General features: G+C 59.0%; 53 protein-coding genes, 1 tRNA gene and 2 pseudogenes (2 of these 56 only partly in view). 25 read left to right on the top strand and 31 right to left on the bottom strand.

The window, feature by feature from the left end; translation table 11 throughout:
- The 4 genes and pseudogenes from JFT91_RS12075 to JFT91_RS12085 all read left to right on the top strand — a co-directional run.
- Window positions 1–144, top strand: the 3' end of a protein-coding gene (locus JFT91_RS12075) for a YbaN family protein (RefSeq protein WP_201232493.1). Its footprint begins 246 nt before the window's first position; the window shows 144 of its 390 coding nt (coding positions 247–390); its start codon lies beyond the left edge, outside the window; it ends in the stop codon at window positions 142–144.
- 661 nt (window positions 145–805) lie between these two features.
- A pseudogene (locus JFT91_RS30190) lies at window positions 806–1,813 on the top strand (methyl-accepting chemotaxis protein); the annotation flags it as partial.
- Window positions 1,814–1,915: 102 nt separating this feature from the next.
- A complete protein-coding gene (locus tag JFT91_RS30195) occupies window positions 1,916–2,671 on the top strand; it encodes a methyl-accepting chemotaxis protein (protein ID WP_440094767.1) in 756 nt (251 codons plus the stop codon).
- Between the two features lie 173 nt (window positions 2,672–2,844).
- Window positions 2,845–4,191, top strand: coding sequence for a CoA transferase (locus JFT91_RS12085; protein WP_201232494.1), 1,347 nt, complete (start codon window positions 2,845–2,847; stop codon window positions 4,189–4,191).
- A gap of 125 nt (window positions 4,192–4,316) precedes the next feature.
- Here the strand turns inward: JFT91_RS12085 and JFT91_RS12090 are convergent, their stop codons facing one another.
- Both JFT91_RS12090 and arcD (JFT91_RS12095) read right to left on the bottom strand, forming a co-directional pair.
- Window positions 4,317–5,180, bottom strand: coding sequence for an AlkA N-terminal domain-containing protein (locus JFT91_RS12090; RefSeq protein ID WP_201232495.1), 864 nt, complete (start codon window positions 5,178–5,180; stop codon window positions 4,317–4,319).
- On the bottom strand, window positions 5,177–6,604 hold the full coding sequence (gene arcD, locus JFT91_RS12095) for an arginine-ornithine antiporter (protein ID WP_201232496.1): 1,428 nt from the start codon (window positions 6,602–6,604) through the stop codon (window positions 5,177–5,179). Before arcD (JFT91_RS12095) ends, JFT91_RS12090 begins: the two co-directional genes overlap by 4 nt.
- A gap of 510 nt (window positions 6,605–7,114) precedes the next feature.
- Between arcD (JFT91_RS12095) and arcD (JFT91_RS12100) the strand changes: the two genes are divergently transcribed.
- The 3 genes from arcD (JFT91_RS12100) to JFT91_RS12110 all read left to right on the top strand — a co-directional run bounded on the left by arcD (JFT91_RS12100) (window position 7,115) and on the right by JFT91_RS12110 (window position 10,913).
- The gene (gene arcD / locus JFT91_RS12100; protein WP_201232497.1) at window positions 7,115–8,542 is read left to right on the top strand and encodes an arginine-ornithine antiporter; all 1,428 of its coding nucleotides are present in this window, start codon (window positions 7,115–7,117) and stop codon (window positions 8,540–8,542) included.
- Window positions 8,543–8,576: 34 nt separating this feature from the next.
- Window positions 8,577–9,833: an arginine deiminase gene (arcA, locus tag JFT91_RS12105; RefSeq protein ID WP_201228244.1), complete on the top strand. Its 1,257-nt coding sequence runs from the start codon at window positions 8,577–8,579 to the stop codon at window positions 9,831–9,833.
- 69 nt (window positions 9,834–9,902) lie between these two features.
- On the top strand, window positions 9,903–10,913 hold the full coding sequence (locus tag JFT91_RS12110; protein ID WP_201232498.1) for an ornithine carbamoyltransferase: 1,011 nt from the start codon (window positions 9,903–9,905) through the stop codon (window positions 10,911–10,913).
- Window positions 10,914–10,982: 69 nt separating this feature from the next.
- Here JFT91_RS12110 and JFT91_RS12115 read toward each other — a convergent pair whose 3' ends face one another.
- Window positions 10,983–11,174 carry a hypothetical protein gene (locus JFT91_RS12115; protein ID WP_201232499.1) on the bottom strand — a complete coding sequence of 64 codons (192 nt, stop codon included), beginning with the start codon at window positions 11,172–11,174 and terminating at the stop codon, window positions 10,983–10,985.
- Between JFT91_RS12115 and arcC the strand changes: the two genes are divergently transcribed.
- The 9 genes from arcC (at window position 11,173) to JFT91_RS12160 (ending at window position 21,880) form a co-directional block, all read left to right on the top strand.
- Window positions 11,173–12,102 carry a carbamate kinase gene (gene arcC, locus JFT91_RS12120; protein WP_201232500.1) on the top strand — a complete coding sequence of 310 codons (930 nt, stop codon included), beginning with the start codon at window positions 11,173–11,175 and terminating at the stop codon, window positions 12,100–12,102. The genes JFT91_RS12115 and arcC overlap by 2 nt on opposite strands.
- Before the next feature lie 61 nt (window positions 12,103–12,163).
- Window positions 12,164–12,526, top strand: coding sequence for a DUF5064 family protein (locus tag JFT91_RS12125; protein WP_047599537.1), 363 nt, complete (start codon window positions 12,164–12,166; stop codon window positions 12,524–12,526).
- A 209-nt stretch (window positions 12,527–12,735) separates the two neighbouring features.
- Window positions 12,736–14,244, top strand: a complete 1,509-nt coding sequence (gene gcsR / locus JFT91_RS12130; protein ID WP_201232501.1) for a transcriptional regulator GcsR — start codon at window positions 12,736–12,738, stop codon at window positions 14,242–14,244.
- 434 nt (window positions 14,245–14,678) lie between these two features.
- Window positions 14,679–15,062, top strand: a complete 384-nt coding sequence (gcvH, locus tag JFT91_RS12135; protein ID WP_034153410.1) for a glycine cleavage system protein GcvH — start codon at window positions 14,679–14,681, stop codon at window positions 15,060–15,062.
- 11 nt (window positions 15,063–15,073) lie between these two features.
- Window positions 15,074–17,926: an aminomethyl-transferring glycine dehydrogenase gene (gene gcvP, locus JFT91_RS12140; RefSeq protein ID WP_201232502.1), complete on the top strand. Its 2,853-nt coding sequence runs from the start codon at window positions 15,074–15,076 to the stop codon at window positions 17,924–17,926.
- A 200-nt stretch (window positions 17,927–18,126) separates the two neighbouring features.
- Window positions 18,127–19,503 carry an L-serine ammonia-lyase gene (locus tag JFT91_RS12145; RefSeq protein ID WP_201232503.1) on the top strand — a complete coding sequence of 459 codons (1,377 nt, stop codon included), beginning with the start codon at window positions 18,127–18,129 and terminating at the stop codon, window positions 19,501–19,503.
- 51 nt (window positions 19,504–19,554) lie between these two features.
- Window positions 19,555–20,676: a glycine cleavage system aminomethyltransferase GcvT gene (gene gcvT, locus JFT91_RS12150; protein WP_201232504.1), complete on the top strand. Its 1,122-nt coding sequence runs from the start codon at window positions 19,555–19,557 to the stop codon at window positions 20,674–20,676.
- Between the two features lie 405 nt (window positions 20,677–21,081).
- Window positions 21,082–21,294: a cold-shock protein gene (locus JFT91_RS12155; protein ID WP_003237709.1), complete on the top strand. Its 213-nt coding sequence runs from the start codon at window positions 21,082–21,084 to the stop codon at window positions 21,292–21,294.
- 97 nt (window positions 21,295–21,391) lie between these two features.
- A complete protein-coding gene (locus tag JFT91_RS12160; protein WP_201228251.1) occupies window positions 21,392–21,880 on the top strand; it encodes an RDD family protein in 489 nt (162 codons plus the stop codon).
- Between the two features lie 134 nt (window positions 21,881–22,014).
- Here the strand turns inward: JFT91_RS12160 and nadA are convergent, their stop codons facing one another.
- From nadA to JFT91_RS12255, 19 genes are all read right to left on the bottom strand, one after another.
- A complete protein-coding gene (nadA, locus tag JFT91_RS12165) occupies window positions 22,015–23,073 on the bottom strand; it encodes a quinolinate synthase NadA (RefSeq protein ID WP_201228252.1) in 1,059 nt (352 codons plus the stop codon).
- Window positions 23,074–23,344: 271 nt separating this feature from the next.
- Window positions 23,345–23,420: transfer RNA gene (locus tag JFT91_RS12170), tRNA-Lys, on the bottom strand.
- A 62-nt stretch (window positions 23,421–23,482) separates the two neighbouring features.
- Complete coding sequence (queC, locus tag JFT91_RS12175) at window positions 23,483–24,175, bottom strand: 7-cyano-7-deazaguanine synthase QueC (protein WP_201228253.1); 693 nt, start codon at window positions 24,173–24,175, stop codon at window positions 23,483–23,485.
- A gap of 1 nt (window position 24,176) precedes the next feature.
- Entirely contained in the window at window positions 24,177–24,824 is a 648-nt protein-coding gene (gene queE / locus JFT91_RS12180) for a 7-carboxy-7-deazaguanine synthase QueE (RefSeq protein ID WP_201228254.1), read from the bottom strand.
- Window positions 24,825–24,990: 166 nt separating this feature from the next.
- Window positions 24,991–25,830, bottom strand: a complete 840-nt coding sequence (gene ybgF / locus JFT91_RS12185; RefSeq protein ID WP_201232505.1) for a tol-pal system protein YbgF — start codon at window positions 25,828–25,830, stop codon at window positions 24,991–24,993.
- Window positions 25,831–25,836: 6 nt separating this feature from the next.
- The gene (gene pal / locus JFT91_RS12190; protein WP_003178634.1) at window positions 25,837–26,334 is read right to left on the bottom strand and encodes a peptidoglycan-associated lipoprotein Pal; all 498 of its coding nucleotides are present in this window, start codon (window positions 26,332–26,334) and stop codon (window positions 25,837–25,839) included.
- Between the two features lie 52 nt (window positions 26,335–26,386).
- A complete protein-coding gene (gene tolB / locus JFT91_RS12195) occupies window positions 26,387–27,667 on the bottom strand; it encodes a Tol-Pal system beta propeller repeat protein TolB (protein WP_201232640.1) in 1,281 nt (426 codons plus the stop codon).
- A 17-nt stretch (window positions 27,668–27,684) separates the two neighbouring features.
- On the bottom strand, window positions 27,685–28,752 hold the full coding sequence (gene tolA, locus JFT91_RS12200; RefSeq protein WP_201232506.1) for a cell envelope integrity protein TolA: 1,068 nt from the start codon (window positions 28,750–28,752) through the stop codon (window positions 27,685–27,687).
- Window positions 28,752–29,204: a protein TolR gene (tolR, locus tag JFT91_RS12205; RefSeq protein WP_161806672.1), complete on the bottom strand. Its 453-nt coding sequence runs from the start codon at window positions 29,202–29,204 to the stop codon at window positions 28,752–28,754. The genes tolA and tolR overlap by 1 nt, the downstream gene beginning before the upstream one ends.
- A gap of 23 nt (window positions 29,205–29,227) precedes the next feature.
- Complete coding sequence (gene tolQ / locus JFT91_RS12210) at window positions 29,228–29,923, bottom strand: protein TolQ (RefSeq protein ID WP_008080223.1); 696 nt, start codon at window positions 29,921–29,923, stop codon at window positions 29,228–29,230.
- Complete coding sequence (ybgC, locus tag JFT91_RS12215) at window positions 29,913–30,380, bottom strand: tol-pal system-associated acyl-CoA thioesterase (protein ID WP_007912735.1); 468 nt, start codon at window positions 30,378–30,380, stop codon at window positions 29,913–29,915. The genes tolQ and ybgC overlap by 11 nt, the downstream gene beginning before the upstream one ends.
- Before the next feature lie 127 nt (window positions 30,381–30,507).
- Window positions 30,508–31,569 (bottom strand): Holliday junction branch migration DNA helicase RuvB, encoded by a 1,062-nt coding sequence (ruvB, locus tag JFT91_RS12220; RefSeq protein WP_201232507.1) that lies wholly within the window; start codon window positions 31,567–31,569, stop codon window positions 30,508–30,510.
- The gene (ruvA, locus tag JFT91_RS12225; RefSeq protein ID WP_003227522.1) at window positions 31,570–32,178 is read right to left on the bottom strand and encodes a Holliday junction branch migration protein RuvA; all 609 of its coding nucleotides are present in this window, start codon (window positions 32,176–32,178) and stop codon (window positions 31,570–31,572) included.
- Window positions 32,179–32,292: 114 nt separating this feature from the next.
- On the bottom strand, window positions 32,293–32,820 hold the full coding sequence (ruvC, locus tag JFT91_RS12230) for a crossover junction endodeoxyribonuclease RuvC (RefSeq protein ID WP_007951206.1): 528 nt from the start codon (window positions 32,818–32,820) through the stop codon (window positions 32,293–32,295).
- 158 nt (window positions 32,821–32,978) lie between these two features.
- Window positions 32,979–33,725, bottom strand: coding sequence for a YebC/PmpR family DNA-binding transcriptional regulator (locus JFT91_RS12235; RefSeq protein WP_034153419.1), 747 nt, complete (start codon window positions 33,723–33,725; stop codon window positions 32,979–32,981).
- Window positions 33,726–33,851: 126 nt separating this feature from the next.
- Window positions 33,852–35,627: an aspartate--tRNA ligase gene (gene aspS, locus JFT91_RS12240; RefSeq protein ID WP_201228257.1), complete on the bottom strand. Its 1,776-nt coding sequence runs from the start codon at window positions 35,625–35,627 to the stop codon at window positions 33,852–33,854.
- A 99-nt stretch (window positions 35,628–35,726) separates the two neighbouring features.
- On the bottom strand, window positions 35,727–35,948 hold the full coding sequence (locus tag JFT91_RS12245) for an FmdB family zinc ribbon protein (RefSeq protein WP_201149061.1): 222 nt from the start codon (window positions 35,946–35,948) through the stop codon (window positions 35,727–35,729).
- Between the two features lie 133 nt (window positions 35,949–36,081).
- Window positions 36,082–36,420, bottom strand: a complete 339-nt coding sequence (locus JFT91_RS12250) for a ribbon-helix-helix domain-containing protein (protein WP_201228258.1) — start codon at window positions 36,418–36,420, stop codon at window positions 36,082–36,084.
- Between the two features lie 183 nt (window positions 36,421–36,603).
- Window positions 36,604–37,074: a Dps family protein gene (locus JFT91_RS12255; protein WP_201228259.1), complete on the bottom strand. Its 471-nt coding sequence runs from the start codon at window positions 37,072–37,074 to the stop codon at window positions 36,604–36,606.
- A gap of 313 nt (window positions 37,075–37,387) precedes the next feature.
- On the opposite strand from JFT91_RS12255, the gene JFT91_RS29865 reads away from it, so the two are divergent.
- Window positions 37,388–37,990 carry a cold-shock protein gene (locus JFT91_RS29865; RefSeq protein WP_122589597.1) on the top strand — a complete coding sequence of 201 codons (603 nt, stop codon included), beginning with the start codon at window positions 37,388–37,390 and terminating at the stop codon, window positions 37,988–37,990.
- Window positions 37,991–38,072: 82 nt separating this feature from the next.
- Here the strand turns inward: JFT91_RS29865 and JFT91_RS12265 are convergent, their stop codons facing one another.
- Window positions 38,073–38,279, bottom strand: a complete 207-nt coding sequence (locus tag JFT91_RS12265; protein ID WP_201228260.1) for a SlyX family protein — start codon at window positions 38,277–38,279, stop codon at window positions 38,073–38,075.
- 3 nt (window positions 38,280–38,282) lie between these two features.
- Window positions 38,283–38,708 (bottom strand): HIT domain-containing protein, encoded by a 426-nt coding sequence (locus JFT91_RS12270; RefSeq protein WP_201228261.1) that lies wholly within the window; start codon window positions 38,706–38,708, stop codon window positions 38,283–38,285.
- A gap of 896 nt (window positions 38,709–39,604) precedes the next feature.
- Between JFT91_RS12270 and JFT91_RS12275 the strand changes: the two genes are divergently transcribed.
- Window positions 39,605–40,969, top strand: coding sequence for an OprD family porin (locus JFT91_RS12275; protein ID WP_201232508.1), 1,365 nt, complete (start codon window positions 39,605–39,607; stop codon window positions 40,967–40,969).
- Window positions 40,970–41,086: 117 nt separating this feature from the next.
- On the opposite strand, the gene JFT91_RS12280 is transcribed toward JFT91_RS12275, so the two are convergent.
- Both JFT91_RS12280 and JFT91_RS12285 read right to left on the bottom strand, forming a co-directional pair.
- Window positions 41,087–41,929, bottom strand: coding sequence for a mechanosensitive ion channel family protein (locus JFT91_RS12280; protein WP_201232509.1), 843 nt, complete (start codon window positions 41,927–41,929; stop codon window positions 41,087–41,089).
- Between the two features lie 181 nt (window positions 41,930–42,110).
- Complete coding sequence (locus JFT91_RS12285) at window positions 42,111–42,596, bottom strand: YajQ family cyclic di-GMP-binding protein (protein ID WP_007912755.1); 486 nt, start codon at window positions 42,594–42,596, stop codon at window positions 42,111–42,113.
- Between the two features lie 140 nt (window positions 42,597–42,736).
- Between JFT91_RS12285 and JFT91_RS12290 the strand changes: the two genes are divergently transcribed.
- The 3 genes from JFT91_RS12290 to JFT91_RS12300 are packed head-to-tail and all read left to right on the top strand — an operon-like array spanning window position 42,737 to window position 46,324.
- Entirely contained in the window at window positions 42,737–43,654 is a 918-nt protein-coding gene (locus JFT91_RS12290; protein WP_201228262.1) for a putative 2-dehydropantoate 2-reductase, read from the top strand.
- Between the two features lie 45 nt (window positions 43,655–43,699).
- Window positions 43,700–45,736 (top strand): sensor histidine kinase, encoded by a 2,037-nt coding sequence (locus tag JFT91_RS12295; RefSeq protein WP_201232510.1) that lies wholly within the window; start codon window positions 43,700–43,702, stop codon window positions 45,734–45,736.
- 3 nt (window positions 45,737–45,739) lie between these two features.
- Entirely contained in the window at window positions 45,740–46,324 is a 585-nt protein-coding gene (locus tag JFT91_RS12300) for a cob(I)yrinic acid a,c-diamide adenosyltransferase (protein WP_201232511.1), read from the top strand.
- Between the two features lie 121 nt (window positions 46,325–46,445).
- Here the strand turns inward: JFT91_RS12300 and JFT91_RS12305 are convergent, their stop codons facing one another.
- The 4 genes from JFT91_RS12305 to secA all read right to left on the bottom strand — a co-directional run bounded on the left by JFT91_RS12305 (window position 46,446) and on the right by secA (window position 52,250).
- Window positions 46,446–47,393, bottom strand: a complete 948-nt coding sequence (locus JFT91_RS12305; protein ID WP_201228264.1) for a Nudix family hydrolase — start codon at window positions 47,391–47,393, stop codon at window positions 46,446–46,448.
- The gene (locus tag JFT91_RS12310) at window positions 47,390–48,022 is read right to left on the bottom strand and encodes a glutathione S-transferase family protein (protein WP_201232512.1); all 633 of its coding nucleotides are present in this window, start codon (window positions 48,020–48,022) and stop codon (window positions 47,390–47,392) included. Before JFT91_RS12310 ends, JFT91_RS12305 begins: the two co-directional genes overlap by 4 nt.
- Before the next feature lie 152 nt (window positions 48,023–48,174).
- Window positions 48,175–49,392: a bifunctional glutamate N-acetyltransferase/amino-acid acetyltransferase ArgJ gene (argJ, locus tag JFT91_RS12315; RefSeq protein WP_201232513.1), complete on the bottom strand. Its 1,218-nt coding sequence runs from the start codon at window positions 49,390–49,392 to the stop codon at window positions 48,175–48,177.
- A gap of 122 nt (window positions 49,393–49,514) precedes the next feature.
- Window positions 49,515–52,250, bottom strand: a complete 2,736-nt coding sequence (gene secA, locus JFT91_RS12320) for a preprotein translocase subunit SecA (protein WP_201232514.1) — start codon at window positions 52,248–52,250, stop codon at window positions 49,515–49,517.
- Between the two features lie 306 nt (window positions 52,251–52,556).
- On the opposite strand from secA, the gene JFT91_RS12325 reads away from it, so the two are divergent.
- Window positions 52,557–53,012 carry a DUF721 domain-containing protein gene (locus JFT91_RS12325; RefSeq protein WP_201228267.1) on the top strand — a complete coding sequence of 152 codons (456 nt, stop codon included), beginning with the start codon at window positions 52,557–52,559 and terminating at the stop codon, window positions 53,010–53,012.
- A gap of 107 nt (window positions 53,013–53,119) precedes the next feature.
- On the opposite strand, the gene JFT91_RS12330 is transcribed toward JFT91_RS12325, so the two are convergent.
- The gene (locus JFT91_RS12330) at window positions 53,120–54,607 is read right to left on the bottom strand and encodes a helicase HerA-like domain-containing protein (RefSeq protein WP_201232515.1); all 1,488 of its coding nucleotides are present in this window, start codon (window positions 54,605–54,607) and stop codon (window positions 53,120–53,122) included.
- A gap of 186 nt (window positions 54,608–54,793) precedes the next feature.
- Here JFT91_RS12330 and JFT91_RS30200 point away from each other — a divergent pair.
- From JFT91_RS30200 to gpgF, 3 genes and pseudogenes are all read left to right on the top strand, one after another.
- Window positions 54,794–55,825, top strand: a pseudogene (locus JFT91_RS30200) (HAMP domain-containing protein); the annotation flags it as partial.
- Between the two features lie 93 nt (window positions 55,826–55,918).
- Window positions 55,919–56,683: a methyl-accepting chemotaxis protein gene (locus JFT91_RS30205; protein WP_518524868.1), complete on the top strand. Its 765-nt coding sequence runs from the start codon at window positions 55,919–55,921 to the stop codon at window positions 56,681–56,683.
- A gap of 306 nt (window positions 56,684–56,989) precedes the next feature.
- Window positions 56,990–57,514 carry the 5' portion of a glucosaminyl phosphatidylglycerol flippase gene (gpgF, locus tag JFT91_RS12340; RefSeq protein ID WP_201228271.1) on the top strand. 471 nt of this gene lie beyond the right edge of the window, so the window shows 525 of its 996 coding nt (coding positions 1–525); its start codon is at window positions 56,990–56,992; its stop codon lies beyond the right edge, outside the window.

The raw sequence follows: 57,514 nt of genomic DNA on the forward strand, positions 1-57,514 counted from the left end.
GTCAGTGCCACCGTGAGCATGCTGCTGTGCGCGACCTTGATGCTGGTGATGCTCGATCACGGCTGGCCGGTTTATCTGGCGATTGCCGGGATGAGTCTGGGCAACCTGTGGATCTGGTCGCGCCCGGAAACCCTATCCCTTTGATCCCCTCGGCTTGAGGGGCTTTTGTGGTGAGGGGATTTATCCCCGATGGGCTGCGCAGCAGCCCCAAAACCTGAAAATCAGTTTTATCTGGCACTGTGCAATTGTCTGATTTGTGGCTGCTTTGCAGCCAATCGGGGATAAATCCCCTCACCACAGAAGCCTTCCCCATATTCAGCTATGCCGTGTTCATCCCAATGAAACTTCCCTGTAATTAATCGCCTTTTCAGCACAATCTCCTGCGCAAACGTTTAGCGCTGACCGTCCGTCGGCAGCCTGCTCATGCCCTCTCGCTTCGCGCCGATGAGCATTGAATGGCGCTGAATGGATTTGGCGAACCGGACAGTTCATGTCCGCATGCCACCCGTTTATTCATTCGCGAGATCGCCCCATGTTCGACGCCCTGTCCATTCGCCTGAAAATCGTTCTGCTCTCCGGTCTGTGCCTGCTCGGTGTGGTCGCGCTGATCGTCGGCATGAATATTTACCAGACTAACCAGAACGACGAATTGGTCAGCGACTCCAGCAGCAAAATGCTCACCGCCAGCGTGGAGAACCTGCTGCAAGCCAAAGCCGCCGAACAAGCCGTGCGAGTCCAGAAAACCTTCGGCGAAAGCCTGACGGTGATCACAGCGCTGGCCGACCAGATCAAGGACATGCGCGCGATGGCCACCAAGCGCTCGCTGGAGGCTGGCGCATTACGTGAAGAGTTGAACCTGAGCCTGAAAACCGCGTTCGAGCGCAACGACAAAGTCCTCGGCATCTGGCTCGCCTTTGAACCGAACGGCCTCGACGGCAAGGACAGCGAGTTCGTCAACGACGCCGCCCGCCAATCCAACGAAGCCGGACGCTTCGCGACCTATTGGAGCCGCGCGGCCGGTTCCTCGCTGAACACGATCATGGTCGAAGAAGACCTGACCAAGACCACCCTCAGCGTCAGTGGCACGCCCTACAACAGCTGGTACACCTGCCCTCGCGACAATAAACGGACCTGCTTGCTCGACCCGTACGCCGATACCGTCGGCACCAAGGAAATGCTCATGACGACCATTTCCGTACCGTTGATTGTTGATGGCAAAGCCATCGGTGTGGTCGGTGTCGACATCGCCCTTGATGCCCTGCAAGCAGCGGCCGTGGACTCGCAGCGCAACCTGTTCAACAATGCCGGGCACATGCTCATCGTCTCTGGCAGTGGCGTACTGGCTGCCGACAGCTCCGACGCTGCCAAGGTTGGCAAGAAGATCAGCGACACCCTTGGCGCCGATGGCAAGGACGTATTGCAATTGCTCGCCAGCAGCACGCCGAAAATCCTCGAACAGGGCGACCTGATTCGCGCCGTTTACCCGGTCGATCCGATTGGCAATTCGCGCGCCTGGGGCGTGGTCATCGACCTGCCGAAACAAGTGCTGCTGGCCGACTCGGTCAAGCTGCAAGCGGTACTCGACGACGCTCAGGAAACCGGCGTGATCACCGCCGTGTTGGTGGCTGTAGCCGCTGGTCTAATCGGCCTGCTGCTGATCTGGCTCACCGCTTCGGGCGTGACCCGGCCGATCAACAGCGTCGCCGAGATGCTCAAGAACATTGCCAGTGGTGAGGGCGACCTGACCCAACGCCTGAACTACAAAAAGCAGGATGAATTGGGCGAACTGGTGAACTGGTTCAACCGTTTTCTCGACAAGCTGCAACCGACCATCGCGCAGATCAAACAAAGCATCACCGAAGCGCGCGGCACTGCCGACCAGTCTTCGGAGATCGCTCGGCAGACCAGTGAAGGCATGCAGGTGCAGTTCCGCGAGATCGATCAGGTGGCCACCGCGTCGAACGAGATGAGCGCCACCGCCCACGATGTCGCCAACAGCGCGTCGAATGCTGCCAATGCCGCCAAAGGTGCCGACCAATCGGCCCGGGACGGCATGTCGATCATCGAGCGCAGCACCCGCGACATCAATCAACTGGCCGACGAAGTCAGCAAAGCGGTGACCGAAGTCGAAGCGCTGGCGGTCAACAGCGAACAGATCGGCTCAGTGCTGGAAGTGATCCGCAGCATCGCCGAACAGACCAACCTGTTGGCGCTCAACGCGGCGATCGAAGCGGCCCGCGCCGGCGAGAGCGGACGTGGATTCGCCGTGGTCGCTGACGAAGTGCGCAATCTGGCCAAGCGTACGCAGGATTCGGTTGAAGAGATTCGCGTGGTGATCGAACGCATCCAGACCGGCACCCGTGGCGTGGTCGCGACCATGCATTCGAGCCAGACCCAAGCGCACAACAACGCCGGGCAGATCCGCCAGGCCGTCGATGCGCTGGGCAAGATCAGCGATGCGGTGACGGTGATCAGCGACATGAACCTGCAAATCGCCAGCGCCGCCGAGCAACAGAGTGCGGTGGCTGAGGAGGTCAACCGCAACGTCTCGGCGATTCGTACCGTGACCGAAACCCTGACCGGCCAGGCAACTGAATCGGCAGCGATCAGCAGCCAGCTCAATGCATTGGCCAGTCAGCAGATGAAGCTGATGGACCAGTTCCGCGTGTAATCACCACACATTTCCCCTGTAGGAGTGAGCCTGCTCGCGATAGCGGTGAGTCAGTAAACAGATGCATCAACTGATACGACGCAATCGCGAGCAGGCTCACTCCTACAATTGAATTTCATCTGGCCCAGGATTTTTTTGCACTATCATCGCCCTCTCGTTCCGGAGGGCCTTTGATGACTGATCTGCTCACGTCCATTCAAGCCGCACTCGGCTTGCCGCACACGCCGATTGCGTTCACCGACCGTGGCGCCCTGCCCTCGGCGTTCGCCGTCACCGATCTGGCCTGCGCCAGCATCGCCGCTGCCGGGCAAGCCATCAGCGAACTCTTGAATCAGCAAACCGGTCACCTGCCCGCCGTTGAAGTCGACCGACGCCTGGCCTCGTTCTGGTTCGCCACCTCGATCCGCCCGGTTGGCTGGCAAGTGCCGCCACTGTGGGATCCGGTGGCCGGCGACTATGCGACAAAGGACGGCTGGATCCGCCTGCACACCAACGCCCCGCACCACCGCGCCGCTGCTGAACACGTGCTCGGCGCCTGTGCGGATCGTGCAGCCATGGCGACCAAAGTCGCGCAGTGGGCAAGCACGGATCTGGAGCAAGCCGCGGTCGATGCCAAAGGTTGCGCCGCCGAGATGCGCAGTTGGGCGCAGTGGCAACAACATCCGCAGGGGTTGGCGGTGAATGCCGAGCCGCTTGTGCACTTCAGCTCCACTCAGGATGAACAAGCCAAATCGTGGCAAGGCTCAGTGGAGCGTCCGTTGGCCGCAATCAAGGTGTTGGACCTGACACGCGTGCTCGCCGGCCCGACCGCCAGCCGCTTTCTTGCCGGCCTCGGCGCCAATGTGTTGCGCATCGATCCGCCGACCTGGAACGAGCCGGGTGTGGTCCCGGAAGTCACCCTCGGCAAACGTTGTGCGCGACTGGATCTGCACGATCCGGCCGATCGCAGCGTGTTCGAACATCTACTGAAAGACGCTGACATTCTGCTCCACGGCTACCGCGCCGATGCCTTGGAGCAGCTCGGTTTCGGCGCCGAGCGCCGTCGGCAACTGGCGCCGGGTCTGATTGATGTCTGCCTCAACGCCTACGGCTGGAGCGGCCCGTGGCAAAACCGGCGCGGGTTCGACAGCCTGGTGCAGATGAGCAGCGGCATCGCCGAGGCGGGGCAACGCTGGAAGCACGCCGACAAACCGACGCCACTGCCGGTACAGGCGCTGGATCATGCGACCGGGTATCTGATGGCCGCGAGTGCGATCACGTTGCTGACCGAGCGTTTGCGCAGCGGCCGCGGTGGTTCGGCACGGCTGTCGCTGGCGCGTACGGCAAAGTTGCTGATCGAGCATGGGCCGGGAACGAGTGAGGCGTTGCGGGCCGAGGATGAGCAGGATCAGGGTTTGCAGGTTGAACAGACACCGTGGGGGCCGGCACATCGCTTGCAGCCGCCACTGAAAATCAGCGGGACGCCGGTGATCTGGGCCTTGCCGGCCACAGAATTGGGCTCACACCGGCCACAGTGGTGAAGCTGAAATTGCTATCGCGAGCAGGCTCACTCCTACAGTTGAACGCATTTCTTCTGATGGAACGCGGTGAATGTGGGAGCGAGCCTGCTCGCGAAGAGGCCAGTTCGGCCAACACAGAACCCGGATCAGTCAGCCCGGCTCAAGGACGTCCACAAAAGCTGAGCGGCATACCCTCGATACGGCCGCCACGCCTCTGCACGAACGGCCAATTCCCGCGCAGTCGGCCGCTGCCCTTCCAGCACCTCCAGCGCCCGCAACAACCCGACATCCCCGGTCGGAAACCCATCCATATCACGCAGCTGCCGCAACGCGATGTACTGCGCCGTCCAATCACCAATGCCGTGCAGCGCCAACAATCGCACCACCCCGCCCTCGCGATTCGGCTCAAATAACGACGGATCCTCCAGCAACGCCTGTGCCACGCCCGACAGCGTGCGCCCACGACTTTTTGGCATGCCCAAAGCGGCCAGATCCGCCGCTGCCAAAACATCCGCCTGAGGAAAAACGTGGGTCAAACCGGGAATTGTTGAACGCAGCGGCGCGCCATATTGCCCGACCAGTTTCCCCGCCAGACGAATCGCCGCGACCACGGTAATCTGCTGCCCAAGCACCGCGCGAAACGCCAACTCCAATCCATCCCAGGCACCGGGAATCCGCAACCCCGGACGCTCGGCGATCAACCGCGCCAGCAGGGGATCTTTCGCCAGATGCAATTGCAGCGGCACCAAATCAGCATCCAGATCAAACATCCGCCGCAGCCGCACAACAATCTCGGGCAGCGCTGCCGGATCAGCAAAATCCAGTTCGACCTCCAGCGCATCATCCGCTCCCGGCCAGATCGAAACGCTGCCGAGGACACCGTGCAAACTGAAGCTGCGCGAGTAAACGCCCTCAGCCACGGTTTCCATCCCGACCACCGCCCGCGCTGCGAGAAACCCCAGCATCGCCGCCCAGTCATAAGGCGGCTGATACTCAAGCCGCAACCTCACAACGACAGCAATCCGCTGTACAAACCGTAAGCCGCCAGCCCGGCGCCAATGATCACGCAGGTAAAAATGCCTTTCTCGACATGGGTGAACAACGGCTCGCCCTGCTCATGCTTGGCTTTGGCAAACAGGATCACCCCCGGCGCATACAGCAACGCCGACAGCAGCAAATACTTCACTCCGCCGGCATACAACAGCCACACCGCATAACCGAGCGCGATGCCGCCGATCAGCAAGTCCTTGGTGCGCTCGGCCGAGGCGTGTTCGTAGGTTTCGCCGCGCCCGCTGAGCAATACCGCATACGCCGCCGACCATAGGTACGGCACCAGAATCATCGACGAAGCGAGATAAATCAGGCTGGTGTAGGTGCCCGCCGAAAACAGCGTGATCAACAGGAAAATCTGGATCATCACGTTGGTCAGCCACAACGCATTGACCGGCACATGGTTCTTGTTTTCCTTTTTCAGGAACGCCGGCATGGTCTTGTCCTTGGCGGTCGTGAAGAGGATTTCCGCACACAGCAACGCCCAGGACAACAATGCGCCGAGCAGGGAAATCGCCAGACCAATACTGATCAGCAACGCCCCCCACGGCCCGACGATGTGCTCCAGCACCGCCGCCAGCGACGGGTTCTGCAGCTTGGCCAGTTCCGGCTGGCTCATGATCCCCAACGACAACACATTGACCAGCACCAGCAGCGCCAGCACGCCGATAAAACCGATCACCGTGGCGCGGCCGACGTCGCTGCGTTTCGCCGCCCGCGCCGAATACACGCTGGCGCCTTCGATACCAATGAACACGAACACGGTGACCAGCATCATGTTGCGCACTTGATCCATCACCCCGCCGAAACTCGGGTTGCTGCGTCCCCAGATGTCACGGGTAAAGATGTCGGCCTTGAACGCCACGGCGGCGATGACGATGAACATGATCAACGGCACGATCTTCGCCACTGTGGTCACCTGATTGATGAACGCGGCCTCCTTGATCCCGCGCATCACCAGAAAATGCACAGCCCACAGGAGCACCGATGCACAGCCGATGGCGATCGGCGTATTGCCCTGACCAAACACCGGAAAGAAATAACCGAGGGTGCTGAACAGCAGGACGAAATAACCGACGTTGCCCAGCCACGCGCTGATCCAGTAACCCCACGCAGACGAAAAACCCATGTAGTCGCCAAAACCGGCCTTGGCGTAGGCATACACACCGGAATCCAGCTCCGGCTTGCGGTTGGCCAGGGTCTGGAACACAAACGCCAGGGTCAACATGCCGATCGCCGTGATACCCCAACCGATCAGGATCGCCCCGGCATCGGCGCGCGCGGCCATGTTCTGCGGCAACGAGAAAATCCCCCCGCCGATCATCGAACCCACCACCAGGGCGATCAACGCACCCAGGCGCAGCTTTTGCGTCGTTTGCGACATTCCAGTCTCCCTTTTCCATACAACGGGTTATCAGAACCTGTTTACACCTGTGGTGAGAGTGACTCTCTGTGGCGAGGGATTTTATCCCCTCGCCACAGAATAGGCGTGTTAATCAAACATTAACTAAATGGATAAACACTAAAAACGTTTATTGAATACCACCGAAAAACGTCCATTTATATATAGCCGAAGACGCTAACGCCTAGCACGTTAAGACAGTTTTGTGCGCTGAACCTAATAAATCAATTCTGTACTGAAAACAGAAGCGGAAAATTTGCCAAAACCTGAAAAAGAACTAGCGTGATAGTTCGAAAGTAATAATAGCCATTCCCAAAAACCCACAACAAACCCCTCTAGGACGGGCTTTACAGACAATAGCTTTATGCCTGCAGTGGCTTCCTAAGTCATTCATTAACAATGGAATGTGTCCATGAACTGATCTACGTCAGTTGTTCGAACAGTCAACAGTCCTACGCTGTGAACTCTTCTCTCCTGCAATGGAGTCATGCAATGTCTGAAGCTCCCGGAAAACTACGACTTGGTGCACTGGTTGCCTTGGTAGTCGGTTCAATGATCGGTGGCGGGATATTCTCTTTGCCACAAAACATGGCCGCCAGCGCCGACGTCGGCGCGGTGCTGATCGGTTGGGCCATTACCGCTGTCGGCATGCTCACCCTCGCTTTTGTCTTTCAAACCCTGGCCAATCGCAAGCCTGACCTGGACGGCGGCGTCTACGCCTACGCCAAGGCCGGTTTCGGCGATTACATGGGTTTCTCGTCCGCCTGGGGTTACTGGATCAGTGCCTGGCTGGGTAACGTCGGTTACTTCGTTCTGCTCTTCAGCACCCTCGGCTACTTCTTTCCGGTGTTCGGTGAGGGCAACACCGTTGCTGCCGTCATTGGCGCTTCCGCGCTGTTGTGGGCCGTGCACTTTCTGGTGCTGCGCGGGATCAAGGAAGCAGCGTTCATCAACCTCGTGACCACGGTCGCCAAGGTCGTGCCGTTAGTGCTGTTTGTGCTGATCGCGATCTTCGCCTTCAAACTGGACATCTTCACCGCTGACATCTGGGGCGTGAAAAACCCGGATCTGGGCAGCGTGATGAACCAGGTGCGCAACATGATGCTGGTCACCGTGTGGGTGTTCATCGGCATCGAAGGCGCGAGCATCTTCTCGGCCCGAGCAGAAAAACGCTCGGACGTCGGCAAGGCCACCGTGATCGGCTTCATCACCGTGCTGCTGTTTCTGGTGCTGGTGAACGTGCTGTCGCTGGGCATCATGACTCAGCCGGAACTGGCCAAACTGCAGAACCCGTCGATGGCCGCCGTGCTTGAGCACGTAGTCGGTCACTGGGGCGCGGTGCTGATCAGCGTCGGTCTGATCATCTCGCTGCTGGGCGCGTTGCTGTCGTGGGTGCTGTTGTGTGCGGAGATCATGTTCGCCGCCGCCAAAGACCACACCATGCCGGAGTTCCTGCGCAAGGAAAACGCCAACCACGTACCGGTCAATGCCCTGTGGCTGACCAACGCGATGGTGCAGATTTTCCTCATCATCACCCTGTTCTCGGCCAGCACTTACCTGTCGCTGATCTACCTCGCCACTTCGATGATTCTGGTGCCGTACCTGTGGTCGGCGGCCTACGCCCTGCTGCTGGCGGTGCGCGGCGAAACCTACGAAGGCTTCGCGGCCGAGCGGCGCAAGGATCTGATCATCGGCGGCATCGCCCTGATCTATGCGGTGTGGCTGCTGTACGCCGGCGGGGTCAAGTACCTGCTGCTTTCCGCCCTGCTGTATGCGCCCGGCGCGATCCTGTTCGCCAAGGCCAAGCTGGAACTCAAACAAGCTGTTTTCACCAACGTCGAGAAGCTGATTTTTGCCGCGGTGGTCGTCGGTGCCCTGGTGGCTGCCTACGGTCTCTACGACGGTTTCCTGACTCTGTAATTGCCAAACGTTTTATCTCTGGAGGATCACTGCAATGACCACGGAAAAAGTTAAGTACGGCGTCCATTCCGAAGCCGGCAAACTGCGCAAAGTCATGGTTTGCTCCCCAGGTCTGGCCCACCAGCGGCTGACCCCGAACAACTGCGATGAACTGCTGTTCGATGACGTGCTCTGGGTTGCCCAAGCCAAGCGCGACCACTTCGACTTCGTCACCAAGATGCGCGAGCGCGGCATCGATGTGCTGGAAATGCACAACCTGCTGACCGACATCGTCGCCATCCCGGAAGCGCTGGACTGGATTCTCGAGCGCAAGGTCACCGCCGACTCGGTGGGCCTGGGCCTGATCAACGAAGTGAAATCCTGGCTGAAAAGTCTGGAGCCGCGACACATCGCCGAATACCTGATTGGTGGCGTGTCCGCCGATGACCTGCCGGACAGCTTCGGTGGCAAGACCATCCAGATGTTCCGCGACTTCCTCGGCCACTCCAGCTTCATTCTGCCGCCGCTGCCGAACACCCAGTTCACCCGCGACACCACGTGCTGGATCTACGGCGGCGTGACGCTGAACCCGATGTACTGGCCGGCGCGTCGTCAGGAAACCCTGCTGACCACCGCTATCTACAAATTCCACCCGCAGTTCACCAACGCCGAATTCGAAATCTGGTACGGCGACCCGGACAAGGACCACGGCAGCTCCACCCTCGAAGGCGGCGACGTGATGCCGATCGGCAACGGCGTGGTGCTGATCGGTATGGGCGAGCGCTCATCCCGTCAGGCCATCGGCCAACTGGCGCTGAACCTGTTCAAGAACAAAGCCGTGGAAAAAGTCATCGTTGCCGGCCTGCCGAAATCCCGCGCGGCGATGCACCTGGACACCGTATTCAGCTTCTGCGACCGCGACCTCGTGACGATTTTCCCTGAGGTGGTCAATCAGATCGTCGCGTTCACCCTGCGCCCTGACGAAAGCAAACAGGGCGGCATCGATATCCGCCGCGAAGAATCGAGCTTTCTCGACACCGTCGCCAAAGCCCTCAACCTGCCGAAGCTGCGCGTGGTGGAAACCGGTGGCAACAGCTTCGCCGCCGAACGCGAGCAATGGGACGATGGCAACAACGTGGTGGCCGTGGAACCGGGCGTGGTCATCGGCTACGACCGCAACACCTACACCAACACCCTGCTGCGCAAGGCGGGCGTGGAGGTCATCACCATCAGCGCCGGCGAACTCGGCCGTGGCCGTGGCGGCGGCCACTGCATGACCTGCCCGATCATCCGCGACCCGATCGATTACTAAACCTCTGAGCCCTGGCCGACACTTACAACGTGCGGCCAGGGGGATAACCGACACCGAAGGAGATCCATCATGGCTTTTAACATTCACAACCGTAACCTGCTCAGCCTGGAACACCACACCCCACGTGAGCTGCGTTACCTGCTCGACCTGTCCCGCGATCTGAAACGCGCGAAGTACACCGGTACCGAGCAACAGCATCTGAAGGGCAACAATATCGCCCTGATCTTCGAAAAAACCTCGACCCGCACCCGTTGCGCGTTCGAAGTCGCCGCTTATGACCAGGGCGCCAACGTTACTTACATCGACCCGAATTCCTCGCAGATCGGCCACAAGGAAAGCATGAAGGACACAGCCCGCGTGCTGGGTCGCATGTACGACGCCATCGAGTACCGTGGCTTCAAACAGGAAATTGTCGAAGAGCTGGCCAAGTTTGCTGGCGTGCCGGTGTTCAACGGTCTGACCGATGAATATCACCCAACGCAAATGATCGCCGACGTGCTGACCATGCGTGAGCACGCCGACAAGCCGATCCACGAAATCAGCTACGCCTACCTCGGCGACGCCCGTAACAACATGGGTAATTCGCTGCTGCTGGTCGGCGCCAAACTCGGCATGGATGTGCGCATCTGCGCGCCGAAAGCCCTGTGGCCGCACGACGATCTGGTCGATCGCTGCAAAAAGTACGCGGAAGAAAGCGGTGCACGCATCACGTTGACCGAAGACCCGAAAGCCGCAGTCAAAGGCGTCGATTTCATCCACACCGACGTCTGGGTGTCGATGGGCGAGCCGGTTGAAGCGTGGGCCGAGCGTATCCAGCAATTGCTGCCGTATCAGGTCAACGCCGAGCTGATGAAAGCCACCGGCAACCCGCGCACCAAGTTCATGCACTGCCTGCCGGCGTTCCACAACAGCGATACCAAGGTCGGCAAACAGATCGCCGAACAGTATCCGCACCTGGCCAACGGCATCGAAGTGACCGACGACGTGTTCGAGTCGCCTGCCTGCATCGCCTTCGAGCAAGCGGAAAACCGCATGCACACGATCAAGGCGATTCTGGTCTCGGCGTTGGCGGATATCTAAAAAGCTCACCCGCTCCCCCTGACGAGACACGGTCAATGTGGGAGCTGGCTTGCCAGCGATAGCGGTGTGTCAGCCGACGAGAATGCTGACTGACCCGGCGCCATCGCGGGCAAGCCCGGCTCCCACAGGAATCGCACCGAGCCGTAAACCATCACCTGTAGGAGCTGCCGAAGGCTGCGATCTTTTGATCTTGTTTTTGAGGATCAGGATCAAAAGATCGCAGCCTTCGGCAGCTCCTACATGAAGAAGGACATGCACCATGCGTATCGTCGTAGCGCTGGGCGGTAACGCCCTGCTCCGCCGTGGTGAACCGATGACCGCTGACAATCAGCGCGCCAACATCCGCATCGCCACCGAGCAAATCGCCAAGATCCATCCCGGCAACCAACTGGTCATCGCCCACGGCAATGGCCCGCAAGTCGGCCTGCTGTCGCTGCAAGCGGCGGCTTACACCTCCGTCACCCCTTACCCGCTGGACGTGCTCGGTGCCGAAACCGAAGGCATGATCGGCTACATCATCGAACAGGAACTGGGCAACCTGCTCGACTTCGAAGTGCCGTTCGCCACCCTGCTGACTCAGGTCGAAGTCGACGCCAATGACCCGGCCTTCAAGAACCCGACCAAACCGATCGGTCCGGTCTACGACAAGGCCGAAGCAGAAAAACTCGCCGCCGAAAAAGGCTGGGCCATCGCTCCCGACGGCGACAAGTTCCGCCGTGTGGTGGCCAGCCCTCGGCCGAAACGCATCTTCGAAATCCGCCCGATCAAGTGGTTGCTGGACAAGGGCAGCATCGTGATTTGCGCCGGTGGCGGCGGGATTCCGACCATGTATGACGAGAACCATAATCTCAAAGGCATTGAGGCGGTCATCGACAAGGATCTGTGTTCCTCGCTGCTCGCCGAACAACTGGAAGCCGATCTGCTGGTGATCGCCACTGACGTCAATGCGGCGTTCATCGACTACGGCAAGCCGTCGCAGAAGGCCATCGCCGAAGCGCATCCGGATGAACTGGAACGCTTGGGTTTTGCCGCCGGGTCCATGGGGCCGAAGGTGCAGGCAGCTTGCGAATTCGCGCGCCATACTGGCAAGGTCGCGGTGATCGGTTCGCTGGCGGACATCGAAGCCATCGTCCAGGGCACCGCCGGTACTCGCGTGAGTACGGCGAAGCCGGGCATCAGCTATCGATAATTAGAAACTCCGGGGGCAGGCCCAGGCCTGCCCTTCTCCCATGCCTTGAAAGGAGAAAACCATGGCTCAGTTTGAACCTGGTCATTTGCATATCGAGCGGCACGCGTTGACCGACGATGACGTCAATTACAACGTGCACCTCGACTATGAAGTGTTCACCGACCCGCAAAAAGGCAAAGGGATACAGTTCACCCTGCATGGCAATATGCAGGGCAAGGACATGAAGGAAACGTTTTTCCTGCCCAAGGAAGAGGCATACAACTTTGCCCGCGACGTGACCCGGATCGCCGAAAAATACGGAATTCCCAAGACGCACAGCCAGATCGGCTCGGTTCACAAACATTACGACTTGATGTTTGAAGACATCCGCAAGCAGTTGAATATGCAATCCGGGGATCCGGTCAATCTCGAGCATTTCGAATAATCTGAGTTTTTGCACATCCCCTGTAGGAGTGAGCCTGCTCGCGATAGCGGTGTGTCAGATAACAATTATGTTGACTGACCCACCGCTATCGCGAGCAGGCTCACTCCTACAGGGGTTCGTGTTGGGCATAAATCCTGCGCCCGGTTTCACCAATCCCCCGCCCCAAGGCATACTTGCCACCCTCCGCAATCCAGAACCAAAACCGCCCCATGCGTATCCACGTCAGTTTCATCGACCGCGTCGGCATCACCCAGGAAGTCCTGGCTATCCTCGGTGGGCGCAATCTCAATCTGGATGCGGTGGAGATGATCCCGCCGAACGTCTACATCGACGCGCCGACCTTGAGCCCGCAAGTGCTCGAAGAACTGAAAGATGCGCTGTTTCGTGTGCTCGGCGTGGAAGCGGTGACGGTGGTCGACATCCTCCCCGGCCAGCGCCGGCATTTGCAGCTCGATGCCCTGCTCGCGGCGATGACCGACCCGGTGCTGGCACTCGACAGTGCCGGCAAGGTGTTGCTGGCCAACCCGGCGTTGATCGCGCTGTACGGTCGTGAACCGGCCGGTGAAAGCGTCGCTGAACTGTTCAACGACCCCGCCCTGCTCGACACCTTGCTCGAACACGGTTTCCGTCTGCCGCTGCGCGAAATCACCGTCAACGGCCAGACCCTGCTGCTCGACGCCACGCCGATCACCGACGCTGGCGCCCTGCTCACGTTGTACCAACCGAACCGCATCGGCGAACAACTCTCGGCACTGCACCATGACCACGCCGAGGGCTTCGACGCTTTGCTCGGCGAGTCCCCGGCGATCCGTACCCTCAAGGCCCGCGCTCAAAGAGTCGCGGCGCTCGACGCGCCGCTATTGATTCAAGGCGAAACCGGCACCGGTAAAGAACTCGTTGCCCGCGCCTGCCACGCCATCAGCGCGCGGCACAGCGCGCCGTTTCTCGCGCTGAACTGCGCAGCGCTGCCGGAGAACCTCGCCGAGAGCGAACTCTTCGGCTACGCCCCCGGCGCCTTCACCGGCGCGGCTCGCGGTGGCAAACCGGGGCTGATGGAACTGGCCAACCAGGGCACGGTGTTTCTTGATGAGATCGGCGAGATGTCGCCGTACTTGCAGGCCAAGCTGCTGCGCTTTTTGAATGACGGCAGCTTCCGTCGGGTTGGCGGTGATCGTGAGGTAAAGGTCAACGTGCGGATCCTCAGCGCGACTCACCGTGACCTGGAAAAAATGGTCGTCGAAGGTTTGTTCCGCGAAGACCTGTTTTATCGCCTCAACGTGCTCAACGTCGAAGTGCCGCCGTTGCGCGAACGCGGTCAGGACATTCTGTTGTTGGCGCGTTATTTCATGCAGCAGGCCTGCGCGCAGATCCAGCGTCCGGTCTGCCGCCTCGCACCGGGGACTTACCCGGCGCTGCTCGGCAACCGCTGGCCAGGCAATGTGCGGCAATTGCAGAACGTGATCTTCCGCGCGGCGGCGATTTGTGAAAGCAGCCTTGTAGACATCGGCGACCTCGACATCGCCGGCACCTCGGTGGCGCGTCAGACCGACAGCGACGTCGACAGCCTCGAACAAGCGGTCGAGTCCTTCGAGAAATCACTGCTGGAAAAACTCTACGTCAGCTACCCCTCGACCCGCCAACTGGCCAGTCGCCTGCAAACCTCGCACACGGCCATCGCCCATCGACTGCGCAAGTACGGCATCCCCAACAAAACCTGAACACCCCACAAATCCACTGTAGGAGTGAGCCTGCTCGCGATAGCGGTCTGACCTTCAACATTTGCGGCGTCTGACACACCGCTATCGCGAGCAGGCTCACTCCTACAAGGGTTGGTGGCAGATCTGAGATTCGCGCTAAAAACGACCTCTGTCTGTACTGAAAGCGCTACAGCGGAACGATATCGCTACACCCTCTTCCGATCACCGCTGTGCAAGGCTTTGATCCCGTTCAGCTTTTTTCCTCGCTCCATGCTGTAGCGATTTCGCTACACGCGATCAAGTCAACCATTTCGCCGAAACACATAAATCATTGATTTATATATAAAAATCAACCTTGGCCGCGATCTTGCTAATCAACCCCTCATAAATAAGGGCTTCCCTGCCCACGCCTTCAACCGCGTCCACCAGACGAGTCTGGCCCCTGAGGAGTTTCCATGAGCGAGTTGCGTTTTACTGAAGATCACGAATGGCTGCGCACCGAAGCTGACGGCAGCGTTACTGTCGGCATCACCGCTTTCGCGCAGAACGCCTTGGGCGACGTGGTATTCGTGCAACTGCCTGAGCTGCAGGCTTACGAAAAAGGCGCCGAAGCCGCCACCGTGGAATCGGTGAAAGCCGCCAGCGGCGTGTACATGCCTCTCGACGGCGACGTACTGGAAGTCAACCCGGCGCTGGAAGACGCTCCGGAACTGGTCAACGAAGATCCGCTGGGCCAAGGCTGGTTCTTCCGCTTCCAGCCAAGCGATGCCGCCGCTGTCGGCAAATTGCTCGATCAGGACGCGTACGACCGTCTGATCAAAGCCCAAGCCGAAGCCTGAGGAACGCCGACATGACTCAAGTAAACCTTGGCACCGCCAACGAATTCATCGCCCGTCACATCGGCCCGCGCGCCGGTGACGAGCAAGCCATGCTCAACAGCCTCGGCTTCGATTCGCTCGAAGCGCTGAGCGCCAGCGTCATCCCGGAAAGCATCAAGGGCACCAGCGTGCTTGGCATGGACGACGGCCTCAGCGAAGCCGACGCCCTGGCAATGATCAAATCCATCGCCGGCAAGAATCAGCTGTTCAAGACCTACATCGGCCAGGGCTACTACAACTGCCATACGCCGTCGCCGATCCTGCGCAACCTGCTGGAAAACCCGGCCTGGTACACCGCTTACACCCCATACCAGCCTGAAATTTCACAGGGCCGTCTCGAAGCGCTGTTGAACTTCCAGACGATGATCAGCGACCTCACCGGCCTGCCGATTGCCAACGCCTCCCTGCTCGACGAAGCCACCGCCGCTGCCGAAGCCATGACCTTCTGCAAACGCCTGAGCAAGAACAAGGGCAGCCACCAGTTCTTCGCCTCGATCCACAGCCACCCGCAAACCCTCGACGTGCTGCGCACCCGTGCCGAGCCGCTGGGTATTGAAGTTGTAGTGGGCGATGAGCGTGAACTGACTGACGTGACGCCGTTCTTCGGCGCGCTGCTGCAATACCCGGCCGCCAACGGTGACGTGTTCGACTACCGCGAACTGACCGAACGCTTCCACGCTGCCAATGCGCTGGTGGCCGTGGCCGCTGACTTGCTGGCCCTGACCCTGCTGACCGCGCCAGGCGAGTTCGGCGCTGACGTTGCCATCGGTTCGGCACAACGCTTCGGCGTGCCGCTGGGTTTCGGTGGCCCGCACGCCGCTTACTTCTCCACCAAAGATGCGTTCAAGCGCGACATGCCGGGCCGTCTGGTCGGTGTTTCGGTTGACCGTTTCGGCAAGCCGGCGCTGCGCCTGGCCATGCAAACCCGCGAGCAACACATCCGTCGCGAGAAGGCCACGTCGAACATCTGCACCGCGCAAGTGCTGCTGGCCAACATCGCCAGCATGTACGCCGTCTACCACGGCCCGAAAGGCCTGACGCAGATCGCCAACCGCGTGCATCACCTGACCGCGATTCTCGCCAAGGGCCTGACCGCTCTGGGCCAGACCGTCGAGCAGGCGAGCTTCTTTGACACCCTGACCCTGGCCACCGGCGCACAAACCGCCGCGCTGCACGACAAGGCGCACGCTGCGCAGATCAACCTGCGCGTGATCGACGCTGAGCGTCTGGGCCTGTCGGTTGACGAGACCACCACACAGTCGGACATCGAAATCCTGTGGGGCCTGTTCGCCGACGGCAAGACCCTGCCGGACTTCGCTGCGCTGGCCGCTTCGGTGCAAAGCACCATTCCGGCGTCGCTGGTGCGCCAGTCGCCAATCCTCAGCCACCCGGTCTTCAACCGTTATCACTCGGAAACCGAGCTGATGCGCTACCTGCGCAAACTGGCCGACAAGGACCTGGCGCTGGATCGCACCATGATCCCGCTGGGCTCGTGCACCATGAAACTCAACGCCGCCAGCGAAATGATCCCGGTGACCTGGGCTGAATTCGGCGCCCTGCACCCGTTCGCCCCCGCCGCGCAAAGCGCCGGTTATCAGCAACTGACCGATGAACTGGAAGCGATGCTCTGCGCCGCCACCGGTTACGACGCGATCTCGCTGCAACCGAACGCCGGTTCGCAAGGTGAATACGCTGGCCTGCTGGCGATCCGCGCCTATCACCAGAGCCGTGGTGATGACCGTCGCGACATCTGCCTGATCCCGTCGTCCGCTCACGGCACCAACCCGGCCACCGCCAACATGGCGGGCATGCGCGTGGTCGTGACCGCGTGCGATGCGCGTGGCAACGTTGACATCGAAGACCTGCGCGCCAAAGCCATCGAGCACCGCGAACACCTCGCCGCGCTGATGATCACCTACCCGTCGACTCACGGCGTGTTCGAAGAAGGTATCCGCGAAATCTGCGGGATCATTCATGACAACGGCGGCCAGGTGTACATCGACGGCGCCAACATGAACGCCATGGTCGGCCTCTGCGCGCCGGGCAAGTTCGGCGGCGACGTCTCGCACCTGAACCTGCACAAAACCTTCTGCATCCCGCACGGCGGTGGCGGCCCGGGCGTTGGCCCGATTGGCGTCAAGTCGCACCTGACGCCGTTCCTGCCCGGCCACGGCCAGATGGAGCGCAAGGAAGGCGCGGTCTGCGCGGCACCGTTCGGCAGTGCGAGCATTTTGCCGATCACCTGGATGTACATTCGGATGATGGGTGGCGCCGGCCTGAAGCGCGCTTCGCAACTGGCGATCCTCAATGCCAACTACATTTCCCGCCGCCTCGAAGAGCACTATCCAGTGCTGTACACCGGCAGCAACGGTCTGGTCGCGCACGAGTGCATCCTTGACCTGCGTCCACTGAAAGACAGCAGCGGCATCAGCGTCGATGACGTCGCCAAGCGCCTGATCGACTTCGGTTTCCACGCCCCGACCATGTCGTTCCCGGTCGCCGGCACGCTGATGATCGAGCCGACCGAAAGTGAATCCAAGGAAGAACTGGACCGCTTCTGCGACGCCATGATCCGCATCCGCGAAGAAATCCGCGCGGTGGAAAACGGCACGCTGGACAAGGACGACAACCCGCTGAAAAACGCGCCGCATACCGCAGCGGAACTGGTTGGCGAGTGGACTCACCCGTACAGCCGCGAGCAAGCCGTGTACCCGGTCGCGTCGCTGATCGAAGGCAAGTACTGGCCACCGGTCGGTCGCGTCGACAACGTGTTCGGCGACCGCAACCTGGTCTGCGCCTGCCCGTCGATCGAAAGCTACGCTTAACCCGATGCGGGATCAGTTATCGCTGATCCCGCACACACCGCATCCCTGTAGGAGCTGAGCTTGCTCGCGAAAGCGGTGTATCAGATAGCTAACAAGTTGACTGACACACCGCTTTCGCGAGCAAGCTCAGCTCCTACAAGGGAATGCGGGCAGCCGCAACGATCCGCCAATTCCTATAACAAGAAACCGGAGAACCACTCATGTCGTTAAGCGTGTTCGACCTGTTCAAGATTGGTATCGGCCCCTCCAGTTCCCACACCGTCGGCCCGATGCGTGCTGCTGCGCGCTTTGCTGAAGGCCTGCGACGTGAAAATCTGCTGACCACCACCGCCAGCGTGCGCGTCGAGTTATATGGTTCCCTCGGCGCTACCGGTAAAGGACACGGCAGCGACAAAGCCGTGCTGCTCGGCCTCGAAGGGGAACACCCGGATACCGTCGACACCGAAACCGTCGCTGCCCGCCTGCAACAAATTCGCGGCGATGGCCGACTGAACCTGCTCGCTGAACACAGCATTGCGTTCAACGAGAAAGAACACCTGGCGATGATCCGCAAACCGCTGGCCTATCACCCCAACGGCATGATCTTTCGCGCCTTCGACGCCGCCGGCATTCAAATCCGCAGCCGCGAGTATTACTCGGTCGGCGGTGGTTTTGTCGTCGATGAAGACGCCGCCGGTGCCGACCGTATCGTCGAAGACGCCACGCCGCTGACCTTCCCGTTCAAAAGCGCAAAAGACTTGCTCAGCCATTGCGCCACTTATGGTCTGTCGATCAGCCAAGTGATGCTGACCAACGAAAGCGCCTGGCGCCCGGAAGCGGAAACCCGTGCCGGTCTGCTGAAGATCTGGCAGGTCATGCAGGACTGCGTCGCCGCCGGCTGCCGTAACGAAGGCATCTTGCCGGGTGGCCTGAAGGTTAAACGTCGTGCGGCGGCGCTGCATCGACAACTGTGCAAGAACCCGGAGTCGGCACTGCGCGATCCACTCTCAGTGCTCGATTGGGTCAACCTCTACGCGCTGGCCGTCAACGAAGAAAACGCCAACGGTGGGCGAGTGGTCACGGCGCCCACCAATGGCGCGGCGGGGATTATTCCCGCTGTTTTGCATTACTACATGCGCTTTATTCCCGGCGCGAATGACGACGGCGTTGTGCGTTTTCTGCTGACCGCTGCGGCCATCGGCATTCTGTACAAGGAAAACGCCTCGATCTCCGGTGCCGAAGTCGGTTGTCAGGGTGAAGTCGGCGTGGCCTGTTCGATGGCGGCCGGAGCGTTGTGCGAAGTGCTCGGCGGCAGCGTGCAGCAAGTCGAAAACGCTGCGGAAATCGGCATGGAGCACAACCTCGGCCTGACCTGCGACCCGATTGGCGGGCTGGTGCAGGTGCCGTGCATCGAGCGCAACGCAATGGGTTCGGTGAAGGCAATCAACGCGGTGCGCATGGCGATGCGCGGCGACGGCCAGCATTTCGTCTCGCTCGACAAGGTCATCCGCACGATGCGCCAGACCGGCGCCGACATGAAAAGCAAATACAAAGAGACCGCCCGCGGCGGTCTGGCGGTCAACATTATCGAATGCTAATTAGCCTCCTCTCCCTCCGGGAGAGGGCTGGCGTGAATCAAGGAGTTCCGCATGTCCACCGAACAACTGTCGAAAACCCCGCTGCACGCTCTGCACATCGAACTCGGCGCCCGCATGGTGCCATTCGCCGGCTACGACATGCCGGTGCAATACCCGCTCGGCGTGATGAAAGAACACCAGCACACCCGCGAACAGGCCGGTCTGTTCGATGTTTCGCACATGGGCCAGATCCGCCTGACTGGCGCCAATGCCGCCAAAGCCCTGGAAACTCTGGTGCCGGTGGACATCATCGACCTGCCAGTGGGCATGCAGCGATACGCGATGTTCACCAATGAAACCGGCGGCATTCTCGATGACCTGATGGTCGCCAACCTCGGCAACGACGAACTGTTCCTCGTGGTCAACGCTGCATGCAAGGATCAGGACCTGGCCCACCTGCAACAACACATCGGCGATCAGTGCACCATTACGGCGCTGTTCGAAGAACGCGCGCTGCTCGCGCTACAAGGTCCGGCGGTCAGCGTGCTCGCACGTCTTGCTCCTGAAGTGGCGAAGATGACGTTCATGCAATTCGCCCGCGTGAATCTGCTGGACATCGATTGCTTCGTCAGCCGTTCGGGCTACACCGGTGAAGACGGTTTCGAAATTTCGGTGCCGGCTGACGCCGCGGAAAAACTCGCTCGCGCCCTGCTCGCCGAGCCAGAAGTTCAGGCCATTGGCCTTGGTGCTCGCGATTCGCTGCGCCTTGAAGCCGGTCTGTGCCTGTACGGCCACGACATGAACACCGACACCACGCCAATCGAGGCCAGCCTGTTGTGGGCGATCTCCAAGCCGCGCCGTGCCGATGGCCCACGGGCCGGCGGTTTCCCGGGGGCACAAGTTGTGTTCGCCCAGCAACAGAACGGTGTTGCGCGCAAACGCGTCGGCCTGCTGCCACAAGAACGTACGCCAGTGCGTGAAGGCGCAGAAATCGTCAACGAAGCAGGCGAGATCATCGGCACCGTCTGCAGCGGTGGTTTCGGTCCGACCTTGGGCGGTCCCTTGGCAATGGGTTACCTCGATAGCGCTTATGTCACACTTGATACGCCAGTTTGGGCAATCGTTCGTGGGAAAAAGGTGCAAATGCTTGTAAGCAAAATGCCATTTGTTCCACAACGCTACTACCGGGGTTGATTGACTGTTTCTATACGTAACGCGGTTGCGTTATGCGTGCACTAATGTGTAACGCAATCGCCACAAAAAAGTGCATTTTCTATCAACTGATTCGAATATGAACTTTGCTTATAACGATCGAAAACAATTGAACAAGCTCATCGTCTAAGCCTGCACTAGCGAACCGACTAAACACCACCAAGGGCAGCAAAACCGGGGCCTTAACGGGGCTTGTTTTTTCTCCCGTAGTTGGCGTAGAGTTTGTCCACTGTGTTTGCATGGGTCAGCTTGGAATCGTGACCTGGGCAGTAGCCTACAAGTTAGCTACATCCCGTTCGACGTCTTCTTACTCTCCTGCAACCAGCCCCAGTACTCTTTCATGAGAAGGAGACTGTCATTAATTTTTTGCGTCAAAGGAAATAAGAAATGTCCACACGTCAGAGCGGTACCGTCAAGTGGTTTAACGACGAGAAAGGTTTTGGTTTTATCACTCCAGAAAGCGGTCCGGATCTGTTCGTGCATTTCCGCGCCATTCAGGGCAACGGCTTCAAAAGCCTGAAAGAAGGCCAGAAAGTGACCTTCGTTGCTGTGCAAGGCCAGAAAGGCATGCAGGCTGATGAAGTTCAAGCAGAAGGCTGATCTTCTGTAACGAAAAAGCCCCTGATATTGATATCAGGGGCTTTTTTGTGCGCGCGAATCCGTAAAATGGCGCTTCATTTTGCGTCCAGAGGCTGCCATGTCGAAAAACCTGCTCACCCCGCAAGGCGACTTTCCCACCGTCGGCCTTGGGCGTCGTCTGGCAGCAATGTTCTATGACTTCCTGTTGTGCACCGCCCTGCTGATCGTGACCGGCTTCATCTACAAGCTCATCCAGGCAGCAATCATTGGCGAAGAGCGACTGCGGGTGATGACCGATGCCGGCAAACTTGATGGCGATCCGCTGTACTCGACGGTATTGCTATTGGTGCTGTTCGCCTTCTTCGCCAAGTTCTGGACCCATGGCGGGCAGACGCTGGGCATGCAGGTGTGGGGCATTCGCGTGCAGAACGCCGATGGCAGCGCAATCAGCCTGTGGCAGGCGCTGCTGCGCTTTATGGTGTCGATTGCATCGTGGCTGTGTGCAGGGCTTGGATTCTTCTGGTCGCTGTATGACAAGCAGAAGCGCACGTGGCACGACATCTATTCCGATACACGCGTCGTACGAATCCCGAAGAAAATCAAGTAACTTCCAGACACCGAATACCAATGTGGGAGCGAGCCTGCTCGCGAAGGCGTCGTATCAGTCAATTTCAATGGTGACTGGTACACCGCTTTCGCGAGCAGGCTCGCTCCCACAGGGATTGTGTCTGCGTTTAGATCTCAGGCGTTACCGGCCAGCTTCATCCGCGCTGCTTGCGTAAAGTCCAGCATGCGCTTCAAAGGCCGAATCGCCTGCGGAATCAACGCCGGATCCACAAAGATCTCGTTCGTCCCTTCCTTCAAGCTCCTCAGCGTGCGCTCAAGGGTGTTCATGGCCATCCACGGGCAATGTGCGCAACTACGGCACGCTGCGCCGTTACCGGCCGTTGGCGCCTCAATGAAGACCTTGTCGGGGCACAGCTGCTGCATCTTGTAGAAGATGCCACGGTCAGTGGCGACGATCAGGGTCTTGTTCGGCAGCGATTGCGCGGCAGCGATCAACTGGCTGGTGGAGCCGACGGCGTCCGCCAACTCGATCACTGAGGTCGGCGACTCCGGGTGCACCAGAATGGCGGCGTCCGGGTACAGCGCCTTCATGTCTTCGAGCTGCTTGGACTTGAACTCTTCGTGGACGATGCAGGCACCGTCCCAGAGCAGCATGTCGGCGCCGGTCTTGCGCTGAATGTAGGTGCCCAGGTGCTTGTCCGGTCCCCAGATGATCGTCTCGCCGTTGTCCATCAGGCTTTCGACGATCTCCAGCGCGCAGCTTGATGTCACCACCCAGTCAGCCCGCGCCTTCACGGCAGCAGAAGTGTTGGCGTAGACCACCACTGTGCGCTCCGGGTGCTGATCGCAGAACGCTGAAAACTCGTCCACCGGGCAACCCAGGTCCAGCGAGCAGGTCGCGTCGAGGGTCGGCATCAGTACACGTTTTTCAGGATTGAGAATCTTCGCGGTTTCGCCCATGAACTTCACGCCGGCAACCACCACGGTCTTCGCCGGGTGAGCGTTGCCGAAGCGCGCCATTTCGAGGGAGTCGGACACACAGCCGCCGGTTTCTTCGGCCAGCGCCTGAATCACCGGATCGCAATAAAAGTGGGCCACCAGCACCGCGTCCTGAGCCTTGAGCTCGGCGGCGATGGCAGAACGGTAATAAGCCTCTTCCTCGGCAGTCAGCGGTTTGGGCTGTTTGGCATCGAGGTGGGCTTGAACCAGAAGGCGTTCGGAAATCTGCGTCATGTTCGCAAGACCTGCAGGCGCTTTCGCGCGAAAGTCGAGTATACACCCGGCTCCGGACCACTTGAGGGTACCGCCGGGAGAGTGAGTTTTATCAGGCACGGACAGCGTTGAAGCTGCGCAAGGCTACAGAATATCCCGTTGATACAAAAGATGATTCTGACCTGTGTCAGCGCAGGCAACGATGACAGAAGCGGTGCCTGAATTGCAGGCAAAAAAAAACCCGGAAATCCTCACTTTCGTGGGCCTTCCGGATTTTCTAAACCGCCAAAAATGGTGGGTCGTGTGGGATTCGAACCTACGACCAATTGGTTAAAAGCCAACTGCTCTACCAACTGAGCTAACGACCCGCTGTGTGGTGGCGCGTATAATACTGATTTTTAAGGACTATTCAACACCTTTTTGAAAATAATCAAAAATAAGCTGTTGGATCGCTCACACCCGCCGCCGCAAAGCCTTCTGCGCGCAGGCGGCAGCTGTCGCATTTACCGCAGGCACGGCCGTCATCGTCGGCCTGATAGCAGGAAACGGTGAGCCCGTAATCAACGCCAAGCTTCACGCCGGCCTGAACGATTTGCGCCTTGCTCAGGTTCTGCAACGGCGCCTGAATGCGAAAGCCATTGCCTTCAACGCCGGCCTTGGTCGCCAGGTTGGCCATGCGCTCGAACGACTCGATGAACTCGGGACGGCAATCCGGGTAACCGGAATAGTCCACGGCGTTCACACCAATAAAGATGTCGCGAGCGCCGAGCACTTCAGCCCAGCCCAACGCCAGAGACAAGAACACTGTGTTGCGCGCTGGCACGTAAGTGACCGGGATGCCTTCGCCCAGCTCTTCCGGGATGTCGATGCTGCTGTCAGTCAGCGCCGAGCCGCCCATGCCGTTCAGGTTGAGGCCAATGACTTTGTGCTCGACCACGCCCAGATCGCGAGCGACGCGCGCAGCAGCGTGCAGCTCAGCATGCGAGCGCTGACCGTAATCAAAGCTCATGGTGTAGCAGCTATAGCCCTCGGCGCGAGCCATGGCCACAACAGTGGCCGAATCGAGGCCGCCGGACAGCAGGATGACTGCACGTTTTTCAGTGGTGTTCAGTTGTTCAGTCATATCAGCGCCCCGGCTCGTCATTCCAAAGATATTTATGCAGCTGCAATTGCAGGCGAACCGGCAGGTTGTCCGCCACCACCCAGTCCGCCAGATCGCGAGCATTGAGGTCGTGGTGGCTTGGGGAGAACAGCACTTCACCAGCACGGCGCTCGAGACCGTACTGGATCAACTTGGAAACAGCCCAGTCGTAGTCGTCCCGCGAGCAGATCACAAACTTCACCTGATCGTTGGGGGTCAGCAGTTCAATGTTCTCGTAGCGGTTGCGATGAGCTTCTTTCGAATCCGGGGTTTTCAGATCGACGACGCGACTGACACGCGGATCCACGGCCGAGATGTCGAGAGCACCGCTGGTTTCCAGCGAGACCTCGTAACCGGCATCACACAACTGTTTAAGCAAAGGAATGGCGTTCGGCTGGGCCAGCGGCTCACCGCCGGTAACGCAGACGTAGCGCGGACGAAATCCGGCCACTTGTTCGAGGATGTCGTCGAGGGTGCGGATCGTACCGCCACTAAACGCATAGGCACTGTCGCAGTATTGGCAACGCAATGGGCAACCGGTCAGGCGCACAAAAACAGTGGGCAGCCCGGCAGTCCGCGTTTCCCCCTGCAAAGAGTAGAAAACTTCGGTAATTCTCAATGTGTCTTGCATAGTCGCCACGGGCGTAACAGCTAAACAGGCTGTCCGCCTCCGTCAGGCACTTCAGGCAAACCCGCCAACGCGTGGATCACAAGAAGCGTGTTTCAGAAAAAGGGCGTGAATTCTAACGAAAAAACCCGCGACTAGCGCGGGTTTCTTCCAAACGGGTCAAACACGTTTACATGCGTTGCAGATCGCGTTGGGCCAACTGAGCAGCGGAGGTACCCGGATATTGGGAAACCACTTGTTGCAGAATGCCTTTGACCTTGTCGGTGTGACCGAGGCGGCGCTCTACATCAGCCAGCTTGTACAGCGAATCCGGCACTTTGGCGTGTTTGGGATACAGCTGCGAAACCTTGGCAAACGCCTGACCTGCACCTTGCAGATCGCCTTTTGCCAGGTTCACTTCACCCAACCAGTACTGGGCGTTGCCCGCGTATTGGCTGTTTGGGTATTTGCGCAGGAAAGCGGCGAAAGCCTGGCTGGCCTTGTCGAAATCCTTGGCTTTGATCAAGTCGAAAGCAGCATCGTAATAGAGCTTCTCTTTCGCCGGATCAGCCGGTTCGCTACCTGCAGCGGGTGCCTGGACTGCAGCAGCACCGGCCCCAGCGGCAGCACCGGCAGCAGCACTTGCGTCGCCACCGGCAGAAGAATTCTCAGGAGTCGCGGCAGGTGCAGCACCACCGGATCCTATGCGCCGATCAAGATCCTGGTATCGCTCCAGGGACTCCTGTTTCATGCGCGCAACCTGATTTTGCAGCTCTTCAATCACACCTTGCTGGCGCGATATCTGATCCTGCATCTGTTGCAATTGGTTGAACAGCATGCCTTGTGCCGAGGCAGGGGCCGAAGCCGCTCCCCCGGCATAGGCGCCGTTCGTACCGTAACCTGCAGGCGGATAACTGCTCCCGCTATTGTTATAACCGGAGTTGTCATCGACCACAGGAACCGCAGCCCACGCCGCAAGCGGCGCGAGGCTGAGAGCCAGAACAGTTACAGCACGACGGCACGTTCGCATATCGAATTACTTACGCAGTTCGACGCGACGGTTTTGAGCCCAGGACTGCTCGTCGTTGCCGGTAGCAACTGGACGCTCTTCGCCGTAGGAAACCAGTTCCAGCTGAGCTGGGGAAACACCTTGCAGTACCAGGTAGCGTTGAACGGCTTTCGCACGACGCTCGCCCAGTGCCATGTTGTACTCACGAGTACCACGTTCGTCGGTGTTGCCTTCCAGAACAACGCGAGCGCCGTTTGCTTTCAGGTCTTTGGCGTGAACGTCCAGAGCGCGCATGGCTTCTGGCTTCAGGTCCGAGCTGTCGTATTCGAAGTAGAAGGTGGTGATTGCGCGCAGAGCAGCTTCTTCGCTCAGGGAACCGTCAACGGCACCAGTGTTTGCGCCGTAACCAGCGTTTGGATCAACAGCGCCTTCACCGGCGTTGTCGCCGCCTTTGGACGAGCAACCTACAGCTACAGCCATGGCCAGAGCCAGCGCAGCAAATTTACCAAACTTCAGCATTTCCATCGTGAAACTCCTAATGAACCCCAGTGTGTTAAGTAAAACGTGTAGCGCCCGCTCACTTCAGGTAAGGGGACCAGGACGGTTCTCTGACTTCGCCTTGAGCGGTAGGAAGCGGGAGCCTAACGCGTCCATTAATGGACACGAGCATCAAGACTCCCCGGCCCTGTTGGCGGGTGGCGTAGATTACCATGGTGCCGTTGGGCGCAACAGTAGGTGACTCGTCCAGAGTGCTATCAGTGAGGATCTTTACACTACCTCGCTGCAGATCCTGGGCTGCCACCTTGAAATTGGTGAAGCCATCCTGACGATGAATCATCACCAAAGTCTTTTCATCAGCCGACAGTTTCGGGTTGGCGTTGTAGTTACCAATGAAGGTCACTCGCTCCGCACCGCCGCCACTGGCGCTGGTTTTGTAGATTTGCGGCTTGCCGCCACGGTCCGACGTGAAGTAGATGGTCGAACCATCCTTGCCCCAGTACGGTTCGGTATTAATGCCAGGACCTGCGGTAACGCGGTTGATCTGACGCGAGGCCAGGTTCATCACGTAAATGTCCGGGTTACCGTCTTTCGACAGCACGAACGCCAGGCGATCACCGTTCGGCGACCAGGCTGGAGCGCCATTCAGGCCTTCGAAGTTGGTGATCTGCTCACGGCGACCGGTGTCGATGTTCTGCATGAAGATGCGCGGACGCTTTTGCTCGAACGACACGTAGGCGATGCGCTTGCCATCCGGCGCGAAACGCGGCGACAGGATCGGCTCGCGCGATTGCAACAGAGTCACTGCGCGAGCACCGTCGTAGTCCGAACGCTGCAGGGTGTAGCGAGTGTTCTTCTCGGAGAAGCGCTCAGCCGTCACGTACAGCAGACGCGTCGAGAACGCACCTTCGATACCGGTCAGCTTCTGGAACGACTGGTCGGAGATGAAGTGCGCCATGTCGCGCAATTGCTCGGTGGTCCCGGAAACACTGCCGTCTGCCACTTTCTGTTCGGTGGCCACGTTGAACAGTGCCCACTGCACCTGCAGGCGACCGCCCGCTGGAGCGATGCTGCCGACCATCATGTATTGAGCACCCACCGCCTTCCAGTCACGGAAGATGATTTCGCTCGGCTGGCTTGGCTGGCTGATCATGTTTTGCTTGGGAATCGGCGAGTAGTAGCCCGAGTTACGCAAATCGTTACCAATGATTTCAGCCATGTCGTCCGGCAGCACGGCACCGCCCTGCATACCGAACGGTACAACGGCGATCGGAGTAGCCCGATCGCTGCCGCTGGTGACCAGAATGTTCTTTTCATCAGCCATCGCGATCCCTGCCATGCAGCAGATCACGACCAGCATTCCTCGAAGAAGGTTTCTCACAAGGCTAGATCCTCAGGTGTGAATGTCATCTTGAATGAACGATACGGAGCGAAATCGCTCGGCTTCATTCCCTGCATTTCTGTCAAACGTCCAATATTCTTCACTGCCGCGACTGCCGACGCATCGAACGGACCGTCGCCACTGGACTTGGAGACGCTGACCGAAGTCACCGTACCGTCCGGCAACATGCCGATTTGCAGCACGACCGTCATGCCTTTGCGTGCCGAAGGTGGACGAGCCCAACCTTCCGCTGCTCGCGCACGAATCAGGTCATCGAAACTGCCCGCGACTTCGTCACCCTGCTCATCAGCCAAGGCCTGCTGGCGCTGCGGCGTGTCGGAAAGCAAGTCGGCCAAGGCCTGAGCCTTTTTGTCTTCGGTCGATTTACGTGCCGCATCCTGCGCTTTCTTCTTCGCAGCATCGGCAGCAGCTTTCTTCTTCGCATCTTCGGCGACTTTCTTTTTCGCCTCTTCAGCTTCAGCTTTCTTCTTGGCGTCTTCGGCGGCTTTCTTCTTCGCGTCTTCGACGATCTTCTTCTTGGCTTCTTCAGCGGCCTCTTTCTTGGCCTCTTCCTTAGCCTCTTCTTCAGCCTTCTTCTTGGCTATATCAGCCAATTGTTTCTCTTCGGCCTTCTTGGCTTCGGCTTTTTTCGCGTCGTCGGCTTTCTTGGCGTCATCCGCCTTTTTCGCTTCGTCCGCTTTTTTAGCCTCATCGGCCTTCTTGGCTTCCTCGGCTTTTTGAGCCGCTTCTTCTTTCTTTTGTTCCGCAGCGGCCTTGATCTCTTCCTGCTCGACCTTTTTCTGTTCCATCTGCTCGACTTCGGTCTGGCGCGCGGCGGATTTCTTCGCCTCACCCGCAATCTTCTGATTGGTCTGGGTGGTTGCCTGACTTTTCGATTTCAGCTGGTACAAGGTCGCCTGGACAATCGGTTTGGCCGGCGGCAGCTCTGGTGTAAAGGCAAAACTGACGAACAGCATGCCGAACACCAGCACGTGCAGGACAATTGCCAGAACACTAGGCCAGAAGTAGCTTTCCGAGGCGGACGGCTCTCGCTGTTGCTGCATCAGGGGGCCTCGGTAATCAAACCAACATTACCGACCCCGGCTTTCTGCAACCCGCCCATGGCGCCCATGACGGAACCATAGTCGACGGTTTTGTCACCGCGGATGAAGACCTGGGTACGCTTGCCGCCTTCGGTGCCGGCACGAATGATCTTGGTCACCGCATCGGTCATTTGCGGCAGGGTCATGGCCCTGTCCTGTTGCTTCTCGGTGTCGACTTCGCTGCCAAGGTTCCAGTAGTAGGTCTTGTCAGCCTTGATCGAAATGGTCAGGACCTGGGTGTTATTGTCCTGCGGCAAGGCTTCGCTGGAAACCTTGGGCAGATCAACTTTCACGCCCTGATTGAGCATCGGCGCGGTCACCATGAAGATGACCAGCAGTACCAACATCACGTCGATGTAAGGCACCACGTTCATCTCGGCGACCGGCTTGCGCTTTTTGCGAGCTCGAGCGATTAAAGCCATTGGAAATTACCTGCTTATTCTTCGCTGGTGTGCACTTTGCGGTGCAGGATCGCCTGGAATTCATCGGCGAAGGTGTAGTAGCGGCCCAGCAAGGTTTCGCTGCGAGCAGCGAAACGGTTGTAAGCGATGACCGCAGGGATCGCGGCGAACAGACCGATCGCGGTGGCGATCAGGGCTTCGGCGATACCCGGTGCCACGGTGGCGAGGGTCGCTTGTTGGGCGCTGGCCAGGCCGCGGAAGGAGTTCATGATGCCCCATACGGTACCGAACAGACCGATGTACGGGCTGACCGAACCAACGGTGGCGAGGAACGGCAGGCTCTGCTCCAGCTTCTCTTCTTCACGGGAGATGGCAACGCGCATGGCACGAGCCACGCCTTCCATCACCGCTTCAGGATCAACACCTGGCTGCTGACGCAGACGGGAGAACTCTTTGAAACCGGCACGGAAGATCTGCTCCACGCCCGAATCCGGGTCCGGGTTGCTGCCCGCCTGACGGTACAGCTTGGACAGGTCGATACCCGACCAGAAGCGCTCTTCGAAGCTCTCCAGGGCGCGTCGACCGGCGCGCAGCAGATTGCTGCGCTGAAAGATCATGATCCATGAGGTCACCGATGCGGCCACCAGGGTCAACATTACCAACTGCACCACGATGCTGGCATTGCTGACCAGGCTCCACATGGAGGAATGGTCGACGACGTTAGCTTCCACGCTTTATCTCCTGCTTTGAGTGTGTACCCGGGCCGACCGCGTCGGCAAAGGCCGCACGCAAGTCTTCGGGAAGGGCCCGGGGTTTCAAACTGTTAGTGCGCACACAGGCCACCAAAAACTGCCCTTCACAGAGCAGCACATTATCCGTTGCCCGCCTGACCTGCTGTTTGAAGCGCAGGCTGACCCGGTTCAATTCGATTACATCAGCGCTTACCAGCAATTCGTCGTCCAGTCGCGCCGGCGCGTGGTAACGCGCTTCGCTGGAGTGCACGACGAACAACAGATCCTCCCCGGCCAGCTGCGATTGGGCAAAGCCCAGCTCGCGGAGCCGCTCGGTTCGAGCCCGTTCCATAAACTTGAGGTAATTAACGTAATACACGATGCCGCCCGCATCGGTGTCCTCGTAATAAACGCGACAACGATGTGCGAACGGCTCAAGCCCGTTTTGCGCGCGCATACTCTAGTGCTTACTCCTCGGGTTGCCAATCCGGCCAGGCAACTGTTTTTCATGGTTTCAGGGCTTTACTGCAAAAGTACCGTCGTCTGACAGTACAAACCCTGAATAAATCGCCAAAAAATGTGTATCAATCTTCCACGGCATCGAGAAACTCGTCTACCACGGGCATCTCACCCATTCGTGACGGAATGTTTAAACCGAAATGCAAATACGCATGCCGCGTCACCACCCTGCCCCGTGGCGTGCGCATGATGTAACCCTGTTGAATCAGGTACGGCTCCAGCACATCTTCAATGGTGTGACGCTCTTCGCTGATTGCAGCAGCAAGACTGTCGATGCCCACCGGGCCGCCATCAAACTTCTCGATCATGGTCAGCAGCAGCCGCCGGTCCTGATGATCGAAACCGTGTTCGTCGACATCCAGCAGGTTCAACGCCAGGTCAGCCACCGATTTGGTGATATGGCCGTTGGCGCGTACTTCGGCAAAATCGCGCACGCGGCGCAGCAGACGATTGGCGATTCGCGGCGTACCACGGGCGCGCCGAGCGATTTCGAAAGAACCCTCCGGATCCAGCGGCAGACCAAGGATAGCCGCCGACCGACTGACAATCGTCGCCAGATCGGCAGTGCTATAGAACTCAAGACGCTGGACGATACCAAAGCGGTCACGCAACGGATTGGTCAGCATACCGGCGCGAGTGGTCGCCCCCACCAGGGTGAAAGGTGGCAGATCGAGCTTGATCGAGCGCGCTGCTGGCCCTTCGCCGATCATGATGTCGAGCTGGAAATCTTCCATCGCCGGGTACAGCACTTCTTCAACGATTGGCGACAGACGATGGATTTCGTCGATAAACAGCACATCGTGCGGTTCAAGGTTGGTCAGCAGTGCGGCCAGATCGCCCGGACGTTCCAGCACCGGGCCCGAGGTGCTCTTGATCGACACGCCCATTTCCTGGGCAATGATGTTGGCCAGCGTGGTTTTACCCAACCCCGGCGGGCCGAAGATCAGCGTGTGATCGAGGGATTCACTACGGCCACGGGCGGCCTGGATGAACAGTTCCATCTGTTCGCGCACGGTCGGCTGGCCAATGTAGTCGGCCAGACTGACCGGGCGAATGGCGCGGTCCTGGACTTCTTCGCGCTCGCGCGGGCTGTGCGCAGCGGCGATCAGACGATCAGCTTCAATCACTTAAATCATTCCCTTCAGGGCGCGGCGGATCAGGTCTTCACTGCTCAAATTCTTGTCCTTGATGGCGGTAATCGCCTTGCTCGCTTCCTGCGGCTTGTAGCCCAGGGAAATCAGCGCACTCACTGCATCGTTCTCGGCGGTGTTGACCGGCGCCGGGCCGTCGGGCTGATTCGGTACCAGGGCAAACATGGCCGGCGAGGTTTCCCAGGCCTTGAAGCGATCTTTCAGTTCGACCAGCAAACGCTCGGCAGTTTTCTTGCCGACGCCCGGCACCTTGGTCAGGGCCGAGGTGTCCTGGGACTGTACGCAGCGGATCAGTTCGTCGACCTCCAGGCTCGACATCAATGCCAGCGCCAATTTCGGCCCGACACCATTGAGACGGATCAACTCGCGAAAAAAGTCTCGCTCACGCTTGCCGGCAAAACCATAGAGTAACTGCGCGTCTTCGCGTACGACCAAATGGGTGTGCAGGGTCAGTGGTTCACCGACCGACGGCAGACGATAAAGCGTGGTCATGGGCACTTCCAGCTCATACCCGAGGCCGTTTACATCGAGAATCAGGTGCGGCGGCTGTTTCTCAGCCAGAGTGCCGCGCAAGCGTCCAATCACGTTTCAGATCCTTGAGCGTTGGCCAGCCGTGGGCTGGCGACTGTCGAAAGGCGGATCAAGGGCCGACGACCCAGGCGCAAAAATCCGCTTTCAGGAAAATTGATGCTGATGCTATCAGAGACGCAAGCGCCCGCCACGACTGCGTGCAGTGCCCAAGCCATGCGGTAGCAGACTGGAACGGGTGTGCGCGTGACAAATGGCGATGGCCAGGGCGTCGGAGGCATCGATCTGCGGTTTGCTGGTCAGCTTGAGCATGTGCATGACCATCATCTGCACTTGTTCTTTATTGGCGGCGCCGGTGCCCACCACGGCCTGCTTGACCTGAGTGGCGGTGTATTCGGCGATCTCCAGGCTCTCTTCAGCGCCAGCGACAATCGCAGCGCCACGAGCCTGCCCCAGCTTCAGCGCCGAATCGGCATTTTTCGCCATGAACACCTTTTCGATGCCCATGGTCACCGGGCCATAAGTCTGGATGATCTCACGCACGCCGCGATAAACAATTTGCAAACGCTCATGCAATTCGCCTGCGCCGGTGCGGATGCAGCCAGAGGCCACATAAATGCAGCCGCCACGCCCGGTATCACGAACAATCCCGTAACCGGTGATGCGCGAGCCGGGGTCGATACCAAGAATTAAAGTCATAACGCCTGCAGATTCGGTAAAAGCACGGTTTTCAATTCAACCCATAACAAATGTGGGAGCGAGCCTGCTCGCGAAAGCGGTTTCATCATTGGCAACAATGTTGCCTGAAAATCCGCCTTCGCGAGCAGGCTCGCTCCCACATTGAAGACTAGTCGCTCTCAACCGAGCTGAGCGGCCACGTCTTCAGGAATGTCCGCGTTGGAATAAACGTTCTGCACGTCATCCAGGTCTTCAAGCATGTCGATCAGCTTGAGTACCTTCTCTGCACCTTCCAGATCCAGTTCGGCACTGGTGGTCGGCTGCATGACGATTTCCGCGTCATCACCTTTGAACCCGGCGGCTTCCAGCGCGTTACGCACCGCGTAGAAACTGGTGAACGAGGTAAACACGTCAATCGAACCGTCTTCGTGAGTGACCACGTCATCGGCGTCGGCTTCCAGTGCAGCCTCGGTCAGTGCGTCTTCATCGACGCCCGGCGCGAAGCTGATCTGGCCTTTGCGCTCGAACAGGTACGCCACTGAACCGTCGGTGCCGAGGTTGCCCCCGCACTTGCTGAACGCATGGCGTACGGCTGCCGCAGTACGGTTGCGGTTGTCGGTCATGCACTCGACCATCACCGCCACGCCGCCCGGGCCGTACCCTTCGTAGGTCAGCTCTTCAACGTTGTCCGCTTCGGTGGCACCGGCGCCGCGCGCAACGGCGCGGTCGATGATGTCGCGGCTCATGTTGGCGCTCAACGCCTTGTCGAGGGCCAGACGCAGACGCGGGTTGGAGCCCGGATCGCCGCCGCCCTGACGGGCCGCAACGGTCAGCTCACGAATCCACTTGGTGAAGATCTTGCCTCTCTTGGCATCCTGACGTTCTTTGCGGTGCTTGATGTTCGCCCACTTGGAATGACCTGCCATAACTCGCTCCGAATTCTCTTTGAAACGTTGCCCGCCCTGCTCATGCAGCGGCCAGCAAACAAAAAATCTCGACCTGCTCTCTAGAAAGAAAAAAGGCGCATCCGAAGATGCGCCTTCAGGCCCGTCTTACTCAGCCTTTGGCGTTTCGCGCAAACGAATGTGCAGCTCGCGCAGTGCCTTGGCATCCACCACACCCGGCGCTTGCGTCATCACGTCAGCAGCACTCTGGGTTTTCGGGAAGGCGATCACTTCACGGATCGACTGAGCGCCGGTCATCAGCATCACCAGACGGTCCAGACCGAAAGCCAGACCACCGTGTGGCGGTGCACCGTACTTCAGCGCGTCGAGCAGGAAGCCGAATTTCTCTTCCTGTTCCGCTTCGTTGATGCCCAGCAGGCGGAATACCGCTTGCTGCATTTCCTTGCGGTGAATACGGATCGAACCGCCACCCAGCTCAGTGCCGTTCAGCACCATGTCGTAGGCACGGGACAGAGCGCCGGCCGGGTTGGCCTCCAGCTCTTCTGGCGAGCACTTCGGCGCGGTGAACGGGTGGTGCAGCGCGGAGAAGCTGCCGTCGTCGTTTTCTTCGAACATCGGGAAGTCGACAACCCACATTGGTGCCCATTTGCAGGTCAGCAGGTTGAGGTCGTGACCGAGCTTGATGCGCAGCGCGCCCAAGGCTTCGCTGACGATCTTGGCCTTGTCGGCGCCGAAGAACACGATGTCGCCGTCAACTGCGCCAACGCGATCAAGGATGGCATTGAGGTTGTCCAGCGGGATGTTTTTCACGATCGGCGATTGCAGACCGTCAACACCGGCTGCGCGCTCGTTGACCTTGATGTATGCCAGGCCCTTGGCACCGTAGATGCCGACGAACTTGGTGTAGTCGTCGATCTGCTTGCGCGGCATGCTCGCCCCGCCTGGAACGCGCAGTGCGGCGATGCGGCATTTCGGGTCGTTGGCCGGGCCGCTGAACACCTTGAAATCAACTTCTTTGAGTTGATCGGCAACGTCGACCAGCTCCAGCGGAATACGCAGGTCTGGCTTGTCGGAACCGTAACGGCGCATGGCTTCTTCGAAGGTCATGTGCGGGAACTCGCCGAATTCCAGATCCAGCACTTCCTTGAACAGGTTGCGGATCATTTGCTCGGTCAGGCCCATGATCTCTTTTTCATCGAGGAAGCTGGTCTCGATGTCGATCTGGGTGAATTCAGGCTGACGGTCGGCACGCAAGTCTTCGTCACGGAAGCACTTGGCGATCTGGTAGTAACGGTCGAAACCGGCAACCATCAGCAGTTGTTTGAACAGTTGCGGCGATTGCGGCAGGGCGAAGAACGAACCGGCGTGGGTACGGCTTGGCACCAGATAGTCACGCGCACCTTCAGGGGTGGCACGGGTCAGGATCGGCGTTTCAACGTCGAGGAAGCCGTTTTCGTCGAGGAAGCGACGGATGCTGGTGGTCATGCGCGAACGCAGACGCAGCTTCTCGGCCATTTCCGGACGACGCAGGTCGAGGAAACGATAGCGCAGACGGGTTTCTTCGCCGACGTCGGAGAATTCGTTCAGTGGGAACGGCGGGGTTTCCGACTCGTTCAGCACTTCCAGCTCGTAGCCCAGCACTTCGATCATGCCCGACGCCATGTTGGCGTTGGTCGCACCGGCCGGACGCAGACGTACCTTGCCGGTGATCTTCACCACGTATTCACTGCGCACGCGATCGGCAGCGGCGAAGCTTTCGGCGCGATCCGGATCGAATACCACTTGGGCCAGACCATCACGATCACGGATATCGAGGAAAATCACCCCGCCGTGGTCGCGACGACGGTGAACCCATCCGCAAAGGGTAATTTCCTGGCCTTCCAGGCTTTCGTTCAGTTGGCCGCAATAGTGGCTGCGCATCATGATAATGGTTCGCTTCTCGTCATTCGATATTCGGTGGAGATCCCGTTGCTCTCAAGCAATGCGGAAACTCACGCGTGTCGTTCAACCTGGGGTTGAACCCTAGTCAGATTTGTCGCCACCGGCCAGATTCTTCTTGGCGCCGGTCTTGAAATCGGTTTCGTACCAACCGCCGCCACTGAGGCGAAAGCCTGGCATCGACAGTTGTTTCTTCAACTCTGGCGCCTGGCAGGCAGGGCAGTCGACCAGCGGTGACTCGCTGATCTTTTGAATGGCTTCCAACTGATGACCACAGGAAGCGCATTGGTAATCGTACATCGGCATGGGGGTGTCTCGGCGATCAGATTGCCACCGCGCGCAGGGCTTTGCGGCGAAAGGGCGGGATTATATCCATTAAATGCGGGCTGTGCAGCCGTAACACTGCACAGTCCGACACCTTGCCTGCAACCGCTGTTGTTCAAAGCGCAGGCGCTGGCGTCACCTCCCTGCCCTCGTTCATCACGCAGACCACCCGCACCAGCGCGCTGAAGTTTTTCACGCCACCGTGGCGCAATTGCACCTGGCGATCAACGTGGGACAACAGCGAGCTGATCGAACAGCAGTTATTGCGCGCCATGTTGCCAAGGATATTCCAGTACACCTGCTCGAGCCGCAGGCAGGTTGCATAACCATTCAAACGCACGGATCGCGACAGCGGTCGGACCAATGCCATGTCGAACTCGTTGATGAACGGGCCGACGATAAATTCCTGTGGCGGCCCGACAATCCTGTCGTTTCGCCTGTCTGCATCTTCCATTTCGGTGACACTCCTTTGCCATCTCTGCGGGTTATTTGAAGCCACATCCTGTGACTTCATAAAACCGCAGACGCAAAGTTATATCCAGATGACTTATTGACCATCAACGTAGGATAAGCCAACGAAACAGGTAAGAGTCTGGACAGCGCGCGAGCACCTGGTCGAGATGCCCGCGCGGCTGGGTCATGCTTCCAGCAGCGCGCGCAGCATCCACGCGGTTTTTTCATGCACTTGCATACGCTGGGTCAGCAGGTCGGCGGTGGGCTCATCGCTGACTTTGTCGAGCAACGGGAAGATACCGCGAGCCGTGCGGGTCACCGCTTCCTGACCGGCAACCAGTTGCTTGATCATGTCCTCGGCAGCCGGTACGCCCTCCTCTTCCTTAATAGAAGAAAGACGCGCGTAGGTGGCATAGGCACCCGGCGCCGGGAAACCGAGGGCGCGAATGCGCTCGGCGATCAAATCCACGGCAAGCGCCAGTTCGTTGTATTGCTCTTCGAACATCAAGTGCAGCGTGCGGAACATCGGCCCGGTAACGTTCCAGTGGAAGTTGTGGGTTTTCAAATACAGCACGTAGGTGTCCGACAGCAGACGCGACAGCCCTTCAACGATGGACTTGCGATCCTCTTCACTGATACCGATATCGATTGCCATGTTTTACCCCCTAACGGCGATTGAATTCATCCAAAGGTGCAGACCCACTCTAGCAAGGCTGTCGACACCTCGCAGCCCCGATCACGCACACAGGCTGCGACAAATCGACCGGCACCTTGCCACTGGCCGGGCTGATTTGAGTCGCTGCAGGCTTTGCTGTTAAATAGGCAGTGTGTCGCCATGCCCAATTTTCCGGGGTGTTGCGCATAGGCTGATGCCGTGTACGTGCCTACCGCCTCTTTATTTTGTTGTGAAGCGAACCGTACGCCTTCAGCTCTTCCTTGTGAGCCGTCATAAACGTGAGCCAATTAAAATGTTGAAAATCGTCCACCTGCTAATGGGCGCAGCGGCCTTGCTGCTGTCGTTCATACCCAGCTTGAAATCCGAAGCCGTTCCCTACCTGCAACAACCCGACGCACTCTACCTGGCCTTTTTCGGCCTGCTGAACCTGGTCATCGCTCCAGTGATTCCTTACTGGAACAAAGGCCCGCGTCAGCATCTGCAAAATCTGGTCAGCGCGCTTCTGGTGCTGACTGTCGTCCTGCAAACCTTGACCCTGATCGCGCCGATGCCTGTCATCGCCGGCCAGCCAGCTGTGTTGTTCAGCCTGGTGATTGCGCTGGTTGCCGTTATCCTGCACCTGGCTGTCAGCTTCTATCGATCTTCACCGGCTGCCGCGCCAACCAGCTACGACATGACCAACCGCGATACCGGCACCGTCAAGTGGTTCAACACCTCCAAAGGCTTCGGCTTTATCTCGCGCGATTCCGGCGATGATATTTTCGTGCACTTTCGTGCAATCCGTGGCGAAGGCCACCGCGTTCTGGTCGAAGGCCAGCGCGTGGAATTCTCGGTGATGAACCGAGACAAAGGCCTGCAAGCCGAGGACGTGATCGCCGCTCTGCCGCGTCGCTGATCCGAGGCAATAAAAAACCGCGAACAGCCTGGCTGTTCGCGGTTTTTTATTGCCCTCAATTTCTATTAAAGCAAACGGCTCCTTAATAGTGCGGCGGTGGCGCTTCTTCTTCGAACGACTCGAACTGCCCGACCATTTCCTCCTGACGCTTGAGCAATGCCGCCATCTGCAATTGCAGACGATCAACCACACGCTGCTGCGCGACCAGCACGTCGTTCAACGCCTGAATAGTGTCATCCTGAAACGCCAGACGGCTTTCCAGATCCATAACGCGTTGTTCCAGGCTCATGCTTCAGCCCTCCAGAAACGTGAAGTCTTCGGTCAACACCAGACGCAACCGCTCGCGAATGGCCGCTGCTTGCTCGGCGCTGTAAGGCTTGGCCGGGTGCTTGCCCCAGACCGGCGCCGGCCAGGCGGCGTCATCCCGTTTACGCACGATCACATGCATGTGCATCTGGCTGACCACGTTACCCAGCGTCGCGACGTTCATTTTGTCAGCGTCGAACAGATCCTTGAGCAACTCCGCCATTGCGGTGGTTTCCAGCCACAACTGCTGCTGATCGGCGACATCCAACTGAAACAACTCGCTGATATCGTCGCGGCGTGGCACCAGGATGAACCACGGGTAGTTGGCGTCGTTGGACAGCAATAGCCGGCAGAGCGGGAAGTCGCCGATAACCAGCGTGTCCTGTTGAAGTCGTGAATCTAAAGCAAACACTGCGTGCACTCCGGCTGATCGACATAGTGAGCTTAGCGGCCATCCCGCAGGACGTTGCACCAAGCGACAGACCGGCAGCATACCTGCGATTACGCCAGCCTTCACGACAGCAGTGCCCTCTCGTCATTCACCGCGCGCCCCGACATGTGACATTTACCGACACGCCGCACCAACAAAGACCCGAGAAAGGCAATGAACACCCGCAAATGACCGAAAAACGCTGATGCGTTCGAGATAGCCCACTCACCAAGCTGTGTGATTACAGGACAGCGTGCGATTTTTTTTGCACCAAAACCGCACAGTGCGTCTACGCTCATGCGTCGAAGCATCCGCCGAATACTCACTCCTGGGGTGAACCGGTAACGTTTTTGGCTGTCGCGTGCGGCTGACGCCGTGGCAACACCATTGCAGGAATGGCGTCAAGCCCTTGTAAAAATGGGCTTTGCGCCCCGTATTTATGAGGTTTTTACAGGTAACACGCGCTGTGCAGAAAAATAACCGCAGCGACATTGCGGTTTGTGCACGCTTGTTGCATTCGCACACATATGGACTATAAGCGCACCACACGATGTGGATGCCTCAAGCCCAACAAAAACAGTGGCAGGGTTGCCCGATGGAGATTCAAGTGTTTTGCCAGGGACTCTTTTTTAGCGATGCAAACGGCTAAAAAAACAGCGAGAAAGTTGTAGGCCCGATTGCATCGGTACTGTGAATTTGCGACATCTACACAACCGTCTGCGACAGCGTCGTAAAGAAGGTGAAAGGTTAGATTCGCAAGTATCGCCAACATTGTCTGCGTGATATAAGTTTGCGCCGACACAAAAAGAAAGAGCCGCCCAGATAATAAAACAGGTGGGACGGCAGTACTCTTCTAAAAACCAAAGGAGCAAATCACGATGCGCGTGATGAAGTGGAGCATGATCGCCCTGGCTGTAGCAGCAGCAGCCAGTACTCAGTTGGCTACGGCCGCCCCGTTTGTAAGTGATCAGTCTGAAGCCAAAGGCTTTGTTGAAGACGCGAAACTCACCGAGACGTTGAAGAACTACTACTTCAACCGCGACAACAAGAACGGTGGCGCTGACCAGAAAGACTGGACCCAAGGTTTCCTGGGTAACTTCACCTCCGGTTACACTCAAGGTACTGTCGGCGTAGGTATCGACGCTTTCGGTTACCTGGCTCTCAAACTGGACGGCGGTGACGGTACTTCCGGTTCGGGCAACATGAGCCGCAGCAACCACGTTGATCCTCTGAATGGTTCTCGCGATGTCGATGACAGCCAAGGTAAAGCCGGCGCTGCCATCAAATTCCGCGTTTCCAAAACCGAGCTGAAAGTCGGCGACCAGCAGCCAAGCACTGCTCCAGTGTTCGCTGTCGGCGGCTCCCGTATCATTCCGCAAACTGCCAGCGGCTTCCAGCTGCAGAGCAGCGAAGTCAAAGATCTTGACCTCGAAGCCGGTCACTTCTACTCGGCGACCAGCCAGGACAAGAACGCCCGCAACGGCGGTCTGTACGCGAATTACGCTGGCGTAGAAGCTGACTCGATCGACTATTTCGGCGGCAAATATGCCATCACCGAAAACCTGAGCGCATCGCTCTACGGCGCCAAACTGGAAGACATCTGGAACCAGTACTACGCCAACGTGAACCTCACCACCCCATTCGGTGGTGACACTTCGCTGAACACTGACTTCAACATCTACCGCACCACCGACACCGGTGACAAGCTGGCGGGTGACATCAGCAACACTGCCTTCTCCCTGGCAACTGCGCTGTCGTTCCTGAAAGCACACACCTTCACCCTGGCCTTCCAGAAGGTCAACGGCGACACCCTGTTCGACTACGTCGGTGTGGGTAAAAACAACCGTGGTGGCGACTCGATCTTCCTCGCCAACTCCATCCAGTACTCTGACTTCAACGGTCCTGGCGAGAAATCGGTTCAAGCCCGTTACGACCTGAAAATGGCTGAGTACGGCGTTCCAGGCCTGAGCTTCATGGTTCGTTACGTTAAAGGTTGGGACATCGACGGTACCGGTCTGGCTGCAAACAGCCAATACCGCACCAACACCGGCGCACCGCTGTACGGTGAAGACGGTAAACACCACGAAACCAACTTTGAAGCCAAATACGTTGTTCAGTCTGGCCCGGCTAAAGACCTGTCCTTCCGCATTCGTCAAGCCTGGCACACTGCCAACGCTGACCAAGGCGAAGGCGACGTTAAAGAGTTCCGTCTGATCACCGAATACCCACTGAACATCTTGTAATTGCCAGTGGTTAGTTTGGAAGCATAAAAAAGGCCCATCTTGCGATGGGCCTTTTTTATTGTCTGTCACTTGCAGTAATTGTCTGACCAACAAGTCAGGCAATTAATTAGCAACCTATCATTTTACTGCCGACTCCTGAACTACGCGAATCACCCGCTGCGGAAACGGGATATCAATACCAGCCGTTTTTAAGCGGTCGCGCGACTGTTCGTTAAACATGAACATCACGTCCCAATAGTCGGCGGTTTTAACCCAGACACGCAGGGAAACCGTGATCGAACTGTCACCCAGCGTCGAAATCACCGCTTGTGGCGCAGGATCCTGCAGAACGCGATCATCCTTGGCCAGATCCAGCAGCACCTGACGAGCCTTTTGCAGATCGGCTTCGTAATCGACACCCACATCGAACACAACCTTGCGGGTTGGCTGACGGTTGGTGTTGGTGATGATGCCGTTGGACAGGTTGCCGTTCGGCACGATGATGGTCTTGTTGTCGCCAGTACGCAGCACAGTGTGGAAAATCTGGATGCTGTCGACAGTACCCGATACGCCTTGCGCTTCGATCCAGTCACCGATGCGGAATGGACGGAACAGCAGAATCAGCACGCCGCCAGCGAAGTTCGCCAGGCTGCCCTGCAATGCCAGACCGATGGCCAGACCGGCAGCACCGATGGCAGCAACGAACGAGGTGGTTTCAACGCCGATCATCGACGCCACGCTGACGATCAGCAGCACCTTGAGAATGATGTTTGCCAGGCTGCTGATAAAGCCTTGCAGCGCCAGGTCAGCGTTACGCAGGGCCAGCAGACCACCGAGCTTTTGCGTGACCTTGTTGATCAACCACCAACCGATGGCCAGAGTGATCACGGCCAGCAGCACGCGGCTGCCGTATTCCATGATCATCGGTATCCACGCCTGGGACGCCTTGACCAGGTTGTCTACCTCAGTATTCAAATCCATGTTCTATCTCCTGATTTCCGGCCATTCGGCACGCGAAAGATGAACGGCAGAAAACCGCCGGGTTGTACATAAATGCAATGTGGGAGCGCGCCTGTTCGCGAAAGGCGTGTGTATTCAGCAATAAGGTTGACTGACACGCCGCCTTCGCGAGCAGGCTCGCTCCCACAGGGCCGCGGATAGCTTAGTCGCGGAAGTTGTTGAACTGCAGTGGCATGCCGAATTCCTTGGCACGCAGGGCCGCGATGGCTTCTTGCAGATCATCACGTTTCTTGCCGGTCACACGTACTTGCTCGCCCTGAATGGCGGCCTGTACTTTGAGCTTGGCATCCTTGATGTGGCCGACGATTTTCTTCGCCAGTTCCTTGTCGATGCCTTCTTTGAGCACGGCGTCCTGCTTCATCAGCTTGCCCGATGCATAGGCATCCTTGACCTCAAGGCACTGGACATCGATCTTGCGCTTGACCAGTGCCAGCTTGAGGATCTCGATCATCGCTTCCAGCTGGAACCCGGCTTCAGCGGTAAGACTGACGGTCAGGTCCTTTTCCTTGAACTCGAAACTGCCTTTGCCTTTCAGGTCATAACGACGATCGAGTTCCTTCACGGCGTTCTCGACCGCGTTGGTGAGTTCGTGTTTGTCCAGTTCGGATACCACGTCGAACGACGGCATGTAATCTCTCCAATAAAAAGGCGCGCTCAATGAGGATGGAGCGCGCTTGGCTTGCGGTTAAAATCGGGCTCATTATAACGGGTCTTTTCCTGACGACACGGCGAGCCGCACATGCCTGCAATCAAACGAGCAAAAAACTGATGTCCACCACCTGGCATGTTCTCGGCGCCGGCAGCCTCGGCACACTGTGGGCCACGCGACTGGCCCGCGCCGGTCTGCCGGTCAGGCTGATCGTGCGCGATACCATGCGCTTGCACAGCTATAAGGCAGCAGGCGGATTGACCCTCGTAGAAAACGGACAGGCCAACACCTATGCAGTTCCCGGCGAAACCCCGGACAGCCCCGAGCCGATCCGTCGTCTGCTGGTAGCCTGCAAGGCCTACGACGCCGAAAACGCCGTCGCCCGCCTCGCCTCGCGCCTGGCGGCGGATGCCGAGCTGATCCTGCTGCAAAACGGCCTGGGCAGTCAGGACGCCGTGGCCATGCAAGTGCCACAGGCGCGCTGCATCAGTGCCTCCAGTACCGAAGGCGCGTTTCGCGACGGTGACTGGCGCGTGGTGTTCGCCGGCCACGGTTACACCTGGCTGGGCGATGCCGGTCATCCGGTTGCGCCCATCTGGCTGGATGACCTGGAGGCCGCAAAAATCCCCCACGAATGGAGCACCGACATCCTCACCCGGCTATGGCGCAAGCTGGCACTCAACTGCGCGATCAACCCGCTGACCGTGCTGCACCATTGCCGCAACGGCGGATTGCAGGACCATCACTGCGAAGTCGCCACGTTGTGCGCCGAACTCGCCGAATTGCTCGAGCGTTGCGGCCAGCCCGCCGCCGCCGACAATCTGCAACAGGAGGTCGAACGGGTGATCCAGGCCACGGCCGCCAATTACTCATCGATGTATCAGGACGTCGCCAACCAGCGCCGCACCGAAATCAGCTATCTATTGGGCCACGCCTGCAAAGTCGCCGCGCGTCACCAATTGAACCTGCCGCACCTCAATCAATTGCAGCAGCGCCTGATCGCCCATCTCGGCAGCCTTGGATTGCCCAGCGACTGAGCAGCGGCTACGCTGGCCACTTGTTCCTTTGCTGCGATAAACCTGATGCCATTGCGCCAGCGCCTCGAAAACCTGCCAGTCGGCCAGAAACTGCTGGCCGCCCTGCTGGTGCTGTTGACCACGGTTCTGCTGGTCGCCAACCTGACCTTTATCAGCGCCGCCTACTACATCTCCCAGGAGAGCATGGCGCCCCAGGCCTTGCAGACCATTGGCAGGTTGATCGCCAACCCGAGCCTGGTCAGTGAAGCTCTGCAATCACCGCAAAGCGCCGAACGCCTGCTCAAGGAACTCGACAGCTATTCACCGCTGCGCGCGGCCGCCCTGTATGACGGCAAGGGCGAGCGGATCGCACAAGTGCAGCGCGGCGACAAACTCAATCTGCCGGAACGTTACCGCCACATCGAAGCCTGGCAGCTCACCGAATTTCGCAGCAACCAATTGATCACCCTGCCCCGCCCCGGCACCGCGCCGGGCCACTTGTTGCTGGTGGCCAGCAGCGAACTGCCCATGGCGTTCTACACCGGCACATTGACCGCGAGCCTCGGCATCCTGATTTTCAGTGTGTTGCTGTGGCTGGTGATTGCCCGGCAGATCAAGCGCCTGATCACCCGCCCGATCCATCAGCTTGAGGAGTTGTCGCGTCAGGTCACCCGTGAAGAGAACTATGCGCTGCGCGCCTCTCGCGGCAACCATGACGAAATCGGCAGCCTCGCCGAGGCGTTCAACACCATGCTCTCGCGCATCGAGGCGCGCGAACAGCAACTCAAGCGTGCTCGCGACGACTCGCAGGCCGCTTACGATCAGGCCCAGGGGCTGGCCGAAGAAACCCGCCACACCAACCGTAAACTGGAACTCGAAGTCCAGGTGCGCAGCAAGATCGAGAAGAAGCTCACCGGTTTTCAGAACTACCTCAACAGCATCATCGACTCGATGCCTTCGGCGCTGATCGCCCTCGATGAGCAGCTCTACGTCACCCAATGGAATCAGGAGGCCAGCGCGCTCTCCGGCACACGTCTGGACGAAGCGCTGAACCAGCCGATCTTCCTCGCCTTTGAACCGCTGAAGCCGTTTCTGCCGCAACTCAAGCAAACCGTCGAAGAACACACGGTGGCGAAGATCGAGCGCGTGACCTGGTTCAAGGACGACGAGCCCAAGCATTACGCCCTGACGTTTTATCCGTTGATGGGCGGTGCCGGGCGTGGCGTGGTGATCCGTATCGACGACATCACCCAGCGTTTGTCGCTGGAAGAAATGATGGTGCAGTCGGAAAAGATGCTCTCGGTCGGCGGCCTCGCCGCCGGTATGGCCCACGAGATCAACAACCCACTCGGCGCGATCCTGCACAACGTGCAAAACATCCGTCGACGGTTGTCGGCGGAGCTGCCGAAGAACCTCGAAACCGCCGAGCAACTGGGCATCGAACTGGACACGGTCAACCGCTACCTGCAAGGCCGCGAAGTGCCCAAGCTGCTCGACGGCATTCAACAGGCTGGCGCCCGCGCGGCGAAGATCGTCACCCATATGCTCAGTTTCAGCCGCCGCAGCACCCGGCAAATGGCCCCGTGCGATCTGCCGGCGCTGATCGATCAAGCAGTGGAAATTGCCGGCAACGACTTTGATCTGGCCATCGGTTTCGACTTCAAGGGCCAGGCAATCGTCCGTCAGTTCGACCCGGCGCTCGGCCCGGTGCCGGGCACCGCCAACGAACTTGAACAAGTGCTGCTCAACCTGCTGAAGAACGCCGCGCAGGCGATTCACCAGCGCGAGGACGACAGCGAGCCCGGGCGGATCATTCTGCGCACCAGACTCAATCCGCCGTGGGCCGAGATTCAGGTCGAGGACAATGGCATCGGCATGAGCGAGAGTGTGCGCAAACGCACCTTCGAGCCGTTCTTCACCACCAAGGAAATAGGCCAGGGCACAGGCCTTGGTTTGTCGGTGTCGTACTTCATCATCACCAACAATCACAAAGGCCAGATGGAAGTGCAGTCGGCGCCCGGCCAAGGCACCTGCTTCACCCTGCGCCTGCCGCTGGCGCAACCGGCGGCCATTGCGGCCGAAACCAATCAACTACCGAGGTAACCCATGGGCTTTCGCTTGTCGAAGATTTACACCCGCACCGGCGACAAAGGCGAAACCGGCCTGGGCGACGGCCGCCGCGTGCCGAAGGATCACCCACGCATTGAAGCGATTGGTGAAGTCGATACGCTGAACAGTCAGGTCGGCGTGTTGCTCGCAGGCCTGATCGCCGAGCGCGAGACTTATCCGGGATTGAATGAACTGATCGACGTGTTGGCGCCGTGTCAGCATCGTCTGTTCGATTTGGGCGGCGAACTGGCGATGCCGGAATATCAGGCGTTGAACGCGGCGGAGATCGAACGGCTCGAAGCGGCGATCGATGTGTGGAATGAGGAGCTGGGGCCGCTGGAGAATTTCATTCTGCCGGGTGGCTCGGTGCTGATTGCCCAGGCACACGTGTGCCGTAGTCTGGCACGCAGTGCCGAGCGGCGCTGCCAGCATTTGAATGCGCTGGAGCCGTTGGCCGGGGTTGGCCTGGCGTATATCAATCGGTTGTCGGATTTACTGTTTGTGGCGGCGCGGTTGATTGCGCGGCGGCAGGGGATTGCCGAAATCTTGTGGCAGCCTGCGGCTAAACCTTCAGATCTGTAGCGCCTGATCGGCCGCCATCGCTGGCAAGCCAGCTCCCACAGGGTTTTGGGTCGTTCACTAACACTGTGTTCACCAAAATACCTGTGGGAGCTGGCTTGCCAGCGATGAGGCCAGTGGCCTTTTACAAAGGTTCAGGCCAGAACGCGCGAATTCCCGCCACGCCTTGAGCCCCAGAACTCCAGGCCTTCTCCCGCTCCGCCGGGCCAACCCCGCCCAGCAGAAACACCGGTTTGCTAAACCCTTCGATCAATGTCGACGCCTGCTCCCAGCCCAGCGGTTGCGCATCCGGGTGCGTCAGCGTCGGTTGCACCGGCGACAGCGTCACAAAATCCACGCCCATCTGCTCAGCCAACGCCAACTCTTCAGCGTTGTGGCACGACGCCGCCAACCAGCGCTCCGCCGGCAACGGACGGCCTGCGGCTGCGTATTTACGCAACTGAGCAGAGGTGATGTGCCAACCGGCGGAAGGAAAATCGCCGAGCCATTCGAACGGCCCCTTGATCATCAGTTGCGCCTTGCCGGCACACAACCCGGCAGCATCCACCGCGAGGTCACGGTACTTGGGGTCGTAACCATTCGGGGCGCGCAACTGGATCAGTTTGATCCCGCCAGCAATTGCTTTCTGGATACCGCGCAGCAACGCCGGAGTTTCCAGATCTTCCGGAGTGATCAGGTATTCGGCGGGCAAACGCGCTGCAGCAACAATCGGCTGGTTGGCGGCCGGGAACTCGTAGCCCGCCAGCTCTTTCGCGGTCACCCAGGCCAATGGCTGGCCTTCGGCACCATGAGGCTCGCCGCTGAAGCTCGAAACTTCCCAGACATCCAGCAATACCTGCTTGTCGGGGTAGTCGTGACGTACTTTGATCAATGGTCGGGCGGCGCCTACAACAATGCCCAATTCTTCGTTCAATTCACGGGCCAGCGCCGTTTCGACCGACTCGTCGGCCTCGACTTTGCCACCAGGGAACTCCCACAAGCCACCCTGATGCTGGGTGTCGGCGCGGCGGGCGATGAGGATTTTGCCACTCTCGTCACGAATGACGGCGGCGGCGACGTGTACGCGTTTCACGGGTTCAGTTCCTCCAGTCCAGCCTTTTGCCACGCCTTGAAAGCGGGCCATTGGTAGACGGTTTCAACATAGGCTTCGTCGGCGGCCGGCAGCTTCACCTGATAGGTGCGCAGGCGCACGGCAATCGGCGCGAAAAAAGCATCGGCCAGGCTCACGCGGCCAAACAGATACGGCCCACTCTCGGTGGCGGCGGCGCGGCACTCGGCCCACAGCGCGAGCATGCGTTCGATATCGACCTTGACCTCCGGCGGCACCGGGTTCAGCGGCGCGTCGTGGCTGAGGTTGAACGGCATGTGATTGCGCATGGCAAAGAAGCCGCTGTGCATTTGCGCGCAGGCCGATCGGGCCTGAGCACGGGCGAAGATGTCGGTTGGCCAGAGCTGCTCGGACGGGAATTGCTCGGCGAGGTATTCGGCGATGGCCAGCGAATCGGCAATGGTTCCGCGTGCGGTTTGCAGCAGCGGCACCTTCGCGGTCGGCGAATGCTTGAGCAGCAGTTCGCGAGTGTCGGGCTTGCCGAGTTTGATCAATTCTTCGCTATAGGGCGCGCCGGTCAGTTCAAGCGCCAATGCCGCGCGCAGGGACCAGGAAGAAAGCAGTTTGTCGCCGATGATCAGGTGCAAGGACATGGTGTGGCGCCTTTTCGTCAGTGGAGAAACCTGGAGATTTGCATTCTTGAGCTGCCGTCTTCGCGAGCAGGCTCGCTCCCACATTGGATCGTGTTGTCAAAAATCCCCTGTGGGAGCGAGCCTGCTCGCGAAAGAAGCGACCCGATCCTGGATCAGGTGCGGTATTCGGCGTTGATCTTCACGTACTCATGCGACAGGTCGGTGGTCCAGATGGTTTCGCTGCAATCGCCGCGGCCCAACTCGATACGGATGGTGATCTCTTCCTGCTGCATCACCGCCGAGCCTTGCGCTTCAGTGTAGGTCGCTGCGCGAGCGCCACGGCTGGCGATGCACACATCGCCGAGGAACACGTCGATCTTGCTCACGTCCAGATCCGGCACGCCGGCACGACCGACGGCGGCGAGGATACGGCCCCAGTTCGGATCTGAAGCGAACAGCGCGGTCTTGATCAGCGGCGAGTGCGCCACGGTGTAGCCGACGTTCAGGCATTCCTGATGATTGCCGCCACCATTGACTTCAACGGTCACGAACTTGGTTGCGCCTTCGCCGTCACGCACGATGGCCTGGGCCACGTCCATGCACACTTCGAACACCGCTTGCTTCAGCTTGGCGAACAGCTCGCCTTCGGCACGGGTGATTTCCGGCAATGCAGCCTTGCCCGTGGCGATCAGCATGCAGCAGTCGTTGGTCGAGGTGTCGCCGTCGATAGTGATGCGGTTGAACGACTTGTTGGCGCCGTCGAGCATCAGGTTATGCAGCACATCGCGGGAGACTTTGGCGTCAGTGGCGATGTAACCGAGCATGGTCGCCATATTCGGGCGGATCATGCCCGCGCCTTTGCTGATGCCGGTGACAGTGATGGTCACACCGTCATGCTCGAACTGGCGGCTGGCGCCCTTCGGCAAGGTGTCGGTGGTCATGATCCCGGTGGCGGCCGCTTCCCAGTTGTTTTCCGACAGATCGTCCAGCGCCGCTTGCAGCGCGCCTTCGATCTTCTCGACCGGCAGCGGCTCACCAATCACACCGGTGGAGTACGGCAGAATCTGGCTGGCATCAACGCCAGTCAACTCGGCCAGTTTCGCGGTGGTGCGCTCGGCAGCAGCCAGGCCAGGCTCGCCGGTGCCGGCGTTGGCATTGCCGGTGTTGGTCAGCAAATAACGCACGGCGTTCTGTACGCGCTTTTTCGCCAGAATTACCGGTGCCGCACAAAAGGCGTTCAACGTGAACACGCCAGCCACCGTCGAGCCTTCGGCGCAGCGCATCACAACGACATCTTTGCGCCCGGGGCGCTTGATGCCGGCCGAGGCGATACCGAGTTCAAAACCGGCAACCGGGTGCAACGTTGGCAAAGGACCAAGACCAACAGCCATGAATGCGCTCCTTACTCAATGATGTCAGCACCGCCACTCACAGGGACGGTGATTTAAATGGCAAAACGCCGCGACGGCTTATGCCGGTCGCGGCGCGGGTATTTCAGCGATTGAAACGGGTTTTACTGGATCTGCCCGTGGCAATGCTTGAATTTCTTGCCCGAACCGCAGTAGCACAGTTCGTTGCGGCCCAGCTTCTGCTCGTTGCGCACCGGCGCGGTGGCGAGGGCGACATCAACCTCTTCACCCAATGCTTCCGGCTGGTCGAGACCAGGTGCTTCGGCGTGTTCGAACTGCATGCGGGCGGCCAGATCTTCGGCTTCCTGACGCAGACGTTGTTCTTCGACTTCCGGATCTTCGCGGCGAACCTGAACGTGCGACAGCACACGGATCGAGTCGCGCTTGATCGAATCGAGCAGCTCGGAGAACAGCGTGAACGACTCGCGCTTGTATTCCTGCTTCGGGTTCTTCTGGGCATAGCCACGCAGGTGGATACCGTGACGCAGGTGATCCATGGTCGACAGGTGGTCTTTCCACAGGTCGTCCAGCACGCGCAGAACGATTTGCTTCTCGAAGGAGCGCAGTGCGTCAGCACCGGCCTGATCTTCCTTCTCGTTGTACGCGGCAATCAGCTCGGCCATCAGCTTCTCGCGCAGGGTTTCTTCGTACAGGTGATCGTCTTCGTCGAGCCATTGCTGGATCGGCAGCTTCACACCGAAGTCGCTGGCAATCGAAGCTTCCAGACCGGCGACGTCCCACTGCTCCGGCAGCGATTGCGGCGGAATATGCGCGCTGACGGTGGCGTTGAGTACGTCCTGACGGAAGTCAGCGATGGTCTCACCGATGTTGTCGGCGGCCAGCAACGTGTTACGCATGTGATAAATCACTTTACGCTGTTCGTTGTTGACGTCGTCGAACTCGAGCAGTTGCTTACGAATGTCGAAGTTACGACCTTCAACCTTGCGTTGCGCCTTCTCGATCGCGTTGGTCACCATGCGGTGCTCGATCGCTTCGCCGGGCTGCATGCCCAGGGCTTTCATGAAGTTCTTCACCCGGTCAGAGGCGAAGATGCGCATCAGGCTGTCTTCCAGCGACAGGTAGAAGCGGCTCGAACCGGCATCGCCCTGACGGCCGGCACGGCCACGCAGCTGGTTGTCGATACGGCGGGATTCGTGACGCTCGGAGGCAATTACCTGCAAACCGCCCGACTCCAGCACTTGCTGGTGGCGTTTCTGCCAGTCGGCCTTGATCTGCGCGATCTGCTCAGGGGTCGGGTCTTCCAGCGACGCGACTTCAACTTCCCAGTTACCGCCCAACAGGATGTCGGTACCACGACCGGCCATGTTGGTGGCGATGGTCAGTGCGCCCGGACGACCGGCCTGCGCGATGATCTCGGCTTCTTTTTCGTGGAACTTGGCGTTCAGAACCTTGTGTTCGATGCCTTCCTTCACCAGCAGCGCGGACATGTGCTCGGAAGTTTCGATGGTCGCAGTACCTACCAGTACCGGACGACCAGCCGCCATGCTTTCCTTGATGTCGGCGACGATGGCCGTGTACTTCTCTTCGGCCGTCAGGAACACCAGGTCGTTGAAGTCTTTACGCGCCAAAGGCTTGTTCGGCGGAATGACCATGACTTCCAGTCCGTAGATCTGGTGGAATTCGAACGCTTCGGTGTCAGCGGTACCGGTCATGCCGGACAGCTTGGTGTACAGACGGAAGTAGTTCTGGAACGTGGTCGAGGCCAGGGTCTGGCTCTCGGCCTGAATGTTCAGACCTTCCTTGGCTTCGATGGCCTGGTGCAGGCCTTCGGACAGACGACGGCCCGGCATGGTACGACCGGTGTGTTCGTCGACCAGTACGACCTGACCGTCCTGCACGATGTATTCAATGTTGCGGTTGAACAGTTTGTGCGCACGCAGACCGGCATACACGTGGGTCAACAGGCCCAGGTTATGCGCCGAGTACAGGCTCTCGCCTTCAGCCAGCAGGCCAACGCGGGTGAGCATGTCTTCGATGAACTGGTGACCGGCTTCGTTGAGTTCGACCTGGCGGGTCTTCTCGTCAACGGTGTAGTGGCCAGCCTTGGTGACTTCGCCTTCGACTTCTTCGACGTGCAGTTCCAGCTGCGGGATCAGTTTATTGATCTCCATGTACAGCTTGGAGCTGTCCTCGGCCTGACCGGAAATGATCAGCGGGGTACGCGCTTCGTCGATGAGGATGGAGTCGACTTCGTCGATCACGGCAAAGTTGAGTTCGCGCTGGAATTTTTCTTCCATGCTGAACGCCATGTTGTCGCGCAGGTAGTCGAAACCGAATTCGTTGTTGGTGCCGTAGGTGATGTCGGCGGCGTAAGCGATGCGCTTCTCTTCCGGCGGCTGGAACGGCGTCACGACGCCGACGGTCAGGCCGAGGAATTCATACAGCGGACGCATCCAGTTGGCGTCACGACGGGCCAGGTAGTCGTTCACGGTCACAACGTGCACGCCCTTGCCGGACAATGCGTTGAGGTAAACGCCCAGGGTCGCCACGAGGGTTTTACCCTCACCGGTACGCATTTCGGCGATTTTGCCTTCGTGCAGGGTCATGCCACCGACGAGTTGTACGTCGAAGTGGCGCATACCCATGATGCGCTTACCGGCTTCACGGGCGACCGCAAAGGCTTCTGGCAACAGCTTGTCGAGGGTTTCCCCTTTGGCGATGCGGGCCTTGAACTCATCGGTCTTGGCGCGCAATTGATCGTCCGAAAGGGCCACCATTTGCTCTTCGAAGGCATTGACGAGCTGCACCGTCTTGAGCATGCGTTTGACTTCACGCTCGTTCTTGCTTCCAAAAAGTTTCTTTAACAAAGGCGCAAACATATCGGCAGGATCTTCCACACTAAAGGGATGGAGGGCGGCCCCGTGAGTCGCCCGAGCAGCCCTCATGGCCGCATGCGAACGAGCATTCTACCCGGAAACGGTGGTGAGGAAAGTGGCGATATTCCACGATGCTGGCACTGCGCTTTGACGGGGCTCACTTAAAATAGGGGCGTTTTGCATAACTTCAAGTCGTACGGCAAAGAAGTTAGTTGTTGATTTAATGGGTAAAGCAGGTGCAAAAGCAATGGGCGAGTGATTTCGCTGCATCTGCTACCATGGCGCTTCTGTTACTTCAGGTGTTCGATCATGGCATTTCGCCCTCTTACGGCCAGAGCACCCGCCGTTCTATTACGCGAAGCCAAGCCGCTCAAAGCCATCCTCGGCCATGCGCAACGTCTGGGTCATCTGCAACGCCTGCTCGAAAGCCAACTGCAACCCGCCGCCCGCGAGCATTGCCACGTCGCGTCGTGGCGTGAGGGCAGTCTGTTACTGATTGTCACCGATGGCCACTGGGCCACGCGTCTGCGTTATCAGCAGAAACGTTTGCAACGGCAATTGCAGATGTTCGATGAGTTCGCCAGTTTGACGCGGATTCTGTTCAAGGTGCAGCCACCGACGGTTCAGCGCGGCGCGATTGGGCACACGATGGATCTGTCAACGGATGCGGCAGCGACGATTCAGGCGACGGCGGACGGGATCAGCGATCCGGGTTTGCGGGCGGCGCTGGAACGTCTTGCGGCGCACGCCAAAGACAAAACCTGAAAGCATTACCCTGTAAGAAGTGAGCCTGCTCGCGATAGCGGTGGGTCAGTCAACATCGTCGTCACTGACCTGACGCAATCGCGAGCAGGCTCACTCCTACATTTTGATCAGCGGCGTTTGCTACCTCCGAGTAACGAGCCCATCAGGCCGCGTACCAGCTGTTTGCCGAGGTTGTTGGCAGCCTGGCGCATGGCGGATTTCAGCGCCTGACCGGCGGCTGTGCCGAGGAACTCTCCGGCCCTGTCGGCAAGGCTTGGCTCTTCAGCCGGCGGTTTGCTGGCCGTTGTCTCGGCCTCCGGCGCCAGGCCTTTACGGCCCATCAGAATTTCATACGCTGACTCACGATCGATCGGCTTGTCATAGCGCCCTTTGAACGGCGAACCGGCGATCAACACGGTGCGCTCGGTTTCCGTCAACGGCCCGATCCGCGATTGCGGCGGCGCCACCAGCACGCGCTGAACCATTTCCGGCGTGCCCTTCTCTGCCAGCGTGCCGACCAGCGCTTCGCCAATGCCCAACTCAGTCAGTACCGATAACGTATCGATCGCCGGATTCGGCCGGAAGCCGTCTGCCACCGCACGCAGGGATTTCTGCTCCTTGGCGGTGAATGCGCGCAAGCCATGCTGGATACGCAACCCCAGTTGCGCCAGCACGTTGTCCGGCAAGTCCGCCGGCGACTGCGTGACGAAATACACCCCAACGCCTTTCGAACGGATCAACCGCACCACTTGCTCCAGGCGCTCCTGCAAGGCCTTCGGGGTGTCGCCGAACAACAAATGCGCCTCATCGAAAAACAGCGCGAGCAACGGTTTGTCGGCATCGCCGCGCTCAGGCAGTTGCTCAAACAACTCGGCAAGTAACCACAACAGGAACGTCGCGTAGACTTTTGGTGCCTCGTGAACCAGACGGCTGGCATCGAGCAAATGAATGCGTCCACGGCCATCGGCGGCCGGTTGCAGAATGTCTTCGAGTTGCAGCGCCGGTTCGCCGAACAGCGCTTCGGCGCCCTGCTGCTCCAGCGTTGCCAGACGGCGCAAGAGCGCCTGGCTGGAACCGGTGGTCATCAGCGCGGCGTCTTCACCGAGCATTTGCGGGTTGTCTTTGAGGTGATTGAGCAGCGCCTTCAGGTCTTTCAAGTCCAGCAGCAACAGGCCTTCCCGATCCGCGACTTTGAAAGCGGCATACAGCGCCGCCTGCTGACTGTCGGTCAGCTCCAGCAGACTGCCGATCAGCAGCGGGCCCATTTCACTCAACGTAGTGCGCAGTGGATGACCGGACTGACCGTGAATGTCCCACAAGGTCACCGGATAAGCCTGCGCCTTGTAGTCGAGCCACGGCATCCCGGCGATGCGCTCCGCGACCTTGCCCTGCGGGTTACCGGCGGCACCGAGGCCGCACAGATCACCCTTGATGTCAGCGGCGAATACCGCCACGCCGGCGTCGCTGAACGCTTCAGCCAAGCGCTGCAATGTCACGGTTTTACCGGTACCGGTCGCACCGGCGATCAGCCCGTGGCGGTTCGCCAGGCGCATGCCCTGACCGATCTGTTGTCCCGCGAGATCGGCGCCGATTACGAGTTGCGATGAGTCAGGCATTTTGTCACCTATGGTTAATCTTTGATTCGCTGTGGCCGATAGATAAAGCGTGAACCTGACTGAAAAGTCGGTCGGACATTTCCCTAAGGAGAGTCGGAAATATCAGTTTGCATTCACCTTTGCCCATATTGCGCGCCTTTATAAAAGCACGCCCAGGACATTAAGACCTTAGCGGAACCCCAAGCCATGAACAAAAATCTGCGCTTCAGCCATAAAATTTTGCTTGCCGCCGCCCTCATCGTCATCGCCGCTTTCGCCTCGTTTACCCTGTACAACGACTGGTTACAGCGCAACGCGATCCGCGATGACCTGCACAACTATCTCAACGAGATGGGCGAGGTCACTGCCGGTAATATCCAGACCTGGCTCAGCGGACGCATTCTGCTGGTCGAGAACGCCGCCCAGAACATCGCCATCAACCCCGAACCTGCCAACGTCGCCAGTCTGCTGGAACAGAAAACCCTGACCTCGACGTTCATGGCCACCTATCTGGGCGACGCCACCGGGCACTTCACCATCCGCCCGGACACGAAAATGCCCGACGGTTTCGATCCACGGGTTCGCCCTTGGTATAAAGGTGCCGAGAGCAGCAGCACCTCGACCCTGACCGAACCCTACATCGACGCCGCCACCGGCCAATTGATCATTTCCATCGCCACCGCCTCGAAAAAGGCCGGCCAGAGCGTCGGCGTGGTGGGCGGCGACCTGAGCCTGCAATCGCTGGTCGACACTCTTGCCGCGCGTGATTTCGATGGCATGGGTTATGTGTTCCTGGTCAGCGCCGACGGCAAAATCCTCGTGCACCCGGACAAGGCATTGGTGATGAAGTCACTCAAGGAAGCCTATCCACAGGACACCCCGCGCATCAGCAGCGACTTCAGTGAAGTCACCATCGATGGCAAGACCCGCATCGTCACCTTCGCGCCGATCAAAGGCCTGCCGTCGGTGAACTGGTACATCGGTTTGTCGGTGGACAAGGATCAGGCGTTTGCGATGCTCAGCCAGTTCCGCACCTCGGCAGTCATCGCGACAGTGATTGCCGTGGCGATCATCATCGCGCTGCTCGGCATGCTGATCCGTCTGCTGATCCAGCCGCTGCACGTGATGACCCGCGCCATGGAAGACATCGCCGACGGTGAAGGCGACCTGACCAAACGCCTGACCATCGTCAATAACGATGAGTTCGGCATCCTCGGCACCGCGTTCAACCGTTTTGTCGAACGTATTCACGGCTCGATCCGCGAAGTGTCGTCGGCGACCGGCCAGGTCAACGAGGTCGCGCTACGCGTGGTCGCTGCGTCGAACTCGTCGATGTACAACTCGGATCAGCAAGCTTCGCGCACCAGCAGCGTGGCCGCCGCGATCAATGAACTCGGCGCCGCCGCTCAGGAAATCGCCCGCAACGCCGCTCAGGCTTCGAGCCAGGCCAGTGACGCGCGTGGTCTCGCCGAAGACGGCCAACAAGTGGTGGATCGCAGCATCAAGGCGATGAATCAACTGTCGAGCATGCTCAGCGCGTCGAGCAGCAACATCGAGTCGCTGAACAGCAAAACCGTGAACATCGGCCAGATCCTCGAAGTGATCACCAGCATTTCCCAACAAACCAACTTGCTGGCACTCAACGCGGCGATTGAAGCAGCGCGCGCGGGTGAAGCCGGTCGTGGTTTTGCCGTGGTCGCGGACGAAGTGCGCAATCTGGCGCACCGCACGCAGGAGTCGGCGCAGCAAGTGCAGACGATGATCGAGGAGCTGCAAGTGGGCGCCCGTGAGTCGGTGAGCACCATGAGCGACAGCCAGCGTCACAGTCAGGACAGCGTGGAGATTGCCAACCTTGCCGGGGAGCGCCTGAACAGCGTGACGCAGCGGATCGGCGAGATCGATGGCATGAATCAGTCGGTAGCGACGGCGACCGAGGAACAGACGGCGGTCGTTGAGTCGATCAACGTCGATATCACCGAAATCAATACGCTGAACCAGGAAGGCGTGGAGAACTTGCATGCGACATTGCGTGCGTGTTCGGATCTGGAGCAGCAGGCTTCGCGGTTGAAGCAGTTGGTGGGTAGTTTCCGCATTTAAGATCAAAAGATCGCAGCCTGCGGCAGTTCCTACAGGGATACAGCCGCAGGTTGCGATCTATTTACTCCTGCCTCTGCGTCGTAATCCCGACCGAACATCTATTCCGGATAAAGGTCAACCAAGGGAGAACAACGCAGCGGAGGGTTGATAACCGTGCACATCGCCGACATCACCATGTTTTACGCCCCGGCCATCGACGGCGTTTACAGCGATCCCGCCCCCGTTCTGGCTGCTGACTGAAGGACGCGTATTAATGACTCAAGTGAACTGGCTCGCTCAACAGCGCGGTCAAGCGGGACGCGCCGCATGAGTCGCGGCATTCTGTTACTGATCGGCTTGCTCGCGGCCGTGCTGATCCCTGTTGTGCTGGGCGGCGGCGACACGTGGGCTCGTCTGCAAAGTTTTCCGCTGCAATGGCTGCTGATCATGTTCGGCATGATCCTGCTCTGCTGGGGCATCAATACGTTGCGTTTACGTTTGTTGCTCGGCGATCAGCGCGATCGGGTGACACCGATGAAAAGTCTCGGCGTGGTCATGGCCGCTGAATTTGCCTATTGCGCCACCCCCGGAGGCAGTGGTGGCCCACTGACGATCATGGCATTGCTGGCACGCAGCGGTGTACGCCCGGCGCGCGGCAGTGCGGTGTTTGCCATGGACCAGCTCAGCGATCTGCTGTTCTTTCTCTGTGCGCTGAGCGGGATTCTGATTTACGCGCTGTTTCAGCACCTCAGTGACCGCCTCGAATGGCTCCTGATGGTCAGCGCCGTGTCGTTGTTCGGCGGGCTGTTCAGTTGCGTGTTGCTGGCACGTTATCACCGCGCCCTGATCCGC

The sequence above is a fragment of the Pseudomonas sp. TH08 genome (assembly GCF_016651275.1).
Classification (GTDB): Bacteria; Pseudomonadota; Gammaproteobacteria; order Pseudomonadales; family Pseudomonadaceae; genus Aquipseudomonas.

Bases quoted from the DNA above. Each gene is read 5' to 3' on its own strand.
- JFT91_RS30195 (WP_440094767.1), top strand. From the start codon at position 1,916: ATGCAGGTGCAGTTCCGCGAGATCGATCAGGTGGCCACCGCGTCGAAC.
- JFT91_RS12085 (WP_201232494.1), top strand. From the start codon at position 2,845: ATGACTGATCTGCTCACGTCCATTCAAGCCGCACTCGGCTTGCCGCAC.
- arcD (WP_201232496.1), bottom strand. From the start codon at position 6,604: ATGTCGCAAACGACGCAAAAGCTGCGCCTGGGTGCGTTGATCGCCCTG.
- arcD (WP_201232497.1), top strand. From the start codon at position 7,115: ATGTCTGAAGCTCCCGGAAAACTACGACTTGGTGCACTGGTTGCCTTG.
- arcA (WP_201228244.1), top strand. From the start codon at position 8,577: ATGACCACGGAAAAAGTTAAGTACGGCGTCCATTCCGAAGCCGGCAAA.
- JFT91_RS12110 (WP_201232498.1), top strand. From the start codon at position 9,903: ATGGCTTTTAACATTCACAACCGTAACCTGCTCAGCCTGGAACACCAC.
- arcC (WP_201232500.1), top strand. From the start codon at position 11,173: ATGCGTATCGTCGTAGCGCTGGGCGGTAACGCCCTGCTCCGCCGTGGT.
- JFT91_RS12115 (WP_201232499.1), bottom strand. From the start codon at position 11,174: ATGGTGCATGTCCTTCTTCATGTAGGAGCTGCCGAAGGCTGCGATCTT.
- JFT91_RS12125 (WP_047599537.1), top strand. From the start codon at position 12,164: ATGGCTCAGTTTGAACCTGGTCATTTGCATATCGAGCGGCACGCGTTG.
- gcsR (WP_201232501.1), top strand. From the start codon at position 12,736: ATGCGTATCCACGTCAGTTTCATCGACCGCGTCGGCATCACCCAGGAA.
- gcvH (WP_034153410.1), top strand. From the start codon at position 14,679: ATGAGCGAGTTGCGTTTTACTGAAGATCACGAATGGCTGCGCACCGAA.
- gcvP (WP_201232502.1), top strand. From the start codon at position 15,074: ATGACTCAAGTAAACCTTGGCACCGCCAACGAATTCATCGCCCGTCAC.
- JFT91_RS12145 (WP_201232503.1), top strand. From the start codon at position 18,127: ATGTCGTTAAGCGTGTTCGACCTGTTCAAGATTGGTATCGGCCCCTCC.
- gcvT (WP_201232504.1), top strand. From the start codon at position 19,555: ATGTCCACCGAACAACTGTCGAAAACCCCGCTGCACGCTCTGCACATC.
- JFT91_RS12155 (WP_003237709.1), top strand. From the start codon at position 21,082: ATGTCCACACGTCAGAGCGGTACCGTCAAGTGGTTTAACGACGAGAAA.
- JFT91_RS12160 (WP_201228251.1), top strand. From the start codon at position 21,392: ATGTCGAAAAACCTGCTCACCCCGCAAGGCGACTTTCCCACCGTCGGC.
- nadA (WP_201228252.1), bottom strand. From the start codon at position 23,073: ATGACGCAGATTTCCGAACGCCTTCTGGTTCAAGCCCACCTCGATGCC.
- queC (WP_201228253.1), bottom strand. From the start codon at position 24,175: ATGACTGAACAACTGAACACCACTGAAAAACGTGCAGTCATCCTGCTG.
- queE (WP_201228254.1), bottom strand. From the start codon at position 24,824: ATGCAAGACACATTGAGAATTACCGAAGTTTTCTACTCTTTGCAGGGG.
- ybgF (WP_201232505.1), bottom strand. From the start codon at position 25,830: ATGCGAACGTGCCGTCGTGCTGTAACTGTTCTGGCTCTCAGCCTCGCG.
- pal (WP_003178634.1), bottom strand. From the start codon at position 26,334: ATGGAAATGCTGAAGTTTGGTAAATTTGCTGCGCTGGCTCTGGCCATG.
- tolB (WP_201232640.1), bottom strand. From the start codon at position 27,667: ATGCTGGTCGTGATCTGCTGCATGGCAGGGATCGCGATGGCTGATGAA.
- tolA (WP_201232506.1), bottom strand. From the start codon at position 28,752: ATGCAGCAACAGCGAGAGCCGTCCGCCTCGGAAAGCTACTTCTGGCCT.
- ybgC (WP_007912735.1), bottom strand. From the start codon at position 30,380: ATGCGCGCGCAAAACGGGCTTGAGCCGTTCGCACATCGTTGTCGCGTT.
- ruvC (WP_007951206.1), bottom strand. From the start codon at position 32,820: ATGACTTTAATTCTTGGTATCGACCCCGGCTCGCGCATCACCGGTTAC.
- JFT91_RS12235 (WP_034153419.1), bottom strand. From the start codon at position 33,725: ATGGCAGGTCATTCCAAGTGGGCGAACATCAAGCACCGCAAAGAACGT.
- aspS (WP_201228257.1), bottom strand. From the start codon at position 35,627: ATGATGCGCAGCCACTATTGCGGCCAACTGAACGAAAGCCTGGAAGGC.
- JFT91_RS12245 (WP_201149061.1), bottom strand. From the start codon at position 35,948: ATGCCGATGTACGATTACCAATGCGCTTCCTGTGGTCATCAGTTGGAA.
- JFT91_RS12250 (WP_201228258.1), bottom strand. From the start codon at position 36,420: ATGGAAGATGCAGACAGGCGAAACGACAGGATTGTCGGGCCGCCACAG.
- JFT91_RS12255 (WP_201228259.1), bottom strand. From the start codon at position 37,074: ATGGCAATCGATATCGGTATCAGTGAAGAGGATCGCAAGTCCATCGTT.
- JFT91_RS29865 (WP_122589597.1), top strand. From the start codon at position 37,388: ATGTTGAAAATCGTCCACCTGCTAATGGGCGCAGCGGCCTTGCTGCTG.
- JFT91_RS12265 (WP_201228260.1), bottom strand. From the start codon at position 38,279: ATGAGCCTGGAACAACGCGTTATGGATCTGGAAAGCCGTCTGGCGTTT.
- JFT91_RS12275 (WP_201232508.1), top strand. From the start codon at position 39,605: ATGCGCGTGATGAAGTGGAGCATGATCGCCCTGGCTGTAGCAGCAGCA.
- JFT91_RS12280 (WP_201232509.1), bottom strand. From the start codon at position 41,929: ATGGATTTGAATACTGAGGTAGACAACCTGGTCAAGGCGTCCCAGGCG.
- JFT91_RS12285 (WP_007912755.1), bottom strand. From the start codon at position 42,596: ATGCCGTCGTTCGACGTGGTATCCGAACTGGACAAACACGAACTCACC.
- JFT91_RS12290 (WP_201228262.1), top strand. From the start codon at position 42,737: ATGTCCACCACCTGGCATGTTCTCGGCGCCGGCAGCCTCGGCACACTG.
- JFT91_RS12295 (WP_201232510.1), top strand. From the start codon at position 43,700: ATGCCATTGCGCCAGCGCCTCGAAAACCTGCCAGTCGGCCAGAAACTG.
- JFT91_RS12300 (WP_201232511.1), top strand. From the start codon at position 45,740: ATGGGCTTTCGCTTGTCGAAGATTTACACCCGCACCGGCGACAAAGGC.
- JFT91_RS12310 (WP_201232512.1), bottom strand. From the start codon at position 48,022: ATGTCCTTGCACCTGATCATCGGCGACAAACTGCTTTCTTCCTGGTCC.
- argJ (WP_201232513.1), bottom strand. From the start codon at position 49,392: ATGGCTGTTGGTCTTGGTCCTTTGCCAACGTTGCACCCGGTTGCCGGT.
- secA (WP_201232514.1), bottom strand. From the start codon at position 52,250: ATGTTTGCGCCTTTGTTAAAGAAACTTTTTGGAAGCAAGAACGAGCGT.
- JFT91_RS12325 (WP_201228267.1), top strand. From the start codon at position 52,557: ATGGCATTTCGCCCTCTTACGGCCAGAGCACCCGCCGTTCTATTACGC.
- JFT91_RS12330 (WP_201232515.1), bottom strand. From the start codon at position 54,607: ATGCCTGACTCATCGCAACTCGTAATCGGCGCCGATCTCGCGGGACAA.
- JFT91_RS30205 (WP_518524868.1), top strand. From the start codon at position 55,919: ATGTACAACTCGGATCAGCAAGCTTCGCGCACCAGCAGCGTGGCCGCC.